We start from the raw sequence: 42573 nt of genomic DNA on the forward strand, positions 1-42573 counted from the left end.
GGCGCGTGCGGAGGGCCGTATCGCCTCCCTGATGGGCGCGGAGGGCGGCCACTCCATCGCCAACTCCCTCGGCACCCTGCGCGGGCTGTACGAGCTGGGCGTGCGCTATATGACGCTCACCCACAACGACAACGTGGCATGGGCGGACTCGGCGACCGACGCGCCGGTGGCCGGCGGTCTCACCCGGTTCGGCCGCGAGGTCGTCCGCGAGATGAACCGCCTCGGCATGCTCGTCGACCTCTCGCACGTCGCCGCGACGACCATGCGGGACGCGCTGGACGCGACGGACGCCCCGGTGATCTTCTCGCACTCCTCCGCCCGGGCGGTGTGCGACCACCCGCGCAACATCCCCGACGACGTCCTCGAACGCCTCCCCGCCAACGGCGGTGTGGCGATGGTGACGTTCGTGCCGAAGTTCGTCCTCCAGGCGGCCGTCGACTGGACGGCGGCGGCGGACGACAACATGCGGGCGCACGGCTTCCACCACCTCGACACCACCGCCGAGGCGATGAAGGTGCACCACGCCTTCGAGGAGCGCAACCCGCGCCCGATCGCCACGGTCGCGACGGTCGCCGACCACCTGGACCATATGCGCGAGGTGGCAGGCATCGACCATCTCGGCATCGGCGGCGACTACGACGGCACCGCGTTCACCCCCGACGGCCTGAGTGATGTCTCCGGCTACCCGAACCTGGTCGCGGAGCTGCTGGACCGCGGCTGGTCGACCTCCGACCTGGCCAAGCTGACCTGGCAGAACTCCGTACGGGTGCTGGGCGCGGCCGAGGACGTGGCCCGCGACCTGACGGGGCGCCGGGGCCCGTCGAACGCGACGCTGGAGGAACTGGACGGCTGAGGCGAGGGGCGCGCCGCGGCGGTCGGCGCCCCCTGCGTGTCCGTCAGGTGAAGTCCGCGTAGGCCAGGTGCTGCGCGCAGCTGCGGCAGCGGAACAGATACGCGGTGGGCTGGCCGTCGGCGTCCAGCGACGCGAAGAACGTCTCGCCCAGCGTCTCGCGCAGGCTCTGTGCGGCCTCCGGGTGGTTCGCCAGCTCCTTGGCGCCCGCGCGGCCCAGATACGCCGCCGCGTCCCCGCAGTGCGTCAGCCAGCGCTCCTGCTGCCAGCCGGCGAAGCCCGGCGTGCGCCGTTCCACGGTACGCACCACCGACTTCGGCGCCTCGCCCGTCACCTCCGTGAACTGCGCCCCGAACCGCTCCGCCGCGCTGCCGTCGGCGATGCACCAGGGGCACAGCTCGGCGCGGATGTCCGCCACCGCGTAGACGGGCCCCATGTACACATAGCCGCGCCGCAGCCCGCAGCACAGGCACTCCGTGTCCCCTGCGACCACCGAACCGGTGGCCAGGGGGTCCGGATGGTACGGAAAGGACGGCAGCTTCGGCATCGCCGGATCACTCATGTCCCTACCCTGCCGTACGAGGAAAAGGGGCACCCCGCAGGGTGCCCCGGAACCCCCGCGCATTGCCGCGACGGGCCGCGCGCTACGGCAGGTTGCGCGCTATCACGATCCGCTGGACCTGGTTCGTGCCCTCATAAATCTGGGTGATCTTGGCGTCGCGCATCATGCGCTCGACCGGGTAGTCACGGGTGTAGCCGTAACCGCCGAGGAGTTGGACGGCGTCCGTGGTGACCTCCATCGCCACGTCCGAGGCGAAGCACTTGGCGGCGGCGCCCTGGAAGGTGAGGTCGCTGTCGCCCCGCTCGGACTTGGCCGCCGCCGCGTAGGTGAGCTGGCGGGCCGCCTCGATCTTCATCGCCATGTCGGCGAGCATGAACTGGACGCCCTGGAAGTCGGCGATCGGCTTGCCGAACTGCTTGCGCTCCTTGACATAGCCCTTGGCGTAGTCGAAGGCGCCCTGGGCGACACCGAGGGCCTGGGCGGCGATGGTGATGCGGGTGTGGTCGAGCGTCTTCATCGCGGTCGCGAAGCCCGTGCCCTCCTCGCCGATCATGCGGTCCGCCGGGATGCGGACGTTGTCGAAGTAGACCTCGCGGGTGGGGGAGCCCTTGATGCCGAGCTTCTTCTCCGGGGCGCCGAAGGAGACACCCTCGTCCGACTTCTCGACGACGAACGCGGAGATGCCCTTGGAGCGCTTCTCGGGGTCGGTCACCGCCATGACCGTGTAGTACTCGGAGACGCCCGCGTTGGTGATCCAGCGCTTCACGCCGTTGAGCACCCAGTGGTCGCCGTCGCGCACGGCCCGCGTCTTCATACCGGCCGCGTCGGAGCCGGCCTCCGGCTCGGACAGGCAGTACGAGAACATCGCGTCGCCCTTGGCCAGCGGGCCGAGGTACTTCTTCTTCAGCTCCTCGGAGCCGGAGAGGATCACGGGCAGCGAACCGAGCTTGTTCACGGCCGGGATGAGGGAGGAGGACACGCACGCGCGGGCCACCTCCTCGATCACGATGACCGTGGCGAGCGCGTCCGCGCCCGCGCCGCCGTACTCCTCGGGGACGTGCACCGCGTGCAGGTCGCCCGCGACAAGGGCGTCCAGCGCCTCCTGCGGGAAGCGGGCCTCCTCGTCCACCGCGGCGGCGTACGGCGCGATCTTCGCCTCGGCCAGCGAGCGGATGGCGTCGCGGAGCATGTCGTGCTCCTCGGACGGGCGGTACAGGTCGAAGTCAGCCGATCCGGCCAAGGTCTCTCACGCTCCAAAGAGGCTGTGCTGACGCTAATTACCGTTAAGTAACCCAAATTTTAGGGGTACGCCCGCGTGAGGGATACGTGAGCTTGGCGACAGCGGGAAACCTGCCCGCCGAGGTGCCCGGCTATGCTCAGGCACCGATTCACCGCCGCTTTTCCTGGAGCACCGCATGAGCCTGAAGATCACCGTGATCGGCACCGGCTATCTCGGCGCCACACACGCCGCGGCCATGGCCGAGCTGGGGTTCGAGGTGCTGGGTCTCGATGTCGTTCCCGAGAAGATCGAGATGCTTCAGCGGGGCGAGGTCCCCATGTACGAGCCGGGCCTGGAGGAACTGCTCCGCAAGCATGTCGCGGGCATCGAGGGTGCCACCGGGCGGTTGCGGTTCACCATGGACTGGGCCGAGGTGGCCGCGTTCGGCGACATCCACTTCATCTGTGTGAACACCCCGCAGAAGCACGGCGAGTACGCCTGCGACATGTCGTACGTCGACGCCGCGGTCGCCTCCCTCGCGCCGCATCTGACGGGCCCCGCCCTCGTCGTCGGCAAGTCCACCGTGCCGGTCGGCTCCGCGGACCGCCTGGCCGCCTGTCTCGCCGAGCACGCGCCCGCGGGCCGGGACGCCGAGCTGGCCTGGAACCCGGAGTTCCTGCGGGAGGGCTTCGCCGTCCAGGACACGCTGCACCCCGACCGGATCGTGGTCGGCGTGCGCAGCGAGCGGGCGGAGAAGCTGCTGCGCGAGGTGTACGCGACCCCGGTCACCGAGGGCACGCCCTTCGTGGTGACCGACTTCCCGACCGCGGAGCTGGTGAAGACCTCCGCGAACTCTTTCCTCGCCACCAAGATCTCCTTCATCAACGCGATGGCGGAGGTGTGCGAGGCCGCGGGCGGCGATGTGGCCAAGCTCGCGGAGGCCATCGGGCACGACGACCGGATCGGCAAGAAGTTCCTGCGGGCCGGTATCGGCTTCGGCGGCGGCTGTCTGCCGAAGGACATCCGGGCGTTCATGGCGCGCGCGGGCGAACTGGGCGCCGACCAGGCGCTGACCTTCCTGCGCGAGATCGACTCCATCAACATGCGCCGCCGCGGCCAGATGGTCGAGATGGCGCGCGAGGCGCTGGGCGGCAGCTCCTTCCTCGGCAAGCGGGTCGCGGTGCTCGGCGCCACCTTCAAGCCCGACTCCGACGACGTCCGTGACTCGCCGGCGCTGAACGTCGCCGGGCAGATACACCTCCAGGGCGGCCAGGTCACGGTCTACGACCCCAAGGGCATGGAGAACGCCCGGCGGATCTTCCCGACGCTCGGGTACGCGGACTCCGCCCTGGCGGCGGTCCGGGGCGCCGATGTCGTGCTGCATCTGACGGAGTGGCGCGAGTTCCGCGAGTTGGATCCGGCCGAGCTGGGCGCGGTGGCGACCTCCCGGGTGATCCTCGACGGCCGTAACGCGCTCGACCCCGAGCTGTGGCGCCGCGCCGGGTGGATGTACCGCGCGATGGGCCGCCCGACCGCTTGAAGAGGGGCAGGAAGAAGCGAGAGGAAGGGTGACGCCGGTCCGGCCGAGGCTCAGTCGGCCGGACCGGCGTCCTGTGCATTCTGCACCACAGCCCGGGCGTGTGAGCGGCGAGTGCCCAACCCTGTGAACCGCGCGGCTATTTCGCCCGGTATCGCCGCATTTTCGCGCGCGCCCCGCACACCGACATCGAGCACCAGCGGCCCTTGCCGGCCGGGCTGCGGTCGTAGTACGCCCAGTGGCAGTCGGGCAGTTCACAGGCCTTGAGGCGCGGCCAGGTGCCCGCGGTGAGCGCCTCCGCGACGGCGGCCGCCACCCGGGACGGCAGATCACCCGGGTCGGCGGGGGCGAGGGACGCCGAGCCGTCCCGCTCGTCGACGGCCACCAGCAGCGGTGCCCGCGCCAGCAGCGCGCCCAGGGGCGTCACCTCGCGGTGCGGGGGATGTCCCGCGTGGGCCAGGCAGACCGCGCGCAGCGACTCCCGCAGTTCGCGTACGTCCGCCAGGTCCGCCTTCGTGACGCCGAACTCGGCGCGCCCTTCCGGTGTGTCCAGGCGGTCCTCGCCCGACTCCAGGTCCAGGGTGTTGACCAGGCCCTCCACCAGGGCGAGGCCGCCGGGAGCGGGGGCCCTGTCCGTCATCTCCGTGACCTCTGTGCCCTCATGTCCGTGACGCCACCTCTCGGTATTTCGCTTGCGACGTTACCTCCTGTCGGTCAGTATGGGGCAACCGGCACCGTTACCGGTTGACCGGCTCTACAGGTAACACTGACGATCAGGACTCCGAGGAGGAAGTCATGGCGCTCGCCAAGCTCGACGTCGTCGTGCTGGACTGCCCCGACCCGCGCGCCCTCGCCGGTTTCTACGCCGAGGTGCTGGGCGGCACGGTGGAGGACAACGGCGACTGGGTGGACCTGAAGGTGCCCGGTGGTCAGTCGCTGGCGTTCCAGGAGGCGCCCGGCCACGTCCCGCCGAAGTGGCCGTCGCCCGACGACTCGCAGCAGTTCCATCTGGACCTGGCGGTCGACGACCTGGACGCCGCGGAGCGGGGCGTGCTCGCGCTGGGCGCCCGGCCGCTGGACGCGGAGGACCGCTCGCGCACCTTCCGGGTGTACGCGGACCCCGCCGGGCACCCGTTCTGCCTCTGCGCCTGCTGACCCGCGGCACAGCGGCCGGCGGACCCGCCGGAACGCGAAGGGCCCCGCCGAACCGCTCGGCGGGGCCCTTGCGCGGTGGACGGACGGCTCAGTTGCCCGTGACCGTCACCTTCTCGTCGTTCTTCAGCTCGTCCACCAGCGTCTTGACCTTGGACTTGTCCCACAGCAGATTGCCGCCGGTGGAGCCGGAGACCGGCATGTTCATCGACGTGCCGTCGCCGCCGCTGACCCCCTTCATCGCCCAGAACATGGACCCCAGGTCCCACAGGCTCATGTCCTTGTCGACCGTCAGGGAGTCCAGGCCCGCGCTCATCGTCGGGTAGAAGGCGAAGGGGTTGAGGATCGTGGACGGGGTGGCGACCTGGTGCGCCAGCGCGGAGAGGAACTTCTGCTGGTTCTTGGTGCGCTGCAGGTCGCTGGCGGCGAAGGCGTGCCGGGTACGGACGAAGGCGAGGGCCTGTTCGCCGTTCAGCGTCTGCTTGCCCGCCTTGAAGTCGGCGCCCGAGTACTTGTCCTTGAAGCCCTTGTCGATGCTGATCTCGACACCGCCGACCGCGTCCACGATGTTCGCGAAGCCGGCGAAGCCGATCTCCACGTAGTGGTCGATGTGCAGCCCGGTGTTGTACTCGACGGTGCGGACCAGCAGTTCGGGGCCGTCCTCCGCGTAGGCCGCGTTCAGCTTCACATGGCGGCCCGTGCCCTGGTAGACCTTGCCGGACGTCGAGCCCTTGTAGGTGGGTATCTCCACATCCGAGTCACGGGGCAGCGATATCAGTGTGTCGCCGCTGTCGCCGACGTGCAGGATCATCATCGAGTCCGTCCGCTTGCCCTCGGCGGACCCGGTGTGCAGCTTCTTCTTCTCGTCGTCCGACATGCCCGCGCGGCTGTCGGAGCCGACGATCAGGTAGTTCGTGCCCTTGCCCGCGGCCGGCCGGTCGATGACCTTGGAGAGGTCGACGTCCCGGTGGAGCTTGGAGTCGGCCCAGAAGTACGTGGCCACCGACGTCACCACCAGCAAGGTGACCAGGGTGATCGCGGTCCACTTGATCCGGCGGCGCCAGTTCGGCGCCGGGCGCGCGGGCCCCGGGCCGTAGCCGCCGGGTCCCTGGGGGCCGCCGGCCGGGGTGCCGTAGACCTGGCCGGTGTTGTAGTCACTGTCGTACCCGCCGTAGCCCTGGTCGTACGTCGGCTGCTGGGGAACCCCGCCGTACGGCGGTGCGGCCTGAGGACCGCCCGCGCCACCCGGCTGGCGCCGGACCTGGCGCATCACGCGGGCGCTCTCGGGCTGCGTGCTGCCGCTGCCGCGTCCGTAGCGGTTGCCGCGGTTGTCGTCGGACCATGCCTCGGGCCAATCGTTCATGCGCCCCAGTGTGCAGGGTCCCGGTATGGGCCCGACAAGGGGCCGAGGGGAACGGGGTCAGGGCTGTTGCGAAGCTGACACAAAGTCTTCGCGGCTGTCGCCCGGCATAAGGTGGACCGCATGACAGACCTGGCCCCCGCCCCGGAATCAGAAATTCCGGGCGAAAAAGCGGGTGACATACCCGGGAAGCCCACTTCCGCGTCCCGTACCACCCTCAGCCACATCATGACCCACAACGACACCAACCTGCTGGGCACGGTGCACGGCGGCGTGATCATGAAACTCGTCGACGACGCGGCGGGCGCCGTGGCCGGCCGGCACTCCGGCGGCCCGGCCGTCACCGCCTCGATGGACGAGATGGTCTTCCTGGAGCCGGTCAGGGTCGGCGACCTGGTCCATGTGAAGGCCCAGGTCAACTGGACCGGCCGCACATCCATGGAGGTCGGGGTGCGGGTGCTGGCCGAGCGCTGGAACGAGTCCACGCCGGCCACCCACGTCGGCTCCGCGTATCTGGTCTTCGCCGGGGTCGACACCGACGGCAAGCCGCGGCCGGTGCCGCCGGTGGTCGCGGAGACGGACCGGGACCGCCGCCGCTACCAGGAGGCCCAGATCCGCCGCACCCACCGGCTCGCGCGCCGCCGCGCGATCAAGGAACTGCGGGAGCAGAGGACGGCACAGGGCTACGAGGAGTGACGGCCGGGGGCCCAGGGTGACCGCTGCGCGGTGAGGCCCCGTGACCACCGCGCCTCGGGTCCGACCGGTCCGTCCCCTACGGAGCGGGTCCGGCCGGTCCGTCCCCTACGGAGCGGGTCCGGCCGGTCCGGCTCCTACGGACACACCACCTCGTCCCCGGTCACCACCGTCGGGCCCGCCCCGGGCGCGGGCGGGGGCGGGGGCGTCCGCACCGGCCGTACCTCCTTGAAGTCGGCCCCCGCGATCACCTTCAGCGTCGGCCCCTGCCCCGGTGTGGGGCGCAGCTCGCTGCCCGGCAGGGCCGCCGCGAGGGACTTCGCCGAGCGGTCCCAGCGCGGGTCGTAGACGACGACCGTGCGCGGTGCCGCCTGGCCCGCCGCGCTCACCGGCCGGTGCGTGGTGCGGAACCCGGTGGCCGCGAGGCCGTCGTCCACCCGCTTGCCGAGCCCCTCCGTGGCCGTCCCGTTCTCCACCTGGACCTGGATCTGCCGGGGGTCCACCTCCACCTCGACCGCGGCGGGGCCCTTCTTGTGCGGCGGCCGGGTCGGGGCGAGCGGCCTGTCGTCGCGCAGGGATGTGAACAGCGCCCGCGCCTTCGCGTCGTCCCACTTCACCGTCGAGCCGAGGCCCTTGACCTCGTAGGTCATCTGCCCGATCGGCACGGTCGTGAACTCCGACGAGCGCGGCGAGAAGTTCCGCATCGCCCGGCCCAGGTCGAGCAGTTGGTCCGTGCCGAAGCCCGGGTCCGCCCGTACCGAGCCGAGCGCCGCCCGGGCCACCTCCCGGAACCTCAGCGGGTTCAGCAGCAGGCCGGAGGAGGTCGCCTGGTCGATCAGCGCCGCCAGGAACTTCTGCTGCCGCTGCATCCGGCCCAGGTCGGAGGCGCCGTCGACATGCCGTGAGCGCACGTACTGCAGGGCCTGACCGCCGCCCAGAACATGGGTGCCGGGGGACAGGTTCAGCCCGGTGTAGGGATCCTTCAGCGGCTGCGGGGTGCACACCCGGACCCCGCCGAGCACGTCCACGGTCTTCATGAAGCTGATGAAGTCGACCTCCAGATAGTGGTCGATCTTCAGACGGGTCATGTTCTCGACCGTGCGCACGGTCAGGTTCGGGCCGCCCTCCGCGTACGCCGCGTTCAGCCGGATCGGGTGGGTTTCGTGCCGCCGCCCGGTCGTGTGCGCGGTGTGCGTGGGCACCTCCGCGTAGGAGTCGCGCGGCAGGCTGACCACGGTCGCCCGGTTCCGGTCCGCCGAGAGATGCACGATCATGATCGTGTCGGTGCAGTGGCAGGGCGCGCCGCCGAGCCGGAACCTGTGCCGCTCCTTCTCCGTGATCTTGTCGCGGCCGTCGGTGCCCACCAGCAGGACGTTCATCCCGTGGCCCGCCTCGGGACGGTCCTTCATGTCCTTGAAGGGGTCGACCCGGCCGATGCCCTCGTCGAGGCTGGTGATCACCGTGTGCCCGATGCCGGCCGAGGCGAGCACCACCACGGAGATCGCGGTGACCGCCCGCATGGTCCAGCCGGTCTTCCTCCGCCGGACGGGCGGCCGCCGGGCGGGCGAGCGGCGGACCGGCCGAGGGCGCGCGGGCGAGCGGGTCGGGGTGGGCACGGGGGAGACCTCCGCGGAGCTGGATGGGGCATCCCTGGGCACCGTAGGCCGACACGATCCGGGGCCCTGGGCGGCGCCCGGGCGGCGCGCACCGGTGTCCCCCGTTCGCGGTAACGTGAGCCTCCTATGAACGCCAATCCCGACGTGCGACTCCCCGCCGTTTCCGTGATCATGCCGGTGCTCAACGAGGAACGGCATCTGCGCGGAGCCGTCCAAGCGATCCTCGCCCAGGAGTACGCCGGCGAGATGGAGGTCGTGATCGCCCTCGGTCCCTCCACGGACCGCACGGACGAGATCGCGGCCGAGTTGGTCCGCGAGGACCCGCGTGTGCACACCGTGCCGAACCCGACCGGCCGGACGCCGGCCGCGCTCAACGCCGCGATCAAGGCCTCCCGCCACCCGATCGTGGTGCGCGTGGACGGCCACGGCATGCTCTCGCCGAACTACATCGCCACCGCCGTCCGCCTCCTTGAGGAGACCGGGGCGCAGAACGTCGGCGGCATCATGCACGCCGAGGGCGAGAACGACTGGGAGCACGCCGTCGCCGCGGCCATGACCTCGAAGATCGGGGTCGGCAACGCCGCCTTCCACACCGGCGGCCAGGCCGGTCCGGCGGAGACGGTCTACCTCGGTGTCTTCCGGCGCGAGGCCCTGGAGCAGCAGGGCGGCTACAACGAGGAGTTCATCCGCGCCCAGGACTGGGAGCTCAACTTCCGCATCCGCGAGGCGGGCGGCCTCATCTGGTTCTCGCCGGAGCTGAAGGTGTCCTACCGGCCCCGGCCGAGCGTGCGGGCGCTGGCCAGGCAGTACAAGGACTACGGCCGTTGGCGGCACGTCGTCGCCCGCTACCACGAGGGCTCCATCAACCTGCGCTATCTCGCCCCGCCGACCGCGGTGTGCGCGATCGTGGCCGGTGTCGTGGCGGGCGCCGCGCTGACCCCCTGGGCCTTTGTGATCCCCGGCGGCTATCTCGCGGCGATCGTCCTGGGCTCCGTCCCCGCGGGCAAGGGCCTGCCGCTTCCCGCGCGGCTGCGGATTCCCGTCGCCCTCGCGACCATGCACATGTCGTGGGGCTGGGGCTTTCTGACCAGCCCGAAGTCGCTGGCCAAGAGGGTCATCGCGTCCCGGCGGCCGGCGGTCCTCGCCTCCCGCTGAGCACATCGGCAACCGCGTCGGGCCCCTCTCCGCAGCGGAGAGGGGCCCGACGCGTCACGGTCACCGGACAGGGGCGACGGTCACCAGGTGTAGTGGGGATCCACCGTCATGCACTGCTTCGTCGCCCCGTTGAGGATGTTCGCCGACGTCGGGGTCTTGTCGTCCTCCTTCGGCGCCTTGTACACGGTGCCCGACCGCCAGTCGGCGCCCACGACCAGGGTGACCCCGGAGACGTCCGTGGACTTCACCACCGAGCTCGCCGGGATGCCCAGGACCTTGGCGACCCGCTCGGCGTCGCCCTTCAGATCCGCGCTCGGGTAGCGGATCACCGTCTTGTCCTCGGAGAGCACCGTCGAGCCGTCCGCGCCGGCTTCGGCGAAGCCCTTGCCGGCGAGCAACTGGGCCACCGTGCTCGCCCGTCCGCGGGCCGGGGCGAGCGTGGAGGTGCCGGTGCCGTTCTGCACCTGGACCGCGATCTTGTCGTCGCTGTCCGTCGGGGCCGTCGTCGCCGCGGGCGCGGGCTTCTTCTTCGTGCCCTTGCCGTCCAGCGCGATGTCCTCGCGCACCAGGCGGAACAGCTGGTCCGCGTCCCCCGGCTTGGGCACCACGCGCTCACCTGCGTACTCGTACGGCATCGTGGTCATGGTGATGCGGTCGGTGGGGACCTTCTTCAACTCGGCGCTCAGGTCGTAGAGTTTCGCGACCGTGCCGAGGCCCTTGTCGACGGTGAGCGCCTGGGTGGCCGTCTCGGCTAGTTTGCGCAGCTTGTCGGGGTTGCTCAGTGTGGCGTTGTCGCGCAGCTCGCGGACCATCGCGCTCATGTACTGGTGCTGGGCCTTGGTGCGGGCGATATCGCTGCCGTCCTCGAACCCGTAGCGGGTGCGCAGCCACTGCAGGGCCTGCGTGCCCTTGACGTAGGTGGTGCCCGCCTTCAGCTTCAGGCCCGAGCCGTGGCCGGAGGAGGTGTGCGAGTAGATGTTCTTGTCGACGCAGACGGGGACGCCGCCGATCGCGTCGGCCATCGAGACCACACCCGAGAAGTCGACCATGATGAAGTGGTCGATATGGATGCTGGTGAGCTTCTCCCAGGTGGCGACGGTGCAGCCGGGGCCGCCGCGGCCCAGTGAGTCGTTCGTGATCCACTGCTGCGACGCCGGGTAGACATGCCCTTTGGAGTCGGTGCACTTGGGGATGGACAGCAGGGTGTCGCGCGGCATGCTGACCACCGACATGTTGGTGCGGTCGGCGGAGACGTGCAGCAGGATCTGTACGTCCGCGCGAGGCGCCGACCCGAAGGTGTCCTTGGCGCCGCCGAGCTGCTGGTTCTCCTTGGTGTCACGGGCGTCCGACCCGAGAAGAAGGATGTTCAGCGGGGTCTGGCCCGCCGCGTTCGGCTTCGGCGCGACCGCCCGGTCCTTGGCGTCGCCGATGTTGAGGTCGTCCTTCTTCAGGTTGTTGTTCAGGTGCTGGTAGTAGAGGTATCCCGCCCCGGCGGTGCCGAGTATGACGACCGCCAGGATCGTCGCCGACCAGCGCAGGGCGCGGCGTCTGCGGCGCGGGCGTTGCTCGTCGGTGCCGCCGTGCCCGCCCGAGCCGTCGGCCGGGCCCCCGCCGCGCGGTTCGGTCGGCGGAGTGTCCTCGCCGTCCTGGGCACCGTCGCCTTTCGCGTCGTACAGACTCTCGTCCCAGCCCAGTTCGTCGGCGTCCCGGACACGTGGTCGCGCCCCCTTCCCCCGCACCTTGCTCTGCACCAAGTCCCTGCCTCCCCACCCTGCGCCCGGCAAGCGGGCCCGTCCCGGAGTCCGGAGCCGGATGATCGCGCCGCTCCCGGGACCTTCGTCGTGGGCGGGACGCCCGTCGCGCCCCGCAGATGTATCCCGCGCCCAGTTGGACGCTTGACCCGCCCCACGGGATGTACTCCGTGGGGCAGGTCTTGCGCGGTGTAAGACGCGCGGCGGGCCGCTCAGGTCACTTGGCGCACTGGACCTTGTCCGCGGTGGACTTGGAGTCGACGGCAGGCGCCTTGGTCGGGGCCGTCAGCGGCACCCCGGCACCCTTGAAGTCCTTGCCGAGGGTCAGCACCATCGCGGGCAGCCCCTGGGCGTTCTTCTCGCTCTTGCCCGGCTTCAGCGCCGACGCGGGCAGGCCCATGAGGTCCGCCAGCTTGCGCGCCTGGTCGGCCTGGTCGGGGGCGTACTCGAGGGTCGTCTTGTCGAGCTTGACGCCCGCGTTGCCGAGCTGGCTGGACTTGGTCACGCCCTCGGTGTTCTGCAGCCAGTTGAGCGTTTCCTGTGCGCTGCCGCCCGCGGCGCCGCCGTTGTAGATGTCGACGCGGATGTCGGAGGCGGCCGAGCGGGAGCCCTTCAGCCGGGCGTCCTCGGTGGCCTTCTGCTTCTTCTGGACGTCGGTGAAGGAGACGTCCGCCCTGACCGCCTCGAAGACCTGAGGTGCCTTGCTGGGGTTGAGGATGACCGTCTTCTTGACCACGCCGTCCGCGGGGTTGTCGAGGACCGGCACCGTCGTGAACGTCAGGTTCTTGGGGTTGAGCTTGCCCAGCTCCAGACCCAGGTCCTTCAGCTTGCCGATGCTGTCGATCTTCGAGTCGACCGTCAGCGCCTTGGTGGCCGCCTCCGCCACGTCCAGCATCTTCGTGGGATCGCTGAGCGTGGAGTTCGACTTCAGCTTGCGCATCAGCGCGCTGAGGAACTGCTGCTGCAACTGGATCCGGCTCAGGTCACCGCCGAAGCCCACGGCGTGCCGGGTCCGTACGAAGGCCAGTGCCGTCTCGCCCTCGATGTGGCGGATGCCCTTCTGCAGATTGAGGTGGGAGTCCGGGTCGTGTATGTCCTTGCCCAGACACACGTCGACGCCGCCGACGGCCGACGTCAGCGTCTTGACCGCGTTGAAGTCGGCGACCATGAAGTCGTCCGGGGTGATGCCGGTGAGCTCGGTGACCGTGCGCATGGTGCAGCTCGGTGTGCGGTCGTCCTGGCCGAGGCTCGTGTTGAAGCGCACGCCCTTCGTGCCGGGGATGACCTTCGTGGTGCCGTCGGCCTGCTTCGTCGGGCAGTCCGGGACGTCGACGATCAGGTCACGGGGGATGCTCAGGGCGGTCGCGTTCGAGCGGTCCTTGGAGACGTGCAGAAGGATGTTGGTGTCGGCGTGCCCGACGCTGCCGGCGTCGCCGTATCCCGTGTTTCCCTTACCGGTGCGCTTGTCGGTGCCGATCAACAGGATGTTGATCGCCTTGTCCTTCTGGAAGCCGCCGGTGCTCGCGCCGTCGTCCGACACGGAGGTGATGTTGTCGTTGAGGTGCTTGATGTAGAGGTAACCCGCCGCGGAGACCGCGACCAGCACGAAGGCCATGCTGCCGCCGGTCCACAGCAGCACCTTCTTCGCCTTGCCCTTCTTGGGCTTCGTACGCCCACGGCGCCGGCCCGGGGGCGGCTCCTCGGGGGTCCCTCGGCGCCGCCGGGGTCCCGGCACGGTGTCCGGGGGCGCCGTGCTCGGAGCCGGCCCCCGGGATCCGGGCGCGGTACGGGTGCCTCCCTGGGTACCCGGCGGGGGAGTGCCCCGGCGGGGTCTCGGTACGGCCGACTGCGGTGCGGAAGGGGCCAGTCGCAGTTCGTATTCGCCGGTGCTCGGGTTGAGTACCCATTGGTCTGCGGGGTCGATGTTGTCCGCCCGCCCACGGCCTTGCGCGTCCACGGTTGTCAGAATCCTCCGTCGGGGCCACGCGGCGCCTTCCCCTCGAGGCGCTCGGGTCTCTTCAGTCGGTGCGCGACCCAGGACGGACCTCGTGGGTATGGCACCAGGTCGCTCACACTATCCGCCCAGTTGAGCGTTCAGCGACGGCGGTGACAAATTCCACTCCCCTACAACCGGGCAATCCGCCCTAATTCTCGGAGAGTTCTTAGCCCACGCGTTCCCGCCTTGGGCCGCACTTTACCCGCACGCGTCCTGTGCGGCCGTGTTCCCGCGGAAAGTGGGCGGGGGTTCGGGACTCCGTCGCGGAACACCGGGGCCAACAGGCGTCTTTCCACCGGACATTCCGTTGTCGTACGACTCCGGGCCGTCACCGAAACCGCCTGCCTTGCCGTTCGTTTTTCCGGGCGAATCGGCCGGAACTTCCTTGGTGACCTCGACGGGCTGGTCCGCGCGCAGCCGCGCGAAGAGATTCCGTGCCTGGGGCTGCACGAGTTGGTCGCGATTGGCGTCGCCCGGGTAGGGGGTGCGTGGCACGGTCAGGAACTGCACATGCTCCGCGCTGAGGTTTCGCAGCCCTCTCACAAGCTGATAGAGCTCGCGCAGACTCGCCAGGGACGGATCCGTGGTCAGGGCTGAGGTGGCCGCGTCCAGCACCGGATACAGGGTCACCGGGTTCAGCAGGACGTCGTTGCGGCGCACCTTGCCGACCAGCGCGCCGAGGAAGAGCTGCTGGCGTTCCATCCGCTCGGTGTCGCTGCCGTTGCCCAGGCTCTTGCGGGCCCGTACATATCCGAGTGCCTGTTCGCCGTCGAGCGTCACCCTGCCCGCGGGCAGCTTCAGCCGGGCGTCCTTGTCGTCGATCGGCTTCTTCAGGCACACCGTGACACCGTGGAGGGCGTCGACCATCTCTTTGAAGCCGTTGAAGTCGACGACCATGAAGTGGTCGATCCGGATGTTCGTCAGCTTCTCCACGGTGCGCACCGTGCATGCGGAACCGCCCGTGGCGAAGGCGTGGTTGAACATCGTGAACACGGGCCGGGTACGGCTGCCGTCCGGCTGCCGGCAGTCCGGCACGTCCACCATGAGGTCCCGGGGCAGGGACACGGAGGTGGCGGTGCGCCGGTTCGACGCGAGGTGCAGCAGGATCGCGGTGTCGGACCGCTCGGTCCCCAAGTCGCGCCCGTACCGGTCGTTGCCGGCGCCCGACCGCCGGTCGGACCCGATGATCAGGATGTTCTGCGCGCCGTGCACCAGCGCGGTGGGCCGCTCCTTCTCGTAGCGGGCCAGCTCGGAGGCCGCGTCGTTGTCCGCGGTGATGTTCGAGTTCAGCTTCTCGTACGCGGCCCATCCGAGCCCGCTGGTCCCGAGCGCGAGCACGGCGAGGCCGAGCGCGGAGCGGCGCACCCAGCGCCGGTGCCGACGGGGTGGCCGCCCTGCGGTGCCGTGGATCGTCACTGCCGGGTGCACCCCCTTGCTCGTACGAGCGTGTCGCAGCTCTTACGATCATGGCCCGGGGCGGGGTCAAGGGGTGGCTGTTGCTGGTCCGAACGGGGGATGCGCCCCGGCGGGGCGGGGTGCGCCCTTCCGTGCGGACGCGGGGCTTTCGCGGGCGCTCGCCGGGCGGGTGGACCGGGGTGGACCGCTCAGCGGGCGGTGGCGGTGGCCGGCACGTATTCGTTCAGTGAGCGGTGGCGGTGGCCGACACGCGTTCGCTCTCGATCCGCTGGGCGAGCGCGTCCTCGCCGAGCCGGTCCAGATGCCGGCACAGCACCACCGAGCCGTCCGTGGCCAGGGGCGCGTACAGTCCGGCGCTCAGACCCTCCCATGTGTCGTACGGCAGTCCGGACAGCAGTCGGGAGCCGGGCCCGGTCAGGCCGAGGGCGGGCGCGTCGGCGCGGGCCCGCTCCACGACCTCCGCGCCCGTGTACTCCGCCCCGGCGGCGATCAGCGCCGGCGCCTGCGGATCGACGGGCGCGTACGGCTGGAAGCGGTCGCCCTGGCCCGGCACTTCGGCCGCGTAGTCCAGGAAGCCGGCCGGGGTCTGCGGGAAACGGCCGCCGAGGGGGCGCAGGGCGAGGGCGACGCGCTCCCCGGAGCAGGCGCGCGCCGCGTCGAGCGTGTCGGGCCCGCTGACGACGAGATCCGCGGCCGACGCGTCGCCGCCGATGTCCGCGACGACGCCCACGGACGCGCACGCGAGCAGCCACACCGCCGTCTGCCAGTGAGCGGGCAGCAGCAGCGCGACCCGGTCGCCGGGCTCGGCGGCGAGGTCGCCCTGAAGGAGGTTGGCGGTCTTGGCCACCCAATTGGCGACGGTGGTGACGGAGAGTTCGACACGTTCGCCGGTGGCGTCGTCGTAGAAGGTCACCAGGGGGCGCGAGGGGTCCGCGGCGAGCGCGGAACGCAGCAGGTCGGTAGGGGTGCGGTCGGTGGCGTTCACGCGCGCAAGCGTACGCGGGGGCGGTGGCCGGCGGCGGCGCGGCGGATGTGCGACGGGCCACCGGTTCGGCCGAGCGGATCCGACGACCCGTCAGTTCCTTGATGGACATATATGTCTGACTATGTCCAAGATCGTGGTCATGCGTGGATTCCTTGCTTCCTCGATCGGTGTCAGCTGCGCCGTACTCGCCCTGCCCCTGGCGTCCCCGGCCACGGCGGCCGGGCCGGCCGCCGGGCCGGCCGTCCCCGGCACCACCCAGTCGTTCCCCCTCGCGCCCCTCACCGGCTCGCGCGCCCCCGAGGCCGCGACCGAGCGGGGACTCGCCCCGCAGACCGTGCGTTCCTTCTCACTGGTCGGTGTCGTCTGGGACGACCCGGCCGCCCAACTCCACGGCCGCGTCCGGATCCGCACCCGGGCCAACGGCACGGGCCGGTGGTCCGGCTGGCAGGAACTGGAGGCGCAGAACCAGGACCATGGCCCCGACCCGGGCACCGGGGAGGGCAGCTCGCGCCGGATGCGGGGATCGACGGCGCCGTTGTGGGTGGGCGCCTCGGACGGCGTGCAGGTGTCGGTCCACGCGGACGAGTCCGGATCCGGCGCGACCCGCGCCCCGAAGCTCCCCGACGGCCTCCACGTCGAACTGGTCGACCCGGGCCGGGCGCAGGGGGAGGACGCTCCCGCGGGTCCCGCCGTTCCCGGGGGCCCCGCCGATCCCGCGGGCCCCGCCGAGGAGCCGGACCGCCCGGACCTGAGCGCGCCGGACCCGGCCGCGGGCACCGGCGCGGAAGCGATCGCGTCCGCCGTCGAAGCCGGTCTCGCTCCCCTCAACGACTGGGAGATCCCGGGACCTTGGAAGGGTCCGGAGGGCCCGGGGGAATCGCAGAAGCCGGGGAAGACGCCCGGGAAGGACACGCCCACGGAGCGCACGCGGCAGCCGTACGTCGCGCCGCGCCCGCGCATCGTCTCGCGCAGCGGCTGGGGTGCCGACGAGGGTCTGCGTGAGCCGGGCTTCCTCTACACGGACACCGTGAAGGCGGCCTTCGTGCACCACACCGCCTCGGGCAACAACTACACCTGCGCCCAGGCCCCTTCCGTCATCCGCAGTATCTACCGCTACCACGTGGTGAGCAGCGGCTGGCGCGACATCGGCTACAACTTCCTCGTCGACAAGTGCGGAAACATCTACGAAGGCCGCGCCGGGGGAGTGGAAAAGCCCGTCATGGGCGCTCACACCCTCGGTTTCAACAGCGACACCACGGGGATCGCCGTCATCGGCACCTATACCAGCACCGCCCCGTCGACCGCCGCGGTGGACGCCCTCGCCCGGCTCACCGCATGGAAACTCGGCCTCTTCGGCATGGATCCGCGCGCCAAGACATATCTGGAGTCCGGGGGTGGCAATCTCTACCCAAAGGGCGAGAACGTACGACTGAACGTGATCTCCGGCCATCGGGACGGATTCGCCACGGAGTGCCCCGGAAGGCTGCTCTACGGCGAACTCGGTCTGATCCGCTCCCAGGCGGCCCGCTACCAGGGCCGTTGAGGAGGGGGGCGGTCGCGGGACGTCGTACGCGACCGCCCGCGTGACGTCGTACGGTGACCGGCACGACACCGCACGACGTCTCGCACATGCCGTACGAGTTCATCCGCACGAAGGCGTGCGGGGGCGTTTCCCCACACAGCCGTCGAAGGACACCCCACTGTCGTCGAAGGCGCCTCTAACGGTCCTCATAACGCCTTTAGCGGTCCTCATAACACGGTCTGCATACACTGGCCGGCCGATGGACAGTTCGGCCGGTCCCGGCAGGAAGCAGAGACGACAGGTGACAGAAGCGATCCTCCTGGTCGGCGGCAGAGGCACCCGGCTACGCCCGCTCACGGTGCACACCCCCAAGCCCATGGTTCCGGCGGCCGGGGTCCCGTTCCTCACGCACCAGCTGGCGCGGGCCAGGGCGGCGGGAGTCGAGCACATCGTGCTCGCCACGTCCTATCTCGCCGAGGTGTTCGAGCCGTACTTCGGCGACGGGTCGGCCTTCGGCCTCCGGCTGGAGTACGTGACGGAGGAGGAGCCGCTCGGTACGGGCGGCGCCATCCGCAACGTGGCGAGCCGCCTCCACTCGGGCCCCGACGAACCGGTGCTCATCTTCAACGGCGACATCCTCACGGGCCTGGACATCCGCGCCCTGGTACACACCCACGAGTCGACGGGCGCGGACGTCTCCCTCCATCTGACGAAGGTGTCGGATCCGAGGGCGTACGGTCTGGTCCCCACCGACGAGACGGGTCGGGTCACGGCGTTCCTGGAGAAGCCGCAGACCCCCGAGGAGATCGTCACCGACCAGATCAACGCCGGGGCGTACGTCTTCCGCCGCTCGCTGATCGACACCATTCCGATGGGCCGCCCGGTCTCGGTGGAGCGGGAGACCTTCCCCGACCTGTTGGCCGCCGGAGCCCATCTCCAGGGCATGGTGGACTCGACGTACTGGCTCGACCTGGGCACTCCGGCCGCCTTCGTGCGCGGCTCGGCGGACCTGGTCCTGGGCCGCGCCCCGTCCCCCGCGGTCCCCGGCCGCTGCGGCGACCGCCTGATCCTGCCGACGGCGTCGGTCGCCACGGGCGCGAAGCTCACGGGCGGCACGGTGGTGGGCGAGGGCGCGTTCGTCGGGGAGGGCGCCCGGATCTCGGGCAGCACGCTGCTCTCCGGCGCGGTGGTGGAACCGGGTGCGGTCATCACCGACTCCCTGATCGGCGCGCGCTCCCGGATCGGCGAACGCTCGGTCCTCACGGGCGCGGTCGTCGGCGACGGCGCGGTGGTCGGCGCGGACAACGAACTCCGTGAGGGGGTACGGGTCTGGTGCGACGCCCGGATCCCGGCGGGCGCGGTGCGCTTCTCGTCGGACCAGTGAGGACGAGCGAGCGGGGCACGGCCGGGGGCCGAAGGTAAGAACCAGGTGAGGGTCGGGGCGGATCGGGAGCGCCGTCCCGGTCCTCACCTTCACCCCACGCCGTACTCCCTCCTACTCCCTCACAGCCGCCCGATGTCCCCGCGCCGCATCCGTGGGGCCCGGCGCGGTGGCACGGAGCCGCTCAGCAGGATCAGCCGCGCCGCCCGGTGCCGCTGGCCCGCGTAGGGCTCCAGCAACGACAGCATCCTCTCGTCGTCCGCGGTCCGGTCTCCCGCGAGGGCGTAGCCCACGATCCCCGGCAGATGCAGATCCCCGACGGTCACCGAGTCCGCCGCCCCATGACTGCGCTGCACGGTCTCCGCTGAGGTCCACGGCCCGATCCCCGGCACCACCTCGAGCCGCGCCTGCGCCTCGGCCGGCTCCATCCCCGTCGCCTGCTCCAGCCGCGCGGCGAGCCGCACCGCCCGCAGGATCGTCGACGCCCGTTTGTCGTCGACACCGGCGCGGTGCCATTCCCACGACGGGATCAGTGCCCAGGTGCGCGGGGCCGGCATCACATGCATCCGTCCCGGCGCGGGACCCGGCGCCGGTTCTCCGAACTTCCGTACCAGCAGCCGCCACGCCCGGTACGCCTCGTCCGTGGTGACCTTCTGCTCCAGGACCGACGGGATCAGCGACTCCAGCACCAGGCCCGTGCGCGTCAGCCGCAGCCCGGGACGCCGCTTCCAGGTCAGCGCGAGCAGCCGGTGCCGTGGCTCGAAGGCGCCCGGGTCGTCCGACGCGCCGAGCAGCTCGGGCAGGTGCTCCAGCAGCCAGTCCGCCCCGGGCCCCCAGGCCTCTGCCTCGGCGGTCCCGTGCCGTAGCGCGACGCGCAGGGTGCCCGGCCCCTGAGGCGTGTGACTGGCCCGCCACACCGAGCCGTCCGGGGTCGCCCGGAACGTGGGGTCGGCGGGTCCTCGCCGCAGCGGCCCCAGCACCAGCCCGAGGTCGAGCGGGCCGGGCGGGGCCCAGGTCCGCCGTCGGCCCGGTGCCGTGGCCTGCCGTGGCACACCCGTGGGTACGACGACATCCCCACCGCGCAGGGTCGTGGGGGTGGGGCGGAGAGGGAAGCGTCCGGCCACGGAAGGGGTCCTAGGGAGGCAGGGCTTGGAGGCTGACGTGTCCTGGGAGGGGGGTTGGTGTGTCTTACGTGTCCTTGGAGAGACGTGTCCTAAGAGAGTAGAGCGCGCGACGGCCGCGCGGGGGTGACCGTCCGCACCACGCGTCCCGCGGCCGGGCGCGGCGACCCGCGCCCGGCGCTCCGCGCGCTCACCGCACCTCGATGAACGCCCCCGGATCCCGATCCGGCCGGGGCCTCGGCTCCTCGGCCGGATGGCCGACCGCCACGGCGCCCATCGGCTCCCAGGTCTCCGGCAGCCCCAGTACCTGGCGTACGACGTCGCGGCAGAACATCGTCGACGACACCCAGGCCGAGCCCAGCCGCTCTCCGGCGAGCGCCACCAGCAGGTTCTGCACGCCCGCGCCGGTGGCGACCACGAACATCTCCCGCTCGGCCGTGTCCCGCCGCGCGTGGCCGTAGGTGTGGGAGCCGTCCATGACCATGCAGGGCACCACGAGGTACGGCGCGTTGCGCAGCACGTCCCCGCGCCGGATCCGCTGCGCGATCGACTCCTCGGTCTTCCCGTCCCGCCGCAGATCGGCGATCCACGCCTCCCGCATCGCGTCCAGCAGCCGCGTCCGCGACTCCTCGGACTCCAGGAGCACGAACCGCCACGGTGTCGTGTGGTGCGGGGCGGGCGCGGTCACGGCGGCGGCCACCGCGCGCCGTACGGCACCGGGGTCGACGGGCTCTTCGGTGAACGCCCGCACCGTGCGCCGCTGGGTCACCGCCTCCCGTACCGCCTCGGAGGTGCCCAGGCGGAACATGTCGTCGCGCGCGCCGCGCACCATCGCCCGCGCGCCCTCGCCGTCGTCCCCGGCCACCAGATGCGGCAGCCCGCGCACGACGGCGACGGGCAGACCGGCGGCCTTGCCCTTGACCAGGTCACCGGCCGCGGCCAGTTCGTCGGCGGTGGCGACGACGGTCGCGCTCAGCGGATTGCCGTGCGCGTCCGTGCCGCCGCGCAGGTCGTCCAGGACCCGTACGCCCGCGGCCCCGATGGCGACATCGGTGAGTCCGGTGCGCCACGGCCGCCCGAAGGTGTCCGTGACGATCACGCCGATGTCGACGCCGAGTGCGTCCCGCAGCCCTTCCCGTACGGCCCGTGCGGACGCGTCGGGGTCCTCCGGCAGCAACAGCACGGTCCCCGCCGGGGTGTTGGAGGCATCGACCCCGGCGGCGGCCATCACCAGGCCCTGACGGTTCTCGACGATCCTGAGCGGCCCGCGCCGGGCGACGACCCGCACGGTCTCGGCGTCGATGGCGGCCTCCCGGTCGTCCGCGCGGACGACACGGCCCTCGGCCTTGGACACGATCTTCGAGGTGACGAGGAGCACGTCCCCGTCGGCGAGTCCGGGTTCCGCCGCGGCGATGACCTTCGCCAGGTCGTCGCCCGCACGGACCTCGGGCAGCCCGGGCAGGGCCCACACGCGGTAGCCCTGCGCACCGTCGGCCGCGGGGCCACCCAGGGTCCCGCCGACCTCGCTCGTGGAAAGCCCGCCGCTCAAGCGCCTCGCACCTCCTCCGCCAGCGTCAGCGCCTCGTGGGCCATCCGGGTCGTCGCCTCCAGGTCGGTCATCATCAGCGGCACCGCGCGACAGCGGATGCCCGCGGCCTCCACGCGCTCCACAGCGGCCGCGTCCACCGAGTCGACGAGCCAGCCGTCCAGCAGTCCGGAGCCGTAGTGCTCGGCGACCGCCGCGGCCGTCGACTCCACACCGACCGCCGCGAGCACCTTGTCGGCCATACCGCGCACGGGCGCGTCACCGACGATGGGGGAGAGGCCCACCACCGGCACCCCGGCGTTCGCGATGGCCTCCCGGATGCCGGGCACCGCGAGGATGGTGCCGACGGACACCACCGGGTTGGACGGCGGGAAGAGCACCACGTCCGCCTCGGCGATGGCCTCCAGGACGCCGGGGGCGGGCTTCGCCTGCTCGGCGCCCACCGGCACGATCGCCTCGGCCGGGACGGAGGCCCGCAGCCGAACCCAGTACTCCTGGAAGTGGATCGCCTTGCGTTCGCCGTCCAGCTCGACGGCGACATGGGTCTCCACGCGGTCGTCCGACATGGGCAGCAGCCGGACCCCCGGCTTCCAGCGGTCGCACAGCGCCTCGGTGACCGCGCTGAGCGGATACCCGGCGCCCAGCATCTGTGTCCGCACGATGTGCGTGGCGAAGTCGCGGTCGCCGAGCCCGAACCATTCCGGGCCCACGCCGTATGCCGCGAGTTCCTCCTTGAGGTGGAAGGTCTCGTCGGCCCGGCCCCAGCCCTGTTCCTCGTTGATGCCGCCGCCGAGTGTGTACATCACCGTGTCGAGGTCCGGGCAGACCTTCAGCCCGAAGAGGTGGATGTCGTCGCCGGTGTTGCCGATGACCGTGATGTCCGCGTCGGGAGCGGCCTGCTTCAGACCGCGCAGAAACCGGGCACCGCCGATGCCGCCTGCCAGAACCACAATGCGCATTGAGACAGTGTGTCAGCCGCCGGGCCGACTCGGCGGGGGTGGTCGACGCGTGACGGATGCGACCCCCTTGCGGGGGGCGGTGACCACTCATGACCGGTTGCGGACGGCCGCCGGGCTCAGCCGGTGGCCGTGCCGTGAGCTCCGGCCGGTGACCGGGTCGAGGGTCGGCGGGTGACCGGGTCGGGGGTCAGCCGGTGACCGGGTCCACCGGGCCGGGCTCCGCCGCGCACGCCGAGACGAGCGTCTCCGGGGTCTCCCCGGCCTCTCCAGTCCCCCCGGCCGTACGGAGCCGGGACGCCGGCAGCATGGGCATCTCGGTCAGGCCCGGGAAGTAGATGTGCAGGCTGACCGCCGGCTCCAGCGCGTCATTGATCACCTCGTGCACGTACCCCGGCGCGAAGACCCTCTGCGCCCCCGCACCCAACGCGCGGGTCCCGCGCTCCGTGCGCTCGGTCAGTGCGCCGTGCAGGACGGTCAGTACGCCGGACGAGCGCCCGTGGTCGTGCAGTCCGCTGCCCTGCCCAGGGACCCACGACAGCAGCCACACCTCGTAGCCGATTGGGGTCTCCCCTGCTCGAGCGGAGCCGAGAGCTTGGGGAACGGTGCGCAGCCGGTGGTACCAGCGGGAGGTCGCGTCGTACCGCACGAGGTGCTCCCACTGGGAGCGGTCGGCGGCGATGGTCCGGGCGAGGCCGGCGAACTCGGCAACGGTGGCCGGGTGCTCGCGCGGCGGCTGGAGCAGATGCGGTACTTCCAGGATGTCGCCGGCGATCTGCAGGTCGCTGTCGCTGTTCATGGGGTGCGGTCATTCCTCGACGGGAGTGGGGCGGCTGGATGTCGCTAGTCGTCCGCCCGGGTCACAGGCGTGGCGGGGGCCCTGATGCGGGCGGGAACAACAGCCGAGTCGGGTGGACTCAGGGGCGGCCGGAGCGGTGGGACAAGCTCAACAGCCGAAACAGCAACAGCTACAGCGAGCGCGGGCAGCACCGTGGGACCCGGCGGAGCGGGTCTGGGTGAGTGCCGGGTTCGCGAGCATGCCCCCTAGGACACCGGTTCACACCTCCCCTGTCAACTTGAGGTCCGCGATGCGGGAGGTGTTTCACCTCATCCGGTTCATCTGCGAGACGAAAGGTTTGTTCACTCGGGCTCCGGGACACATGGAGCGCACCGCCAGGCGCACGAACGCCGTTGCGATCTCGTGATCCGACTGTGATCCGGTTCGCTTCGCGGTGCGCGTCGGAACGAGATCGAACGTCCGGACGTCCTCCCCTATGACGGGGTGGTCGCCCACCAGGGCCCTTGGTGGCTGTCTGGGTTTATGCCGATTTGAACACTTTCCGCATAGCCTTGGTTCCGCAGAGTGAATAAGGGGCTCAATAGCAGATCTCGGCTTGACTGGCCCGGATCGGCACACTTGTAATTTCACTCGTGTCGTTCAGCCGAAATCGGTAACGGCTACATCACGGGGACGCGAAAGACTGACGAGGGGCGCACATGACCGAGCTGGTGCAGCAACTGCTGGTCGACGACGCGGACGAGGAACTCGGCTGGCAGGAGCGCGCGCTGTGCGCCCAGACCGACCCCGAGTCCTTTTTTCCCGAGAAGGGTGGATCCACCCGCGAGGCCAAGAAGGTCTGCCTCGCCTGTGAGGTCCGCTCGGAGTGCCTCGAATACGCGCTCGCCAACGACGAGCGCTTCGGCATCTGGGGCGGTCTGTCCGAGCGTGAGCGCCGTCGGCTGAAGAAGGCCGCGGTCTGACGCGGACCCGCCGGAGACCTCCGGCGCTCGCCCGGACAGCGGCGCACGGCCTTCTGTCCAGACGTCACGACGGCCCGTCGCGGGTGGGTTATCCACAGGCGGCGGGCCGCTGTGCTGCCCAGCCGATAGTGTGGTCGCTCGTCCGAGACGCACCGCTGCCCCCGCGGGGCACAGGCGTCCACCGCAGTCCATCGAACCGGGGCCCGTACCTCGATGTCCGTGCACAGCCATACGGCAGCCCATCAAGACGCCGCTGCCACACCTGAGTTCCCGCGTCATGTGGTCACCGCGGTCCTCGTCGCCCACGACGGCGCCCGCTGGCTCCCCGACGCGCTCGCCGGGCTGCTCGGCCAGGAGCGCCCCGTGCAGAACGCCGTGGCGGCCGACACCGGCAGCGGCGACGACTCCGCCCAGTTGCTCACCGACGCCCTCGGCGCCGACCGGGTCCTGCACCTCGCCCGGCGCACCGGCTTCGGCCAGGCCGTCGAGGAGGCGAACCGCGGCGCGGCCGTGCTGACCCCGGACGACCTGCCCTATCTCAAGCGCCCCAGCGGCTGGGACCCGGTCACCCGCACCTGGCGGGACGACGCGTACGACCTGCCCGACCTGCCGTACGGAGAGCCGGTGCAGTGGCTGTGGCTGCTGCACGACGACTGCGCCCCCGAACCCGACGCCCTGGCCCAGCTCCTGCGGGTCGTGGAGAACGAACTGGAGCTGGGCCGCGACGACGTGGCCGTCGTCGGCCCCAAGCTCCGCGGCTGGTACGACCGCCGGCAGCTCCTGGAGGTCGGCGTCACCATCGCCAACTCCGGCCGTCGCTGGACCGGTCTGGACCGCCGCGAACAGGACCAGGGCCAGCACGACCACATCCGCCCGGTGCTGTCCGTGTCCACGGCCGGCATGCTGATCCGGCGCGATGTCTTCGAGGAGCTCGGCGGCTTCGACCGGCATCTGCCGCTGATGCGGGACGACGTCGACCTGTGCTGGCGCGCCCATGCCGCCGGCCACCGTGTCCTGATCGCCCCCGACGCGGTCGTACGTCACGCGGAGGCGGCCTCCCGCGAGCGCCGCACCGTCGACTGCGCGGGCCGCACCACGGCCTCCCCGCACAAGGTGGACAAAGCGGGCGCCATCTACACCCTCCTTGTCAACGCCCGCACGGCACAGCTGCCCTGGATCCTGCTCCGCCTGATCCTCGGCACCCTGCTGCGTACGGTCGCGTACCTCGTCGGCAAGGTGCCCGGACAGGCCGTCGACGAGATCCGCGGCCTGCTGGGCACCCTGCTGCGGCCCGAGCGGATCATCGCCGGGCGCCGCCGGCGCGGCCGTCCCCAGGTCGACAAGGGCGAGCTGCGCCCGCTGTTCCCGCCGCCCGGAGCGACGGTCCGGGCCACCGTCGAACAGCTCGCGAGCAACCTCGTGGGCCGCTCCGACCCCGAGGTGTCCTCGGCCGGCCGGCACGGCGGCGGCCTGGAGTCCGGACCCGGCGGCGACGACGCCGACTTCATGGAGGTCGAGCAGTTCGCCCGGCTCAAGCGCATCGCCCGCAAACCGGGCCCGCTGCTCTTCGCCGTCCTCCTGCTCGTCTCGCTGCTCGCCTGCCGTGCCCTGCTCGGCGGCGGGTCGCTCGCCGGCGGCGCGCTGCTGCCCGCCCCCGCCGACTCCTCCGAGCTGTGGTCGCGCTATCTCGACGCCTGGCATCCGGTGGGCGCCGGGGGCGCGCACTCCGCGCCGCCCTATCTCGCGCTCGTCGCCCTGCTCGCGAGCCTCCTCTTTGGCTCCACCGGGCTCGCGGTGACGGTGCTGCTCGTCTTCTCGGTGCCGCTGGCCGGGTTCACCGCCTACTTCGCCTCGCGTCCCCTCGTCGAGTCCCGGCTGCTGCGCGCCTGGGCGTCCATCGCGTACGCCTTCCTGCCCGCCGCCACCGGAGCCCTCGCCGGCGGCCGCATCGGCACCGCGGTCCTCGCCGTTCTGCTGCCGCTCATCGCGCGCGCGGGCATCGCGGCCTCCGGACTCGCCCACACCTCCGGGGCGCGCGGCAGCTGGCGCGCCACCTGGGCGTACGCCCTCCTGCTGACGATCACCACCGCGTTCACCCCGATCGTGTGGCCCATCGCGGCGGTCCTGGGCCTCGCCCTGCTGGCCGTGCGCAGAAACGCGATCCTCGGCTACGCGCCACGCGTTCTCGCCCAGTTGGGCACCCCGCTGCTGGTGCTCGCCCCCTGGTCGCTCACGCTGCTGCCCCACGGCTTCTTCCAGGAGGCCGGTCTCGCCTACGGCAAGGGCGCGGCCTCCGCCTCCGATCTGCTGGGCGCGAGCCCCGGCGGCCCCGGCACGGTCAGCGGACTGATGCTCATCGGCATCGTCCTCGCCGCGCTGGCGGCCCTCCTCCGCGCCGAGCGCCGGAAGGCCGCCTGGACGGCCTGGACGGCGGCCCTGGTGGCGCTCGTCTTCGCGGTCCTGTCCAACGTCTCGGCCTGGGCCGGACCCGCGACCCTCGTCTACGGCCTCGCGCTGCTCGCCGCCGCCGTGGTCGGCGCGGACGGCGCCCGCGCCCGCGTGGCCGAGCAGAGCTTCGGCTGGCGCCAGCCCGTGGCCGCGCTCATCGCGTTCGCGTGCGTCGCGGGTCCCCTGCTCATCGCCGCCGGGTGGATGATCCGCGGCGCGGACGGACCCGTGGAGCGGCGCGACCCCGTGCAGGTGCCCGCGTTCGTCGCCGAGGAGGGCGGCACCAGCGACCAGGCCCGCACCCTCGTCCTGGACGGCGAGTCCGCCGCGCTCGTGCGCTACACCCTGGTCCGCGGCTCCGGCGCCCGCCTCGGCGACGCCGAACTCGCCGCCGAGGACGGCGAGAACAAGCAGCTCGACAAGGTAGTCGCCAACCTCGTGGCGGGCTCCGGCGCCGACCAGGCCGACGAACTCGGCGGCTTCGCCGTGCGCTACGTCCTCGTCCGCAAGGGCGCCCCCCGCGACGTCAGCCGCGTCCTGGACGCCACGCCCGGCCTCAGCCGGCTCAGCCAGCAGGACGGCAGCGCCCTGTGGCGGCTGGACCGGGAGGTCTCCCGCGCGGCGATCGTCAGCGGCTCCGCCGCACCGCAGCCCGTGGCGGCCGGACCCGTCCAGATTCACACCAAGGTCCCGTCCGGCACCGGTGGCCGCATCCTGCGCATCGCCGACACCGCCGACGCGGGCTGGAGTGCCACCCTGGACGGCAAGCCGCTCACCCGCACCACGGTCGACGGCTGGGCCCAGGGCTTCGAACTGCCCGCCGCCGGCGGCACGTTGGACGTGACCTACGACACCCCGTTCGGCCACTCCGGGTGGCTGTGGGCGCAGGGCGCGCTCGCGGTCGTCCTCGTGGTGCTCGCCCTGCCGGGCCGCCGCCGGGACGTCGACGACGACCTCCCCGAGGAGCGGCTCGCGCCCGCCCAGGACGCCGGCGGCGAGGGCCGCCGGGCCCGCAGGCTGCGCGCCCAGGCCGAGGCCGAGGAGGCGGCCCAGGACACCGACGCCCCGGCCCCGGCCGAGGAAGAGGTGTTCGAACCCGTCGCGATCCCGCAGCAGCAGGCGTACGGGGACTGGGACACGGCGGGTTACGCGGGCACCGAGTACGGCACCTACGGCGGCGAGCAGTACCAGGGCACCCAGGAGTACACGCAGGGCGCCTACGAGCAGCAGCCGTACCCGGCCGACCCCTACCAGGGCGCCCAGTACGACCCGTACGCCTACGGCAACACGGCGCCGTACGACCCGACGTACCACCAGGGCTACGCCGCGCCCTACGACCCGGCGCACGGCACCGACAGTGAGCGCCCCGACGGGAGCCAGCAGTGAACCGAACGACCCTGTCCCTGATCGCCGGCGTGACCGCGCTCGCCGCCGTCACCGGGTTCGCCGCGCTCGACGCGCCCCACGCGTCCGGCAGCAGCACCGCGAAGACGGCCGCCCGGCTGCCCGTGGAGCAGACCCGGCTGCTGTGCCCCGAGCCGAGCACCTCCGACATCGCCGACACCGCGTACACGTCGTTCACACCCGTCTCGCAGGGCACGAGCGGCAGCGGGAAGGCCCAACTCACCCCCGCCGGCGCACAGTCGGCGGACAGCACGGACACCGGCAAGAGCGGCAGCGGCGGCAAGGGCGGGAAGGGCGGCAAGGGCGGCAAGGACAAGGCGCAGTCCGACGCGCCCACGGTGACCCCCAAGGATCCCGGGACCCCGGTCACCGCGGACAGCTCGGGTTCGGACACGCCCGCGCTGATCGGCACCGCCACGGGACGCCTCGCGCCCGGCTGGACGGTCCAGGAGACCACCCAGGTCGCCGCGGGCGCCGGCCGAGGGCTGCTCGGCACCGCCTGCACCGCCCCGGACACCGAGTTCTGGTTCGCGGGCGCCAGCACCGCCGCCTCCCGCACCGACTATGTGCACCTCACCAACCCGGACGACTCCGCCGCGGTCGTCGACATCGAGCTGTACGGCAAGGACGGCACCCTCAAGTCGACGGTGGGCGAGGGCATCACGGTCCAGCCGCACGCCAGCGAGCCGATCCTGCTCTCCACGCTCACCGAAGCGCAGGAGCCCGACGTCACGGTCCATGTGAGCGTCCGCAGCGGCCGTGTCGCCGCCGCCGTGCAGGCCCTCGACGACAAGCTGGGCGGCGACTGGCTGGCTCCCTCGACGGACCCCGCGGGCTCCCTGGTGCTGCCCGGCATCCCCAAGGACGCCACGGACGTCCGTCTGGTGGCCTTCGCGCCCGGCGACAGCGACGCCGACCTCAAGGTGCGCCTCGCCTCGCCCTCCGGGGAGATCACCCCGGCCGGAAACGAGACGCTGCACGTGAAGGGCGGTATGACCACCGCCGTCGACCTCGGCGACGTCACCCGCGGAGAGGCGGGCTCCCTGGTGCTGACCCCCGGCGACACCCCGGTCCCGGTGGTCGCCGCCCTGCGGGTGGTGCGCGGCAAGGGCGCCAAGCAGGAGTCCGCGTTCATCCCGGCGACCGCGCCGGTCGGCACGCGCGCGTCGGCCGCCGACAACACCGCCAAGGGCAGCACGCTCGCGCTGACCGCGCCGGGCGGCACGGCCACGGTCAAGGTCACCGCGTCCGCCGGCAGCGACGGCGGCACGGCGGCCACCAAGGAGTACACGATCAAGGGCGGTACGACACAGAACGTGGACGCGCCCGTGCCGAGCGGTCTGAAGGGCACGTACGCGCTCACCGTCGAGGCGGTCTCCGGAGGACCCGTCTACGCCGCTCGTATGCTGCAGACGACCATCGAGGGCCTGTCGGCGTTCACCGTGCAGACCCTGCCCGACGACCGGGGCACGGTGGCGGTGCCCGAGGCGGACCAGGACCTCTCCGTCCTGCTGAAGAAGTGAGGACCCGGGGCCACCGAAGAGGTGACGCCCCGGGCTCGTTCATGAGGTGACGGCCCGAAGGGCCAGGGGGCTGACGGACCCCGGGGTCAGTCCTCGCCGTAGCGCGGATCCACGGTCTCCGGAGTCAGCCCCAGCAGCTCCGCCACCTGCTCCACGACCACTTCATGGACCAGGGCGGCACGCTCGTCGCGGCCCTTGGTGCGGATCTCCACGGGACGGCGGTAGACGACGACACGCGCCCGGCGCCCGTCACCGGCCGGCACCGTGCCCCCCAGAGGCACCGCATCGTCGCTCCACGCCTCACCGGGGCCGTCGAGGCGCGGCACCTCGAGAACGAGGAAGTCGATGTCGGCGAGCTGCGGCCAGTGCCGCTCCAGACGCTCCACGGAGTCCTGCACCAGGTCCGCGAACACCTCGGCACGGCTCGCGGCGAGCGGCACCTGCGGCGGCGCGACGGGGCCGCGCATGCCTCTGCCGTGGCGGTCACGGCGGCGGGGCCCGGGTGCGGCGGAGCGGGGCGGTACGGCGTTGTCCATCACTGACGAAGCGTAATCCCCGCCGGGGCCCGGCGCCCGGCCCCGCGCCCCCTCCGCCCGTCTTGTCCGAACGGCTCGCCGGACCGGCTGCCGGAGGCCGGCCGAAGTCGTAGGGGATGTCGCAGGATGACCATTCCAGCCAAGGTTGGGCTCGATTCCATATCCCTCCAAGACCGTCGGCCTCATGAGAATTGGCAAGGTTTGTACCAAGCGGTGACCGATTTCAGAGGGTCCCGAGGTCGGGTCCGGCGGCCTCCGTGCAGGTCACCAAGGCCCGCCGGGAGGGGCGTGTGGGGTGTTTCACAGCACGACACGGGGGAGTGACCTGGGGGAGAGTCGTCGCGGCCCGCTCAAGAGTGCGGTACCGTCCAACGTCGTGAGCCCTGTACGTCGTTGTTCGCGCACCGCTTGCGGCCGACCCGCCGTAGCGACGCTGACGTACGTCTACGCCGACTCGACCGCGGTCCTCGGCCCGCTCGCCACCTACGCCGAACCCCACTGCTACGACCTGTGCGCCGAGCACTCCGAGCGCCTGACCGCACCGCGCGGCTGGGAGGTCGTCCGGCTCCTGGACGGCTCCGCCCCCGCCCGCCCCAGCGGCGACGACCTGGAGGCGCTCGCCAACGCGGTCCGCGAGGCGGCCCGCCCGCAGCAGCGAGCGGCGGAGGCCGGCGGCAGCGCGCGTACGGCGGATCCGATGGAGGTCGCGCGCCGGGGTCATCTGAGAGTGCTGCGCTCGCCGGACAACTGAGCCCCGGGCAGCCTGCGTGAAGTCCGGGTATGAACCCCGGTATGAACTCCGTTGGAACTGCCCTCCCGGCCCGCCGGACCCACCACCGAGGGCCGCTTCCAGCAGGTAGTTTGGGGCCATCCAAGACCTCAGGAGGGTTGGCCGTGGCTGCTGATCTGTCGCAGATCGTGAAGGCGTACGACGTGCGCGGAGTCGTCCCCGACCAGTGGGACGAGTCACTGGCCGGACTCTTCGGAGCGGCCTTCGCCCAGGTGACCGGCGCGGACGCGATCGTGATCGGCCATGACATGCGGCCCTCCTCCCCGGGACTCTCGAGTGCCTTCGCCCGCGGGGCCGCCGCACGCGGGGTCGACGTCACCGAGATCGGTCTGTGCTCGACCGACCAGCTGTACTACGCGTCGGGCGCGCTGAACCTGCCGGGCGCCATGTTCACCGCCTCGCACAACCCGGCCCAGTACAACGGCATCAAGATGTGCCGCGCGGGCGCCGCCCCGGTCGGCCAGGACACCGGCCTCGCCGAGATCCGCGCCCTGGTCGAGCAGTGGATGGACGAGGGCGCGCCGGAGCCCGCGCAGACGCCCGGCACGGTCACCCAGCGGGACACGCTGAAGGACTACGCGGCACACCTGCGCTCCCTGGTCGACCTGACCTCCAGCCGCCCCCTGAAGGTCGTCGTCGACGCCGGCAACGGCATGGGCGGCCACACCGTGCCCACCGTCTTCGCCGGGCTGCCGATCGACCTGGTCCCGATGTACTTCGAGCTGGACGGCACCTTCCCCAACCACGAGGCCAACCCGCTCGACCCCCAGAACATCGTCGATCTGCAGAAGCGGGTCCGCGAGGAGCACGCCGACATCGGCATCGCCTTCGACGGCGACGCCGACCGGTGCTTCGTCGTCGACGAGCACGGCGACCCCGTCTCGCCGTCCGCCGTCACGGCGCTGGTCGCCGCGCGCGAACTGGCCAGGCACGGCGGCAAGGGCGCGGTCATCCACAACCTGATCACGTCGTGGTCCGTGCCCGAGGTCGTCCGCGAGCACGGCGGCACGCCCGTGCGCACCCGCGTGGGCCACTCCTTCATCAAGGCCGAGATGGCACGCACCGGCGCGATCTTCGGCGGCGAGCACTCCGCGCACTACTACTTCAAGGACTTCTGGAACGCGGACACGGGCATGCTCGCCGCGCTCCACGTTCTGGCGGCCCTCGGGGAGCAGGACGGTCCGCTGTCGCAGCTGGTCGCCGAGTACGACCGCTACGCCGGCTCCGGAGAGATCAACTCCACGGTCGACGACCAGCAGGGCCGCCTGGCCGCGATCAGGGCCACGTACCAGGACCGTGAGGGCGTCACCCTCGACGAGCTGGACGGCCTGACCGTCTCGACCGCCGACTGGTGGTTCAACGTCCGCCCCTCCAACACCGAACCGCTGCTGCGCCTGAACGCGGAGGCGAAGGACGAGGCCACCATGGCCAAGATCCGGGACGAGGCCCTGGCCGTCATCCGCGGCTGACCCCCGCGCCGCACGGCACGGCCGCGGCGGGCGCCCCCTCCCAGCGGGGCGCCGGCCGCGGCGGGCGCCCCCTCCCAGCGGGGCGCCCGAGACCGCGCCACCACGCCCAACCCACACCACGCCGCCCCCGCGGCGGTAATCTGACCAGGTCAAGCGCACTCGCTCCGAAGGGACCCCTCATGCCGCTCGAAGCCGGCCTCCTGGAGATCCTCGCCTGCCCGGCGTGCCACGCCCCCCTCAAGGAGGAGGACAGCGAGCTGGTCTGCACCGGTCAGGACTGCGGCCTCGCCTACCCCGTCCGGGACGGCATCCCGGTCCTGCTCGTGGACGAGGCCCGCCGCCCCGCCTGACGCAACCGGCGATCGGAGACTGCCGCTCATGCTCGACGAATCGCTGCTGGACGACCCCGACGCACTGGCACTCGCCGACCGCCGCGCCCTGCTGCGCGGCGCCGCCGAGGCGGGCGCCCGCGTCCGCACCGCCGTACGGCACGCCGCCGAGGCGGGGATCAACGATCTGAAGCCCGACGGCCGCCCCCGCGCCGTCCTCATCGCGGGCCCCGGGACCGCTTCCGTGGGGGTGGCCGAACTGCTCGGCACCCTGGCGGGCGCCTCCTGCCCGGTCATCCGCATCCACCCGACCGGTGTCGCCCCGGCCGCCGGCGCCCTGCGCTGGGACCTGCCCGGCTGGGCGGGCCCCGTCGACCTCCTGCTGATCGCCACGCCCGACGGCACCGAACCGGGCCTCGGGATCCTCGTCGAGCAGGCCTACCGCCGAGGCTGCACGGTCGTCGCCGTGGCCCCCGCCGGAGCCCCGGTCACGGAGGCGGTGGACGGCGCGCACGGCCTGTTCGTCCCGATGGCGACCGCCCCCTACGAGCAGGAGGAACCGCTCGCGGCGTCCGCGCCCGGCGTCCTGTGGGCCCTGCTCACCCCGCTGCTCGCCCTGCTGGACCGCACCGGCCTGCTCTCCGCCCCGGCCGATGCCCTGGAGAAGGTCGCCGACCGCCTCGACCAGGCCGCCGAGCGCTGCGGCCCGGCCATCGCCACCTACAGCAACCCCGCCAAGACCCTCGCCGCCGAACTCGCGGAATCCCTGCCGCTGATCTGGACGGAGGGTGTCTCCGCCGCACCGGCCGGCCGCCGTTTCGCCGCCGCGCTCGGCGAACTGGCCGGCCGCCCCGCGCTCACCGCACGGCTGCCCGAGGCCTTGTCCTCGCACCACGTCCTGCTCTCCGGTGCGCTCGCCGCCGGCGCCGACCCCGAGGACTTCTTCCGCGACCGCGTCGAGGAGGCCCAGGCCCTCCACGCGCGCGTGGTGCTGCTGCGCGACCGGCCCATCGGGGGCCTGAGCGCGGCCCCCGCCGCACGCGAACTGGCACTCAGCCACGACACGGCGATCAGCGAACTGGAACCGGAGGACGGCAGTGAGCTGGAGACCCTCGCGGAACTGATCGCCATCACAGATTTCGCCGCTGTTTACGTGGCGCTCGCTTCAGGGGCCTGACCTTGGCTCACGCCGTCTGACGGCGCCTGCGCCCCGCGTACCTACGGAGAAAAAGACACCCATGGATCGCCTCGACAACACCGTCCGCCCCTACGCCTGGGGTTCGACCACCGCCATCCCCCGCCTCCTTGGCGTGGAGCCGACCGGTGAGCCCCAGGCGGAGATGTGGATGGGCGCCCACCCGGGCGCACCCTCGCGCACCTCGCGCGGGCCGCTCCACGAGGTGATCGACAAGTCCCCCGAGCAGGAGCTCGGCGCCCGCACCGTCGCCAAGTTCGGCCCCCGGCTGCCCTTTCTGCTGAAGATCCTTGCCGCGGGTGCCCCGCTCTCCCTCCAGGTGCACCCCGACCTGGCGCAGGCGAAGGAGGGCTACGAGGACGAGGAGCGCCGCGGCATCCCCCTTGACGCCCCCCACCGCAACTACAAGGACGCCAACCACAAGCCCGAACTGATCTGCGCCCTCACCGAGTTCGACGGCCTGTGCGGCTTCCGCGCCCCCGACGAGGCCGCCGAACTGCTCGCAGGCCTCGACGTGGACTCCCTCAAGCCCTACGTCGACCTGCTGCACGCGCACCCTGAGGACGCCGCCCTGCGCGAGGTCCTCACGGCGGTCCTGACCGCCGACCCCGAGGAGATGGCCCACACGGTCACCGAGACCGCGGCCGCCTGCGCCCGCCTCGGCGGCGCCTACGCCCCGTACGCGGACCTCGCGCACCACTACCCCGGCGACCCCGGCGTGATCGCGGCCATGCTGCTCAACCACGTACAGCTCCAGCCCGGCGAGGCCCTCTTCCTCGGTGCCGGCGTCCCGCACGCCTATCTGACCGGCCTCGGCGTCGAGATCATGGCCAACTCCGACAACGTCCTGCGCTGCGGCCTGACCCCCAAGCACGTCGACGTCCCCGAACTGCTGCGCATCGTCCGCTTCGAGGCGGGCGACCCCGGCGTGCTGCGCCCGGAGGCGTCCCGCGACGGCGAGGAGGTCTACGAGACCCCCATCGACGAGTTCCGCCTGTCCCGCTACGTCCTCCCCGAGGGCACCGCCGCACACGACCTGACCCGCCCGACCCCGCAGATCCTGCTGTGCACGGCGGGTTCCGTACGCGTCGGCGAACACCTCCTCGCCCCGGGGCAGTCCGTCTTCGTACCGGCGGACGAACCCGCCGAGGCCTCCGGGGCCGGCACCCTCTTCCGGGCCACGGTCGTCGCCTGACGCACAGCCGCACGCCGTCCGACGCCGGTCCGGCGCACCACCGCGCCGGACCCGGCTGCAACAATGGCCCACCGGCAAAGGACGGGCAAAACCCTGGGCGCGCTACGCGAGTAGGACGATCCAGGGCAGGACGGGAACGAAGGGACAACGCGGACACATGAGCGCGTCAGGCGGCAGCAAGGCGATCGTGGCGGCACTCGGCGCCAACCTCGCGATCGCGGCATCGAAACTCGTGGCGTTCGCCTTCAGCGGCTCGTCCTCGATGCTCGCCGAGGGCGTCCACTCGCTCGCCGACTCCGGGAACCAGTTCCTGCTGCTGATCGGCGGCAAGCGGGCCCAGCGCGAGGCGACCCCGCAGCATCCGTTCGGCTACGGCCGCGAGCGCTTCATCTACGCCTTCCTGGTCTCGATCGTCCTCTTCTCGATCGGCGGCATGTTCGCCATCTACGAGGGCTACGAGAAGATCCAGCACCCGCACGAACTCGAGCACTGGTACTGGCCGGTGGGCGTCCTCGTCTTCGCGGTGATCGCCGAGGGCTTCTCCTTCCGCACCGCCATCAAGGAGTCCAACGAACTGCGCGGAACGATGTCCTGGGCGCAGTTCATCCGCCGCGCCAAGGCACCCGAACTGCCCGTCGTCCTCCTGGAGGACTTCGGCGCGCTGATCGGTCTGGTGCTCGCCCTCGGGGGCGTCGGCCTCGCGGTGCTCACCGGCGACGGCATCTGGGACGGCATCGGCACCGTCTGCATCGGTGTCCTCCTCGTCTCGATCGCCCTCGTCCTCGCCGCCGAGACCTCGTCCCTGCTCCTCGGCGAGGCCGCCGGCCCGGACGTGATCAGGAAGATCGAGTCGGCGACCGTCGACGGCGAGACCGTCACCGGCATCATCCACATGCGCACCCTGCACCTCGGCCCCGAGGAGCTGCTGGTCGCCGCCAAGATCGCCGTCCGGCACGACGACACCGCCGCCCAGGTCGCCACCGCGATCGACGCCGCCGAGGCCCGGATCCGCACCGCCGTCCCGACAGCGCGGGTCATCTACCTGGAGCCGGACATCTACAGCGAGGCGGAGGCGGCCAAGGGCCCGGACCCCGAGGCGACGCCCGGGGGACCGGACCGGACCGCCGGCCACTGACCCTCACACCTGGACGGGCCACGGCGGCGCGGGCGGCACGACCCGCCTCCTGCGCACCGCCACGGCGCCGATCCCCAGGCCGATCCCCGTGGCGGCCAGGACCAGTCCGAGCAGCCCGCACAGGAGCCAGCCCACCAGCCGGCCCGGACCCCCGACGACGCGCCCCTTCACATCGCCGACGGCCACCGTCCCCTGGTGGCCGTCGGTCGCGAAGAACCGAGAGTCCATGGAGTCGACCCGATGGTCGCCCAGCACGAACAGCCGGTCCTCGGGCACCTTCACGTCGTACGGCCGATGCACACCGTCGGCGATGCCGTCCTTCACATACGGCTCCACCAGTGGCCGCCCGTTGACGGTGATGTGTTCGTCCGTGCCCTTGCCGCAGCACACCACGTGGTCGCCGCCCACACCGATCACCCGCTTCAGCACGGCCGCGCCGTTGTAGCGGTCCGGCGTCGCGAAGAGGATGACGTCCCCTCTGCGTATCTTGTCCCCGTCCGACCGCCGTACGACGAGCTGCTTGCCGACGCCATAGGTCGGCTCCATGCTTCCGCCGCTCACCGTGACGGTCGTATAGGCCGACCGCACATACAGCAGGGAACCCACCTACAAGAGCAGCCCCAGTGGCAGCGTCAGCCAGGCCGCGAGCGCCAGTCCCCGTCCCTTGCCCATCGTCATCCCCTCCCCGCGCGGCCCCTCCGCACGCGCAGAGGCTAACGACCTCCGTGTGTCGGCTGAGTGCCGCCCCTCGACGCCCGCCTGACACCTTCCTCACACGGCACACCGCCGCGATCGACCGATCCAGCACCCCCGACGGCCAGACGTCTCCCTGATCGTCCGAACGCAAAGCCATGGAAACGCCCTGCTCATCCGGCTTTGCAGGTTCCCGTCGCCCCGCTTCGGCCGGCGCGCGGTCCGTTCCGCCGCACCCCCGATGTGTCCGGAGGCGGACTGGGGACGGCTGGGTTGCTCGGTGTAGCTTGGGACGGAGCCAGACGTCGCTGCTGATGGCGGTCGGGCGGCCCAGCGCGGGCCGGCCGAGGGAGAGAGGGCCTCCGACGGACTGCGCTGCGCGCACGTGGGCATGCCTGTGTCCTCTTCGGGCACCCCTGTGTCCGCCGCCGCGCAGACCAGCCCTACCCACCTCGCCCCGACTCCGAGGAGCACCTCGCAATGACGACTGTCGACAACCGACAGGACTTCAAGGTCGCCGACCTCTCCCTGGCCGAGTTCGGCCGCAAGGAGATCACTCTCGCCGAGCACGAGATGCCCGGTCTGATGGCGATCCGCAAGGAGTACGCCGAGACGCAGCCCCTGGCCGGCTCCCGCATCACCGGCTCCCTGCACATGACCGTCCAGACCGCCGTGCTCATCGAGACGCTGGTGGCGCTCGGTGCGCAGGTCCGCTGGGCCTCCTGCAACATCTTCTCCACCCAGGACCACGCGGCCGCCGCCATCGCCGTCGGCCCGAACGGCACGCCGGACAACCCCCAGGGCATCCCGGTCTTCGCCTGGAAGGGCGAGACGCTGGAGGAGTACTGGTGGTGCACGGAGCAGGCGCTGACCTGGCCGGGCACCCCCACCGGCGGCCCGAACATGATCCTCGACGACGGCGGTGACGCCACTCTCCTCGTCCACAAGGGCGTCGAGTACGAGAAGGACGGCAAGGTCCCGGCCGTCGAGACCGCCGAGTCCGACGAGCACCGCGTCATCCTCCAGCTGCTGCACCGCACCCTGGGCGAGACCCCCCAGAAGTGGACCCAGCTGGCCTCGGAGATCCGCGGCGTCACCGAGGAGACCACGACCGGCGTCCACCGCCTGTACGAGATGCAGCGCGACGGCGTCCTCCTGTTCCCGGCGATCAACGTCAACGACGCCGTCACCAAGTCGAAGTTCGACAACAAGTACGGCTGCCGCCACTCCCTGATCGACGGCATCAACCGCGCCACCGACGTCCTCATCGGCGGCAAGACCGCGGTCGTCTGCGGCTACGGCGACGTGGGCAAGGGCTGCGCGGAGTCCCTGCGCGGACAGGGCGCCCGCGTGATCGTCACCGAGATCGACCCGATCTGCGCGTTGCAGGCCGCCATGGACGGTTACCAGGTCACGACCCTCGACGAGGTGATCGACAAGGCCGACATCTTCGTCACCACGACGGGCAACAAGGACATCATCATGGCCTCGGACATGGCCAAGATGAAGCACCAGGCGATCGTCGGCAACATCGGCCACTTCGACAACGAGATCGACATGGCCGGCCTCGCCAAGGTCCCGGGCATCGTCAAGGACGAGGTCAAGCCGCAAGTCCACACCTGGACCTTCCCCGACGGCAAGACGATCATCGTCCTCTCCGAGGGCCGCCTGCTGAATCTGGGCAACGCCACCGGTCACCCGTCGTTCGTGATGTCCAACTCCTTCGCGGACCAGACGCTGGCCCAGATCGAGCTGTTCACCAAGCCCGACGCGTACCCGACCGGCGTGTACACGCTGCCCAAGCACCTCGACGAGAAGGTCGCCCGCCTCCACCTGGACGCGCTCGGCGTGAAACTGACCCAGCTGCGCCCCGAGCAGGCCGCGTACATCGGCGTCGACGTCGAGGGCCCGTACAAGTCGGACCACTACCGGTACTGACAGGACCACCTCGGTACCGACCACCGATACCGGCACCGGTACCGACCAGGCCCTCAGGCAGGCCCCCGCACCCCCGTGTCGGGGGCCTGCCCCTTTGGCCCGATCGGCCGGACCAGCCCGTCACACCCCAGGACCCCCATGCCCCGCGGCCGATATTCCCTTCACGACCCGCACGACGACACCCTCCTCGCCGAAGAACACTTCCAGTGCGCACCCGGCCCCTCGGGCTGGCGCTATGTCTCGCAAGTGACCACCCCCTCCGGCGACCACGCCGGCTCCGTCGACCTCGCTCTCGACGAGCTCGGCCGTCCCATCCGCCTCGAACTGCACGCCGCGAGCTGGCAGGTGCGGGGCGCCGCTCTGGACGGCGTCACCTGGGTCCGCACCGACCCCACCGGCACCCACGCCACCGAAGGCAACGTCCCCGCCCACGCCTTCACCGGCACCTCTCCCGCTTTCCTCGTCGCCACCGCCCGGCTGCTGCGTCTCACCCCCTCCTCCGCGGCGACGCGCGTACGCCTAGTCGCCTTCACCGATCCGGTCCTCGCCCCCCGCACCGTGGACCAGTCCTGGGCTCTGATCGCAAGAGAAGCACACCCCACTGACAACGACCCTCTGATCGTTGACGAATACCAGGTCACAGCCCTGGACACGGGGGAGCGGCACACCGTCCACATCACGGGTGACGTCGTCCTCGCGGCGCCCGGCGTCGAGCTGGAACACCTCGAATCACCGCCGTCGGCGTTCAGCTGACGAGGGGCCTGCGCCGACCGGTCACGTGGGGGGCACGAACCCGGTGGCAGGGCGGTCCGCCTGCGCTGACGCGGGCCGCAGGTCTTCTCGCGGGTCGGTGGTCGAGGCCTGAGACCTGACATATGTCTGCGGCCGGACGGCCATTCCGGACCAATCGTCCACACCGGTCGGGCCCGTCGCCCCCTCGGCCTCGTAGGACCCGGGAGCCGCCCACGGACTCGCCTCACCCCGCGGGACGGCAGCGTGCCCCGGCGCGGGAGCCTGCACAGGAGCAGGGGCATGCCTGGCCGGCATCCCCTGCGCCTCCACGGCTGTCTCTGCGCCCTGGCCACCGAGCGCCCGCCGCGTCTCCCTGGCCTGGCGTTCCTGCACCACCGCCGCCAGATACGCGGCCGGCGGGACCTCGCGCGGCGCCGGCGTCCCCGTACGGGCTGCGAGGTCCGAGGCGAGACGTTCCGCCATCGCCCAGCCCACCTGCGGATCCAGGGACTGCATCCGCGTCAGGTACTGCCGGATCGCCAGCCACAACCCGTCCGGCACCGCGGAAAGATCCAGCTCGGCGAACCGGCCGGAGAGCCAGGGCGGCGGCGGGGGGACAGGGGCCGTACGCCCCGCCGGCACCCGCTCCCGCACGACCAGCGTGCCCGCGAACACATCCCCGAGGCGCCTGCCCCGGGCCGACACCAGCGAGGCGATGCACGCGACGACCCCGAATGTCATCAGGATCTCGACCACCCCGACCGCACCCCGGACCAGGGCGTGACGGAACCGGGTCGGTCCTCCGTCGTCCCGCACCACGCGCAGCCCGCAGGCGAGCTTGCCCAGCGAACGGCCGTGGGTCAGGGTCTCCACGGCGATCGGCCCGCCCACCGGGACAAGAACGAAGACCGCGATCGACAGCGCGATCTGCGCGGCGTCGTCCAGACCGGACGTCGACGCCACCAGAGCGATCATCACGATGACGTAGGCGGTGACAGCCACCACCAGGTCGAGCACCACCGCGAGCACCCGGCTCGGCAGTTTCGCGGGGCGCAGCTCAAGCGCCACGGCCTCGCCCGTCACCAATTCACTCATGCCCCGCGTCCTTCCCCTGACCCACCCCGGGACAGGACAGTCTGCCAAGCTGTGGGCGCATCGCGCTCCAGTGCGACAAGCTGACACGCAGTACGAGAGGACGAGGAGCAGCCCGACCCATGGACCTCGACGTGTTCGTGTCCGCCCACAGCGCCGAATGGGACCGCCTCGAGGCTCTGCTGCGCCGCCAGCGCCGCCTCACGGGAGCCGAGGCGGACGAACTCGTCGCCCTCTACCAGCGCACCGCGACCCATCTCTCGCTGGTCCGGTCCAGTGCACCGGACCCCCAGCTCACGGGCCGGCTCAGCCAGCTGGTGGCACGCGCGCGTGGTGCCGTGACGGGCACGCGCCGTGCCTCGTGGCGCGATGTCACCCGCTTCCTCACCCATGGATTTCCTGCCGCGGTCTACCGCTCGCGCCGCTGGTGGGTACCCACCGCGTTGCTCTCCACGGTGATCGCCGCGCTCCTCGGGTGGTGGATCGGCACCCACCCGGAGATCCAGTCCTCGATCGCGGCCCCTGGCGAACTGCGCAGCCTGACCCGCCCCGGCGGCGAGTACGAGACCTACTACTCGAGCCATCCCGCCGCCGCCTTCGCTGCCCAGGTGTGGACGAACAACGCCCGGGCCGCCGCGATGTGCCTGGTCCTCGGCATCTTCCTGGGCCTGCCGGTCCTCTGGATCCTCCTCGAGAACATGCTGAACCTGGGCGTGGGTCTCGGCCTGATGTCCTCGGCGGGCCGTCTCGACACCTTCCTAGGACTGGTCCTCCCGCACGGTCTCCTGGAGCTGACGGCCGTCTTCGTGGCCGCCGGCACGGGGCTACGACTCGGCTGGACCCTCATCGATCCGGGTCCCCGCACCCGTCGTAGCGCTCTCGCGGAGGAGGGCCGGGCGGCCCTGGGCATGGCGATCGGCCTCGCCCTCGTCCTCTTCGTGTCGGGCGCCATCGAGGGCTTCGTGACCCCTTCCGGCCTCCCCACATGGGCGCGGATAGCCATTGGCGTCCTCGCCGAGCTGGCCTTTCTCACGTATGTGTTCGTCCTGGGCGGGCGTGCGGCACGGGCCGGTGACACGGGCGACCTGGACGCGCACGAGCGCAGTGCGACCGTCCCCAGCGCGGCGTGACGCGGAGGCGGCCCGTCGGATGTGCGTCGCACTCCGTTGACCTGCTAGTCTCCTCTTCGCCGCGCAAGACCTGTTGACACGGGTTGAGCGAGGAGGTAGATTCGAACAGTTGCCTGGAGGTGGACCTCCACCCCGGGATCAACCGAGAACATCTATCTGCTCCTGGTACTTCAATTCCATGGAGCCCCTCCCGATGATGCAGAAATGGACGCCGGTCAATCGGCCCCGAAACTTCTGATAAAGTCGGGAAAGCCGGAAAGGGAAACGCGGGAGCGGGAACCTGGAAAGCGCCGAGGAAATCGGGTCGAGAAAAGATCTGATAGAGTCGGAAACACCGAAGGGAAGCGCCCGGAGGAAAGCCTGAGAGAGTCTCTCGGGTGAGTAC

General features: G+C 71.6%; 36 protein-coding genes (1 of these 36 only partly in view). 19 read left to right on the forward strand and 17 right to left on the reverse strand.

Features of this window, described 5'->3' with window-relative positions:
• Window positions 1-853: the 3' portion of a dipeptidase gene (locus AB0L95_RS06190; RefSeq protein WP_365157641.1), read on the forward strand. The gene continues 329 nt to the left of window position 1, outside the view; the window shows 853 of its 1182 coding nt (coding positions 330-1182); the start codon falls outside the window, past its left edge; its stop codon occupies window positions 851-853.
• A gap of 43 nt (window positions 854-896) precedes the next feature.
• On the opposite strand, the gene AB0L95_RS06195 is transcribed toward AB0L95_RS06190, so the two are convergent.
• Together AB0L95_RS06195 and AB0L95_RS06200 are read right to left on the reverse strand one after the other, a co-directional pair.
• The gene (locus tag AB0L95_RS06195) at window positions 897-1412 is read right to left on the reverse strand and encodes a CbrC family protein (RefSeq protein WP_365157644.1); all 516 of its coding nucleotides are present in this window, start codon (window positions 1410-1412) and stop codon (window positions 897-899) included.
• 82 nt (window positions 1413-1494) lie between these two features.
• A complete protein-coding gene (locus AB0L95_RS06200; protein WP_365157647.1) occupies window positions 1495-2652 on the reverse strand; it encodes an acyl-CoA dehydrogenase in 1158 nt (385 codons plus the stop codon).
• 175 nt (window positions 2653-2827) lie between these two features.
• Here AB0L95_RS06200 and AB0L95_RS06205 point away from each other — a divergent pair, with 175 nt between their 5' ends.
• Entirely contained in the window at window positions 2828-4171 is a 1344-nt protein-coding gene (locus AB0L95_RS06205; RefSeq protein ID WP_365157650.1) for a UDP-glucose/GDP-mannose dehydrogenase family protein, read from the forward strand.
• Between the two features lie 136 nt (window positions 4172-4307).
• Here AB0L95_RS06205 and AB0L95_RS06210 read toward each other — a convergent pair whose 3' ends face one another.
• Window positions 4308-4808 carry a CGNR zinc finger domain-containing protein gene (locus tag AB0L95_RS06210; RefSeq protein WP_365157653.1) on the reverse strand — a complete coding sequence of 167 codons (501 nt, stop codon included), beginning with the start codon at window positions 4806-4808 and terminating at the stop codon, window positions 4308-4310.
• A 155-nt stretch (window positions 4809-4963) separates the two neighbouring features.
• On the opposite strand from AB0L95_RS06210, the gene AB0L95_RS06215 reads away from it, so the two are divergent.
• Window positions 4964-5323 carry a VOC family protein gene (locus AB0L95_RS06215; RefSeq protein WP_365157656.1) on the forward strand — a complete coding sequence of 120 codons (360 nt, stop codon included), beginning with the start codon at window positions 4964-4966 and terminating at the stop codon, window positions 5321-5323.
• Between the two features lie 88 nt (window positions 5324-5411).
• Here AB0L95_RS06215 and AB0L95_RS06220 read toward each other — a convergent pair whose 3' ends face one another.
• Window positions 5412-6683 carry an LCP family protein gene (locus AB0L95_RS06220; protein WP_365157659.1) on the reverse strand — a complete coding sequence of 424 codons (1272 nt, stop codon included), beginning with the start codon at window positions 6681-6683 and terminating at the stop codon, window positions 5412-5414.
• A gap of 120 nt (window positions 6684-6803) precedes the next feature.
• Here AB0L95_RS06220 and AB0L95_RS06225 point away from each other — a divergent pair, with 120 nt between their 5' ends.
• Window positions 6804-7376, forward strand: coding sequence for an acyl-CoA thioesterase (locus AB0L95_RS06225; RefSeq protein ID WP_365157662.1), 573 nt, complete (start codon window positions 6804-6806; stop codon window positions 7374-7376).
• A 134-nt stretch (window positions 7377-7510) separates the two neighbouring features.
• Here the strand turns inward: AB0L95_RS06225 and AB0L95_RS06230 are convergent, their stop codons facing one another.
• Window positions 7511-8893 (reverse strand): LCP family protein, encoded by a 1383-nt coding sequence (locus AB0L95_RS06230; protein WP_365157795.1) that lies wholly within the window; start codon window positions 8891-8893, stop codon window positions 7511-7513.
• A gap of 222 nt (window positions 8894-9115) precedes the next feature.
• Here AB0L95_RS06230 and AB0L95_RS06235 point away from each other — a divergent pair, with 222 nt between their 5' ends.
• Window positions 9116-10144, forward strand: coding sequence for a glycosyltransferase family 2 protein (locus tag AB0L95_RS06235; RefSeq protein WP_365157664.1), 1029 nt, complete (start codon window positions 9116-9118; stop codon window positions 10142-10144).
• An 80-nt stretch (window positions 10145-10224) separates the two neighbouring features.
• Here AB0L95_RS06235 and AB0L95_RS06240 read toward each other — a convergent pair whose 3' ends face one another.
• The 4 genes from AB0L95_RS06240 to AB0L95_RS06255 all read right to left on the reverse strand — a co-directional run bounded on the left by AB0L95_RS06240 (window position 10225) and on the right by AB0L95_RS06255 (window position 16292).
• Window positions 10225-11898, reverse strand: coding sequence for an LCP family protein (locus AB0L95_RS06240; protein ID WP_365157667.1), 1674 nt, complete (start codon window positions 11896-11898; stop codon window positions 10225-10227).
• Window positions 11899-12112: 214 nt separating this feature from the next.
• On the reverse strand, window positions 12113-13852 hold the full coding sequence (locus tag AB0L95_RS06245) for an LCP family protein (RefSeq protein ID WP_365157670.1): 1740 nt from the start codon (window positions 13850-13852) through the stop codon (window positions 12113-12115).
• A 237-nt stretch (window positions 13853-14089) separates the two neighbouring features.
• The gene (locus AB0L95_RS06250) at window positions 14090-15301 is read right to left on the reverse strand and encodes an LCP family protein (RefSeq protein ID WP_365157797.1); all 1212 of its coding nucleotides are present in this window, start codon (window positions 15299-15301) and stop codon (window positions 14090-14092) included.
• 229 nt (window positions 15302-15530) lie between these two features.
• Complete coding sequence (locus tag AB0L95_RS06255) at window positions 15531-16292, reverse strand: TIGR03089 family protein (RefSeq protein ID WP_365157673.1); 762 nt, start codon at window positions 16290-16292, stop codon at window positions 15531-15533.
• Window positions 16293-16431: 139 nt separating this feature from the next.
• Between AB0L95_RS06255 and AB0L95_RS06260 the strand changes: the two genes are divergently transcribed.
• Both AB0L95_RS06260 and AB0L95_RS06265 read left to right on the forward strand, forming a co-directional pair.
• Window positions 16432-17835, forward strand: a complete 1404-nt coding sequence (locus tag AB0L95_RS06260) for an N-acetylmuramoyl-L-alanine amidase (protein WP_365157676.1) — start codon at window positions 16432-16434, stop codon at window positions 17833-17835.
• Between the two features lie 280 nt (window positions 17836-18115).
• Complete coding sequence (locus AB0L95_RS06265; RefSeq protein ID WP_365157679.1) at window positions 18116-19198, forward strand: NDP-sugar synthase; 1083 nt, start codon at window positions 18116-18118, stop codon at window positions 19196-19198.
• A gap of 119 nt (window positions 19199-19317) precedes the next feature.
• Here the strand turns inward: AB0L95_RS06265 and AB0L95_RS06270 are convergent, their stop codons facing one another.
• The 4 genes from AB0L95_RS06270 to AB0L95_RS06285 all read right to left on the reverse strand — a co-directional run bounded on the left by AB0L95_RS06270 (window position 19318) and on the right by AB0L95_RS06285 (window position 23617).
• On the reverse strand, window positions 19318-20319 hold the full coding sequence (locus AB0L95_RS06270; RefSeq protein WP_365157682.1) for a DNA-3-methyladenine glycosylase 2 family protein: 1002 nt from the start codon (window positions 20317-20319) through the stop codon (window positions 19318-19320).
• A gap of 187 nt (window positions 20320-20506) precedes the next feature.
• Window positions 20507-21826 carry a coenzyme F420-0:L-glutamate ligase gene (locus AB0L95_RS06275; RefSeq protein ID WP_365157800.1) on the reverse strand — a complete coding sequence of 440 codons (1320 nt, stop codon included), beginning with the start codon at window positions 21824-21826 and terminating at the stop codon, window positions 20507-20509.
• 35 nt (window positions 21827-21861) lie between these two features.
• A complete protein-coding gene (gene cofD / locus AB0L95_RS06280; RefSeq protein WP_365157685.1) occupies window positions 21862-22821 on the reverse strand; it encodes a 2-phospho-L-lactate transferase in 960 nt (319 codons plus the stop codon).
• A 187-nt stretch (window positions 22822-23008) separates the two neighbouring features.
• The gene (locus AB0L95_RS06285) at window positions 23009-23617 is read right to left on the reverse strand and encodes a cysteine dioxygenase family protein (protein WP_365157687.1); all 609 of its coding nucleotides are present in this window, start codon (window positions 23615-23617) and stop codon (window positions 23009-23011) included.
• A 698-nt stretch (window positions 23618-24315) separates the two neighbouring features.
• Between AB0L95_RS06285 and AB0L95_RS06290 the strand changes: the two genes are divergently transcribed.
• The 3 genes from AB0L95_RS06290 (at window position 24316) to AB0L95_RS06300 (ending at window position 29954) form a co-directional block, all read left to right on the forward strand.
• The gene (locus AB0L95_RS06290) at window positions 24316-24579 is read left to right on the forward strand and encodes a WhiB family transcriptional regulator (protein ID WP_003975777.1); all 264 of its coding nucleotides are present in this window, start codon (window positions 24316-24318) and stop codon (window positions 24577-24579) included.
• Window positions 24580-24792: 213 nt separating this feature from the next.
• The gene (locus tag AB0L95_RS06295; RefSeq protein ID WP_365157692.1) at window positions 24793-28413 is read left to right on the forward strand and encodes a glycosyltransferase family 2 protein; all 3621 of its coding nucleotides are present in this window, start codon (window positions 24793-24795) and stop codon (window positions 28411-28413) included.
• Complete coding sequence (locus tag AB0L95_RS06300) at window positions 28410-29954, forward strand: DUF5719 family protein (RefSeq protein ID WP_365157694.1); 1545 nt, start codon at window positions 28410-28412, stop codon at window positions 29952-29954. The genes AB0L95_RS06295 and AB0L95_RS06300 overlap by 4 nt, the downstream gene beginning before the upstream one ends.
• 86 nt (window positions 29955-30040) lie before the next feature.
• On the opposite strand, the gene AB0L95_RS06305 is transcribed toward AB0L95_RS06300, so the two are convergent.
• Window positions 30041-30490, reverse strand: coding sequence for a metallopeptidase family protein (locus AB0L95_RS06305; RefSeq protein WP_365157803.1), 450 nt, complete (start codon window positions 30488-30490; stop codon window positions 30041-30043).
• A 376-nt stretch (window positions 30491-30866) separates the two neighbouring features.
• On the opposite strand from AB0L95_RS06305, the gene AB0L95_RS06310 reads away from it, so the two are divergent.
• The 6 genes from AB0L95_RS06310 to AB0L95_RS06335 all read left to right on the forward strand — a co-directional run bounded on the left by AB0L95_RS06310 (window position 30867) and on the right by AB0L95_RS06335 (window position 36603).
• Window positions 30867-31241: a DUF3499 domain-containing protein gene (locus tag AB0L95_RS06310; RefSeq protein ID WP_311699710.1), complete on the forward strand. Its 375-nt coding sequence runs from the start codon at window positions 30867-30869 to the stop codon at window positions 31239-31241.
• Window positions 31242-31384: 143 nt separating this feature from the next.
• Window positions 31385-32749 (forward strand): phosphomannomutase/phosphoglucomutase, encoded by a 1365-nt coding sequence (locus AB0L95_RS06315; RefSeq protein WP_365157697.1) that lies wholly within the window; start codon window positions 31385-31387, stop codon window positions 32747-32749.
• Between the two features lie 179 nt (window positions 32750-32928).
• Window positions 32929-33099, forward strand: coding sequence for a Trm112 family protein (locus tag AB0L95_RS06320; RefSeq protein WP_161242457.1), 171 nt, complete (start codon window positions 32929-32931; stop codon window positions 33097-33099).
• Between the two features lie 28 nt (window positions 33100-33127).
• Entirely contained in the window at window positions 33128-34255 is a 1128-nt protein-coding gene (locus tag AB0L95_RS06325) for an SIS domain-containing protein (protein WP_365157700.1), read from the forward strand.
• Window positions 34256-34316: 61 nt separating this feature from the next.
• Window positions 34317-35468, forward strand: coding sequence for a mannose-6-phosphate isomerase, class I (gene manA / locus AB0L95_RS06330; RefSeq protein WP_365157703.1), 1152 nt, complete (start codon window positions 34317-34319; stop codon window positions 35466-35468).
• 157 nt (window positions 35469-35625) lie between these two features.
• The gene (locus AB0L95_RS06335) at window positions 35626-36603 is read left to right on the forward strand and encodes a cation diffusion facilitator family transporter (protein WP_365157706.1); all 978 of its coding nucleotides are present in this window, start codon (window positions 35626-35628) and stop codon (window positions 36601-36603) included.
• Window positions 36604-36606: 3 nt separating this feature from the next.
• Here the strand turns inward: AB0L95_RS06335 and lepB are convergent, their stop codons facing one another.
• A complete protein-coding gene (lepB, locus tag AB0L95_RS06340; RefSeq protein WP_365157708.1) occupies window positions 36607-37209 on the reverse strand; it encodes a signal peptidase I in 603 nt (200 codons plus the stop codon).
• A gap of 567 nt (window positions 37210-37776) precedes the next feature.
• Here lepB and ahcY point away from each other — a divergent pair.
• Window positions 37777-39234: an adenosylhomocysteinase gene (ahcY, locus tag AB0L95_RS06345; RefSeq protein ID WP_365157710.1), complete on the forward strand. Its 1458-nt coding sequence runs from the start codon at window positions 37777-37779 to the stop codon at window positions 39232-39234.
• A 138-nt stretch (window positions 39235-39372) separates the two neighbouring features.
• Window positions 39373-39987 (forward strand): hypothetical protein, encoded by a 615-nt coding sequence (locus AB0L95_RS06350; RefSeq protein ID WP_365157713.1) that lies wholly within the window; start codon window positions 39373-39375, stop codon window positions 39985-39987.
• A gap of 21 nt (window positions 39988-40008) precedes the next feature.
• On the opposite strand, the gene AB0L95_RS06355 is transcribed toward AB0L95_RS06350, so the two are convergent.
• Window positions 40009-41061: an RDD family protein gene (locus tag AB0L95_RS06355; protein ID WP_365157716.1), complete on the reverse strand. Its 1053-nt coding sequence runs from the start codon at window positions 41059-41061 to the stop codon at window positions 40009-40011.
• A 119-nt stretch (window positions 41062-41180) separates the two neighbouring features.
• On the opposite strand from AB0L95_RS06355, the gene AB0L95_RS06360 reads away from it, so the two are divergent.
• The gene (locus tag AB0L95_RS06360; RefSeq protein WP_365157719.1) at window positions 41181-42188 is read left to right on the forward strand and encodes a stage II sporulation protein M; all 1008 of its coding nucleotides are present in this window, start codon (window positions 41181-41183) and stop codon (window positions 42186-42188) included.
• Window positions 42189-42326: 138 nt separating this feature from the next.
• Here AB0L95_RS06360 and AB0L95_RS06365 read toward each other — a convergent pair.
• The coding region (locus tag AB0L95_RS06365) for a hypothetical protein (RefSeq protein ID WP_365157722.1) at window positions 42327-42573 on the reverse strand (247 nt) is incomplete at its 5' end.

Source organism: Streptomyces sp. NPDC052036 (genome assembly GCF_040680495.1).
Taxonomy (GTDB): domain Bacteria; phylum Actinomycetota; class Actinomycetes; order Streptomycetales; family Streptomycetaceae; genus Streptomyces.

Coding starts and splice junctions, on each gene's coding strand:
- AB0L95_RS06195 (WP_365157644.1), bottom strand. CDS start 1,412: ATGAGTGATCCGGCGATGCCGAAGCTGCCGTCCTTTCCGTACCATCCG.
- AB0L95_RS06205 (WP_365157650.1), top strand. CDS start 2,828: ATGAGCCTGAAGATCACCGTGATCGGCACCGGCTATCTCGGCGCCACA.
- AB0L95_RS06210 (WP_365157653.1), bottom strand. CDS start 4,808: ATGACGGACAGGGCCCCCGCTCCCGGCGGCCTCGCCCTGGTGGAGGGC.
- AB0L95_RS06215 (WP_365157656.1), top strand. CDS start 4,964: ATGGCGCTCGCCAAGCTCGACGTCGTCGTGCTGGACTGCCCCGACCCG.
- AB0L95_RS06220 (WP_365157659.1), bottom strand. CDS start 6,683: ATGAACGATTGGCCCGAGGCATGGTCCGACGACAACCGCGGCAACCGC.
- AB0L95_RS06225 (WP_365157662.1), top strand. CDS start 6,804: ATGACAGACCTGGCCCCCGCCCCGGAATCAGAAATTCCGGGCGAAAAA.
- AB0L95_RS06230 (WP_365157795.1), bottom strand. CDS start 8,893: ATGCGGGCGGTCACCGCGATCTCCGTGGTGGTGCTCGCCTCGGCCGGC.
- AB0L95_RS06235 (WP_365157664.1), top strand. CDS start 9,116: ATGAACGCCAATCCCGACGTGCGACTCCCCGCCGTTTCCGTGATCATG.
- AB0L95_RS06260 (WP_365157676.1), top strand. CDS start 16,432: ATGCGTGGATTCCTTGCTTCCTCGATCGGTGTCAGCTGCGCCGTACTC.
- cofD (WP_365157685.1), bottom strand. CDS start 22,821: ATGCGCATTGTGGTTCTGGCAGGCGGCATCGGCGGTGCCCGGTTTCTG.
- AB0L95_RS06285 (WP_365157687.1), bottom strand. CDS start 23,617: ATGAACAGCGACAGCGACCTGCAGATCGCCGGCGACATCCTGGAAGTA.
- AB0L95_RS06290 (WP_003975777.1), top strand. CDS start 24,316: ATGACCGAGCTGGTGCAGCAACTGCTGGTCGACGACGCGGACGAGGAA.
- AB0L95_RS06295 (WP_365157692.1), top strand. CDS start 24,793: ATGTCCGTGCACAGCCATACGGCAGCCCATCAAGACGCCGCTGCCACA.
- AB0L95_RS06305 (WP_365157803.1), bottom strand. CDS start 30,490: ATGGACAACGCCGTACCGCCCCGCTCCGCCGCACCCGGGCCCCGCCGC.
- AB0L95_RS06320 (WP_161242457.1), top strand. CDS start 32,929: ATGCCGCTCGAAGCCGGCCTCCTGGAGATCCTCGCCTGCCCGGCGTGC.
- AB0L95_RS06325 (WP_365157700.1), top strand. CDS start 33,128: ATGCTCGACGAATCGCTGCTGGACGACCCCGACGCACTGGCACTCGCC.
- manA (WP_365157703.1), top strand. CDS start 34,317: ATGGATCGCCTCGACAACACCGTCCGCCCCTACGCCTGGGGTTCGACC.
- AB0L95_RS06335 (WP_365157706.1), top strand. CDS start 35,626: ATGAGCGCGTCAGGCGGCAGCAAGGCGATCGTGGCGGCACTCGGCGCC.
- ahcY (WP_365157710.1), top strand. CDS start 37,777: ATGACGACTGTCGACAACCGACAGGACTTCAAGGTCGCCGACCTCTCC.
- AB0L95_RS06350 (WP_365157713.1), top strand. CDS start 39,373: ATGCCCCGCGGCCGATATTCCCTTCACGACCCGCACGACGACACCCTC.
- AB0L95_RS06355 (WP_365157716.1), bottom strand. CDS start 41,061: ATGAGTGAATTGGTGACGGGCGAGGCCGTGGCGCTTGAGCTGCGCCCC.
- AB0L95_RS06360 (WP_365157719.1), top strand. CDS start 41,181: ATGGACCTCGACGTGTTCGTGTCCGCCCACAGCGCCGAATGGGACCGC.